Source organism: Prevotella sp. LMAG:51, from assembly GCF_008680225.1.
Taxonomy (GTDB): Bacteria; Bacteroidota; Bacteroidia; order Bacteroidales; family Bacteroidaceae; genus Prevotella; species Prevotella pectinovora.
This window is the reverse complement of record NZ_NALQ01000021.1, coordinates 115,343-173,013: the sequence shown is the minus strand read 5'-3', so window position 1 is coordinate 173,013 and position 57,671 is coordinate 115,343. Positions and strand designations below refer to the sequence as shown.

The 57,671-nt window shown below is 47.5% G+C and carries 40 protein-coding genes and 1 pseudogene (2 of these 41 running past the window's edge); 23 read left to right on the top strand and 18 right to left on the bottom strand.

Annotation, left to right across the window (positions count from 1 at the left end; genetic code table 11):
- Nucleotides 1-61 (top strand): annotated as a pseudogene (nadC, locus tag CCC32_RS07655) (carboxylating nicotinate-nucleotide diphosphorylase); it begins 789 nt to the left of the window's first position.
- A gap of 42 nt (nt 62-103) precedes the next feature.
- Nucleotides 104-1,738 (top strand): dipeptidase, encoded by a 1,635-nt coding sequence (locus CCC32_RS07650; RefSeq protein ID WP_022317366.1) that lies wholly within the window; start codon nt 104-106, stop codon nt 1,736-1,738.
- Nucleotides 1,739-1,973: 235 nt separating this feature from the next.
- Here CCC32_RS07650 and CCC32_RS07645 read toward each other — a convergent pair whose 3' ends face one another.
- From CCC32_RS07645 to CCC32_RS07605, 9 genes are all read right to left on the bottom strand, one after another.
- On the bottom strand, nt 1,974-3,038 hold the full coding sequence (locus CCC32_RS07645; protein ID WP_287073446.1) for a bifunctional 3-deoxy-7-phosphoheptulonate synthase/chorismate mutase type II: 1,065 nt from the start codon (nt 3,036-3,038) through the stop codon (nt 1,974-1,976).
- A gap of 171 nt (nt 3,039-3,209) precedes the next feature.
- Nucleotides 3,210-4,301, bottom strand: coding sequence for a non-hydrolyzing UDP-N-acetylglucosamine 2-epimerase (wecB, locus tag CCC32_RS07640; protein WP_042519469.1), 1,092 nt, complete (start codon nt 4,299-4,301; stop codon nt 3,210-3,212).
- Nucleotides 4,302-4,461: 160 nt separating this feature from the next.
- A complete protein-coding gene (locus CCC32_RS07635) occupies nt 4,462-5,415 on the bottom strand; it encodes an SPFH domain-containing protein (RefSeq protein ID WP_022317363.1) in 954 nt (317 codons plus the stop codon).
- Between the two features lie 21 nt (nt 5,416-5,436).
- The gene (locus CCC32_RS07630; RefSeq protein WP_022317362.1) at nt 5,437-5,889 is read right to left on the bottom strand and encodes an NfeD family protein; all 453 of its coding nucleotides are present in this window, start codon (nt 5,887-5,889) and stop codon (nt 5,437-5,439) included.
- A 331-nt stretch (nt 5,890-6,220) separates the two neighbouring features.
- The gene (locus CCC32_RS07625) at nt 6,221-7,573 is read right to left on the bottom strand and encodes a serine hydrolase domain-containing protein (protein WP_231560854.1); all 1,353 of its coding nucleotides are present in this window, start codon (nt 7,571-7,573) and stop codon (nt 6,221-6,223) included.
- Nucleotides 7,574-7,628: 55 nt separating this feature from the next.
- Complete coding sequence (locus CCC32_RS07620; RefSeq protein WP_287073443.1) at nt 7,629-10,049, bottom strand: ATP-dependent helicase; 2,421 nt, start codon at nt 10,047-10,049, stop codon at nt 7,629-7,631.
- A gap of 57 nt (nt 10,050-10,106) precedes the next feature.
- Nucleotides 10,107-10,853: a monofunctional biosynthetic peptidoglycan transglycosylase gene (gene mtgA / locus CCC32_RS07615; protein ID WP_042519467.1), complete on the bottom strand. Its 747-nt coding sequence runs from the start codon at nt 10,851-10,853 to the stop codon at nt 10,107-10,109.
- 66 nt (nt 10,854-10,919) lie between these two features.
- The gene (locus CCC32_RS07610; protein ID WP_022317358.1) at nt 10,920-11,621 is read right to left on the bottom strand and encodes a YiaD family glycine zipper/OmpA-like lipoprotein; all 702 of its coding nucleotides are present in this window, start codon (nt 11,619-11,621) and stop codon (nt 10,920-10,922) included.
- Between the two features lie 424 nt (nt 11,622-12,045).
- The gene (locus tag CCC32_RS07605; RefSeq protein ID WP_044065933.1) at nt 12,046-12,837 is read right to left on the bottom strand and encodes a DUF5715 family protein; all 792 of its coding nucleotides are present in this window, start codon (nt 12,835-12,837) and stop codon (nt 12,046-12,048) included.
- A gap of 146 nt (nt 12,838-12,983) precedes the next feature.
- Here CCC32_RS07605 and CCC32_RS07600 point away from each other — a divergent pair, with 146 nt between their 5' ends.
- The 9 genes from CCC32_RS07600 to CCC32_RS07560 all read left to right on the top strand — a co-directional run bounded on the left by CCC32_RS07600 (nt 12,984) and on the right by CCC32_RS07560 (nt 25,173).
- Nucleotides 12,984-13,931, top strand: coding sequence for a PhoH family protein (locus CCC32_RS07600; RefSeq protein ID WP_022317356.1), 948 nt, complete (start codon nt 12,984-12,986; stop codon nt 13,929-13,931).
- Nucleotides 13,932-14,044: 113 nt separating this feature from the next.
- Entirely contained in the window at nt 14,045-14,998 is a 954-nt protein-coding gene (locus tag CCC32_RS07595) for a phosphoribosylaminoimidazolesuccinocarboxamide synthase (RefSeq protein WP_022317355.1), read from the top strand.
- Nucleotides 14,999-15,037: 39 nt separating this feature from the next.
- Nucleotides 15,038-15,775 carry a bifunctional demethylmenaquinone methyltransferase/2-methoxy-6-polyprenyl-1,4-benzoquinol methylase UbiE gene (gene ubiE / locus CCC32_RS07590; protein WP_042519465.1) on the top strand — a complete coding sequence of 246 codons (738 nt, stop codon included), beginning with the start codon at nt 15,038-15,040 and terminating at the stop codon, nt 15,773-15,775.
- A gap of 9 nt (nt 15,776-15,784) precedes the next feature.
- Nucleotides 15,785-16,537: a shikimate dehydrogenase family protein gene (locus tag CCC32_RS07585; protein WP_042519464.1), complete on the top strand. Its 753-nt coding sequence runs from the start codon at nt 15,785-15,787 to the stop codon at nt 16,535-16,537.
- 47 nt (nt 16,538-16,584) lie between these two features.
- On the top strand, nt 16,585-17,754 hold the full coding sequence (locus CCC32_RS07580; protein WP_231567412.1) for an AIR synthase-related protein: 1,170 nt from the start codon (nt 16,585-16,587) through the stop codon (nt 17,752-17,754).
- A gap of 169 nt (nt 17,755-17,923) precedes the next feature.
- A complete protein-coding gene (locus tag CCC32_RS07575; protein WP_278842193.1) occupies nt 17,924-18,634 on the top strand; it encodes an inorganic diphosphatase in 711 nt (236 codons plus the stop codon).
- A gap of 198 nt (nt 18,635-18,832) precedes the next feature.
- Nucleotides 18,833-21,520: a valine--tRNA ligase gene (locus CCC32_RS07570; protein ID WP_287073429.1), complete on the top strand. Its 2,688-nt coding sequence runs from the start codon at nt 18,833-18,835 to the stop codon at nt 21,518-21,520.
- A gap of 164 nt (nt 21,521-21,684) precedes the next feature.
- Nucleotides 21,685-24,063: a TonB-dependent receptor gene (locus CCC32_RS07565; RefSeq protein WP_287073427.1), complete on the top strand. Its 2,379-nt coding sequence runs from the start codon at nt 21,685-21,687 to the stop codon at nt 24,061-24,063.
- Between the two features lie 153 nt (nt 24,064-24,216).
- On the top strand, nt 24,217-25,173 hold the full coding sequence (locus tag CCC32_RS07560; protein WP_022317348.1) for a helix-turn-helix transcriptional regulator: 957 nt from the start codon (nt 24,217-24,219) through the stop codon (nt 25,171-25,173).
- On the opposite strand, the gene radA is transcribed toward CCC32_RS07560, so the two are convergent.
- Complete coding sequence (gene radA / locus CCC32_RS07555; RefSeq protein ID WP_287073425.1) at nt 25,174-26,553, bottom strand: DNA repair protein RadA; 1,380 nt, start codon at nt 26,551-26,553, stop codon at nt 25,174-25,176.
- A 170-nt stretch (nt 26,554-26,723) separates the two neighbouring features.
- Between radA and CCC32_RS07550 the strand changes: the two genes are divergently transcribed.
- From CCC32_RS07550 to CCC32_RS07520, 7 genes are all read left to right on the top strand, one after another.
- Entirely contained in the window at nt 26,724-27,560 is an 837-nt protein-coding gene (locus CCC32_RS07550; RefSeq protein WP_287073422.1) for an ABC transporter substrate-binding protein, read from the top strand.
- A gap of 8 nt (nt 27,561-27,568) precedes the next feature.
- A complete protein-coding gene (locus tag CCC32_RS07545; RefSeq protein ID WP_287073419.1) occupies nt 27,569-29,794 on the top strand; it encodes a tetratricopeptide repeat protein in 2,226 nt (741 codons plus the stop codon).
- Nucleotides 29,795-29,934: 140 nt separating this feature from the next.
- Nucleotides 29,935-30,783 carry a nucleoside triphosphate pyrophosphohydrolase gene (gene mazG, locus CCC32_RS07540; RefSeq protein ID WP_287073416.1) on the top strand — a complete coding sequence of 283 codons (849 nt, stop codon included), beginning with the start codon at nt 29,935-29,937 and terminating at the stop codon, nt 30,781-30,783.
- Between the two features lie 54 nt (nt 30,784-30,837).
- Nucleotides 30,838-31,404: a lipocalin-like domain-containing protein gene (locus tag CCC32_RS07535; protein WP_042519457.1), complete on the top strand. Its 567-nt coding sequence runs from the start codon at nt 30,838-30,840 to the stop codon at nt 31,402-31,404.
- 3 nt (nt 31,405-31,407) lie between these two features.
- On the top strand, nt 31,408-32,346 hold the full coding sequence (locus tag CCC32_RS07530; RefSeq protein ID WP_287073413.1) for a ribonuclease Z: 939 nt from the start codon (nt 31,408-31,410) through the stop codon (nt 32,344-32,346).
- A 530-nt stretch (nt 32,347-32,876) separates the two neighbouring features.
- A complete protein-coding gene (lepA, locus tag CCC32_RS07525; RefSeq protein ID WP_287073411.1) occupies nt 32,877-34,658 on the top strand; it encodes a translation elongation factor 4 in 1,782 nt (593 codons plus the stop codon).
- 81 nt (nt 34,659-34,739) lie between these two features.
- The gene (locus CCC32_RS07520) at nt 34,740-35,336 is read left to right on the top strand and encodes a Crp/Fnr family transcriptional regulator (protein WP_044065902.1); all 597 of its coding nucleotides are present in this window, start codon (nt 34,740-34,742) and stop codon (nt 35,334-35,336) included.
- 151 nt (nt 35,337-35,487) lie between these two features.
- On the opposite strand, the gene aroB is transcribed toward CCC32_RS07520, so the two are convergent.
- Nucleotides 35,488-36,540 carry a 3-dehydroquinate synthase gene (gene aroB, locus CCC32_RS07515; protein ID WP_287073464.1) on the bottom strand — a complete coding sequence of 351 codons (1,053 nt, stop codon included), beginning with the start codon at nt 36,538-36,540 and terminating at the stop codon, nt 35,488-35,490.
- 295 nt (nt 36,541-36,835) lie between these two features.
- Here aroB and CCC32_RS07510 point away from each other — a divergent pair, with 295 nt between their 5' ends.
- Together CCC32_RS07510 and greA are read left to right on the top strand one after the other, a co-directional pair.
- Nucleotides 36,836-39,790 (top strand): outer membrane beta-barrel protein, encoded by a 2,955-nt coding sequence (locus tag CCC32_RS07510; protein ID WP_287073407.1) that lies wholly within the window; start codon nt 36,836-36,838, stop codon nt 39,788-39,790.
- Nucleotides 39,791-39,860: 70 nt separating this feature from the next.
- A complete protein-coding gene (gene greA / locus CCC32_RS07505; protein ID WP_042519452.1) occupies nt 39,861-40,325 on the top strand; it encodes a transcription elongation factor GreA in 465 nt (154 codons plus the stop codon).
- A 154-nt stretch (nt 40,326-40,479) separates the two neighbouring features.
- On the opposite strand, the gene CCC32_RS07500 is transcribed toward greA, so the two are convergent.
- The 5 genes from CCC32_RS07500 to CCC32_RS07480 all read right to left on the bottom strand — a co-directional run bounded on the left by CCC32_RS07500 (nt 40,480) and on the right by CCC32_RS07480 (nt 48,421).
- A complete protein-coding gene (locus tag CCC32_RS07500; RefSeq protein WP_287073405.1) occupies nt 40,480-42,696 on the bottom strand; it encodes a cytochrome c biogenesis protein CcsA in 2,217 nt (738 codons plus the stop codon).
- A 35-nt stretch (nt 42,697-42,731) separates the two neighbouring features.
- Nucleotides 42,732-43,970: a di-heme oxidoredictase family protein gene (locus CCC32_RS07495; RefSeq protein WP_287073403.1), complete on the bottom strand. Its 1,239-nt coding sequence runs from the start codon at nt 43,968-43,970 to the stop codon at nt 42,732-42,734.
- Nucleotides 43,971-44,023: 53 nt separating this feature from the next.
- On the bottom strand, nt 44,024-45,697 hold the full coding sequence (locus tag CCC32_RS07490; RefSeq protein WP_278842211.1) for a di-heme oxidoredictase family protein: 1,674 nt from the start codon (nt 45,695-45,697) through the stop codon (nt 44,024-44,026).
- A gap of 106 nt (nt 45,698-45,803) precedes the next feature.
- Nucleotides 45,804-46,964, bottom strand: coding sequence for an imelysin family protein (locus tag CCC32_RS07485; protein ID WP_287073400.1), 1,161 nt, complete (start codon nt 46,962-46,964; stop codon nt 45,804-45,806).
- 110 nt (nt 46,965-47,074) lie between these two features.
- A complete protein-coding gene (locus tag CCC32_RS07480; protein WP_042519448.1) occupies nt 47,075-48,421 on the bottom strand; it encodes a hypothetical protein in 1,347 nt (448 codons plus the stop codon).
- Between the two features lie 357 nt (nt 48,422-48,778).
- Between CCC32_RS07480 and tnaA the strand changes: the two genes are divergently transcribed.
- On the top strand, nt 48,779-50,158 hold the full coding sequence (tnaA, locus tag CCC32_RS07475) for a tryptophanase TnaA (RefSeq protein WP_022317330.1): 1,380 nt from the start codon (nt 48,779-48,781) through the stop codon (nt 50,156-50,158).
- Between the two features lie 687 nt (nt 50,159-50,845).
- Here the strand turns inward: tnaA and rpsA are convergent.
- The gene (gene rpsA / locus CCC32_RS07470; RefSeq protein WP_022317329.1) at nt 50,846-52,618 is read right to left on the bottom strand and encodes a 30S ribosomal protein S1; all 1,773 of its coding nucleotides are present in this window, start codon (nt 52,616-52,618) and stop codon (nt 50,846-50,848) included.
- Between the two features lie 479 nt (nt 52,619-53,097).
- Nucleotides 53,098-54,936, bottom strand: a complete 1,839-nt coding sequence (locus tag CCC32_RS07465) for an SLC13 family permease (RefSeq protein WP_044065908.1) — start codon at nt 54,934-54,936, stop codon at nt 53,098-53,100.
- A gap of 182 nt (nt 54,937-55,118) precedes the next feature.
- Here CCC32_RS07465 and CCC32_RS07460 point away from each other — a divergent pair, with 182 nt between their 5' ends.
- Both CCC32_RS07460 and CCC32_RS07455 read left to right on the top strand, forming a co-directional pair.
- Nucleotides 55,119-56,852, top strand: a complete 1,734-nt coding sequence (locus CCC32_RS07460) for an ArnT family glycosyltransferase (protein WP_287073396.1) — start codon at nt 55,119-55,121, stop codon at nt 56,850-56,852.
- A gap of 42 nt (nt 56,853-56,894) precedes the next feature.
- A protein-coding gene (locus CCC32_RS07455) for a glycosyltransferase family 2 protein (protein ID WP_502705608.1) crosses the window boundary here: on the top strand, nt 56,895-57,671 show its 5' portion. The gene runs 162 nt beyond the window's last position; 777 of the gene's 939 nt are visible here — the first part of the coding sequence; it begins with the start codon at nt 56,895-56,897; the stop codon falls past the right edge of the window.

Here is a 57,671-nt window from a genome sequence, read left to right as displayed (position 1 = left end):
CTCTGTGGGAGCTCTCACACACTCGGTGAAGGGACTCGACATGAGTTTCAAGGCTTGTTGAAAGGAATTCAAATAACAATAATTTTTTTGAAGAGTCAATATCATGAGAAAACTGTTTTTATCATTACTGTTATGTACAGGCGTGATCAACGCTCTGGCCTGCACCAACTTCATAGTGGGAAAGAAGGCAAGTGCCGACGGTTCGGTGATGTGTACCTATAGCGCCGACGACTACGGCATGTTCCTGGGACTATGCCATTACCCCGCCGGCAAACACGCCAAAGGGGAGATGCTGCAAATCTACGACTGGGATACAAAGGAATATCACGGACAGATACCACAGGCGGCAGAGACCTACAATGTGATAGGAAACATCAACGAATATCAGGTGACTATCGGAGAAACCACTTTCGGAGGAAGAGAAGAAATGGTGGACACGACGGGAATCCTTGATTACGGTTCGCTGATCTATATCGCGCTGCAGCGCTCCAAAACAGCCCGCGAGGCTATATCCGTGATGACCAGACTCGTGGAAACCTACGGCTTCTGCTCTGAGGGAGAGACATTCACAATCTGCGATCCCAACGAGGCGTGGATAATGGAAATGATGGGCAAGGGACCCGGCAGCAAGGGAGTAGTATGGGTGGCAGTGCGCATTCCTGACGATGCCATCTGCGCTCACGCAAACCAGAGCCGCATACGCACATTTGACCAGAAGGACAAGAAGAATGTGATGTTCTCCAAAGACTGCATAAAGTTTGCAAGAAGCAAAGGATGGTTCACAGGAAAGGACAAGGACTTCAGCTTCTGTGACGTTTACGCAGCGCCAACCTTCAGCGGTAGAAGAGCATGCGAGGCAAGAGTGTGGAGCTTCTTCAACCGCTTTGGCGACATGGACAAATATCTGCCCTATGTAGAGGGAAAAGTGAAAGACGCCGAACCGATGCCTTTATGGATCGTGCCAAACAAGAAGGTTTCACTGCAAGACCTTGAGGCAAGCATGCGCGACCACTACGAGGGCACACCGTTCGACCTGGGAAATGACTTGGGACAGGGTGTATGGGAAATGCCATACCGTCCGACACCGCTTTCATTCAAGGTAGATGGAAAGGCATATTTCAATGAGCGTCCGGTCTCTACACAGCAGACGGCATTCTCTTACGTGTCGCAGATGAGATCATGGCTGCCACGCCAGATAGGAGGAGTGTTGTGGTTTGGAAACGATGACGGCAATATGGTAGCATATACACCGATATACTGTGGAAACACAGTGCAGCCGGAGTGCTACAACACGCCGGGAGCCGACGCTGTGACATTCAGCGACAAAAACGCATTCTGGGTGTGCAACTGGGTCAGTAACATGGTTTATCCTCGCTACTCGCAGATGTTCCCGTCGCTCAAGGAGGTGAGAGACTCGCTCGACAACTCTTATATCGCAAACCAGGGCGAGATAGAGAAACAGGCACTCAAGCTCTATGGCGAGAGTGAGCAGAAGGCAGTAGACTATCTCACGGACTACAGCAACACCCAGGCGCAGCAGATGCTTGCAAGATGGAAGGAACTGGCAATTTACCTCATCGTGAAGTATAATGACATGGCTGTGAAACCTACCAAGGACGGCAAGTTCCTGAGGACCAAGACCGGCAATGGAGCAACCGTGAAGCGTACAGGCTTCCCAGAGAAGGTGGCTCGCGCATTGGTGAAGCAGACGGGCGACAGATTCGCATCGCCAGAGTAATCCACATGCAGCAGAACGCACATAATAAAGGCTAATATCGTCAATAATGATAAAGTCCCTGTCGGCGGAATTGTTTCTGCAGGCAGGGACTTGTCTTTTCCTTGTTTACTGGTCTCACTCGTATTCACTCGTCCAACTCGTATATATTATCTTACTCGTCTATTTGTTAAATCGTAAATTTGTATATTATCTTACTTGTCAGTCGGTTTATTTGTTTTCTAACTCGTCAACCAGTCTACTTGTTTATCACCTCCATCTGTTGTCTCACCGACTCTTCGTGGATGGCTTCGAAGATTTCCTTCACGAATTCCGGCGACATGCCGAATAGCGCACCTTGCGCCCCTCGCTTGTCAAGAATCTCGTTGTAGCGGGAGGCCTGCAACACGGTCATATTGTGCTCCTTCTTGTATTGGCCGATGTCGCGGCAAATGCGCATGCGCTTGGCAAGGACTTCCATGATGGTGTTGTCGAGTTCGTCAATCTGCTTGCGCATTTCGTTTATCACCTCCGTAGTCACAGACTTGTCGCGTATGACGAGCAGACTGAGGATATTGTCGAGCATGTCGGGAGTGATTTGCTGTTTTGCGTCGCTCCATGCCTTCTCAGGGTCGCAGTGGCTCTCGATGATAAGTCCGTCCATGCCCAAGTCCATTGCCTGCTGGCACAGGGGCGCTATGAGTTCACGTCTGCCGCCGATGTGGCTCGGGTCGCAGATTATGGGCAGGTCGGGGATGCGGCGGTGCAGCTCGATGGGAATCTGCCACATGGGCAGGTTTCTGTAGAGTTTCTTGTCGAAGCTCGAGAAGCCTCTGTGAATGGCTGCAATCCTCTTCAGACCTGCCTGGTTGATACGTTCCATGGCACCTATCCATAGTTCAAGGTCGGGGTTTACAGGGTTTTTCACGAGCACCGGAATGTCTGTTCCCCTCAGGCTGTCGGCAAGCGCTTGCATGGCGAAGGGGTTGGCTGTGGTGCGTGCTCCTATCCAGAGCAGGTCGATGCCATATTTCAGAGCCAGTTCCACATGCTCCGGCGTTGCCACTTCGGTGGTGATGAGCATGCCTGTCTTTTCTTTGGCTCTCTTCAGCCATGGCAGAGCCTTCTCGCCGTTTCCTTCGAAGCCTCCGGGCTTGGTGCGCGGTTTCCACACGCCAGCCCTGAAGATGTGGCAGCCTTTGGCGGCAAGCAGTGTGGCTGTCGTCATGACTTGTTCTTCGGTTTCAGCCGAGCATGGGCCGGCTATTACGAATGGTCTTCCGCCGTCGCAAGGCAGGGCTAATGGTTGCAGTTCTAATTCCATTGGAGGTCTGTTGTTTTTTTCTACCCCATGTGGTCGTCTGGCAGTAAATGTCGTGTTTCATGACTTTCTGACGATCGGGGTTAAAAATCCCCGCTTCCTTATTGTTTTGAAGCGGGGACTTGTACTTGTTTATATTTTCTTTCTTCCTTATTTAAGGACTTTTCTTGAGGCTTACAGTTTTGCCTCCTGCAGTATGTGTACGATGCGCTCCGAAGTCCTGCCGTCCCAACGGTCGGGCAGCGATGATTTTTTCCATCGTCCTTCCTCGATGTCTGTAACGCATTCTGCAAGTTTCTCAGCGTCTTCTCCCACGAGTATATTGCTTCCCACCTTCACGGTCTCTATGTGTTCTGTGTAGTTGTTCAGCGTTACGCATGGCACATTGTTGAATGTTGCCTCTTCAGCCACGTTTCCTGAGTCGGTCACTATTCCCTTGGCGTGAGCCGTGAGGTAGCCGAATTTCAGATAGGGCAGTGGGTCGATGATGTGGATGTTGTGCATTCCGTCAGCCAGTCTCTCCACTGTCTCCTTGGCTTTGTTTCTCAGTGCGGCTATTATGGGAGTGTTTTTCGCAGCTTTGCTCATAGACAGAAGCATGGCCTTGAGGTTTTCTTCTTTTTCTATCAGCGCCTTGCGGTTTAGCGTGAATACTATGTATTCTCCTTCCTTTATGCAGAGCTGGTCGAAGACGTGAGGCCTTGAGAGCCTTTTGTGGTTGAATCTGAGAGTGTCTATCAGTATGTTTCCCACTTCGTATACGTGTGACAGTTCCGCTCCCTCTCTGTTTACGATGGAGTTGCTGCCGATGCCAGCCGTGAAGAGGAAGTCAGAGAGCCCGTCGATGACGAGTCTGTTTATCTCCTTTGGCATCTTTATGTCGAAGGAGCGTGTTCCTGCCACGAGGTGTGCCAGTGCGATGCCGTGTTTCTTTGTCACTATCGCTGCCGCCATTGTCGATGCGAGGTCGTCTACCACTATCACCACGTCCGTCTTGTTTTCGGTGAGATATCTGTCGAATTCTGACATCACCCTTCCTGTCAGTTCGTTCAGGTTCTGGCAGTCAACACCCAGATATACATCGGGTCTGTTTATCATCATGTCGCTGAAGAGTGAATCTTCTAGCGTAGGGTCGTTTTCACTCCCGGCATATATCAGTGAACTGTCGATGTCCTGTCCTGCGTTTTTTGCCTTTTCAATGGCGTGGATGAGCGGTGCCACCTTCATGAAGTTTGGTCTTGCTCCAACGATTATGCAAATTTTCATTTCTTCTTGTCGATTGTCTTTTTTTATTTATGTGTGTTATTGTATTGCCTCTAACTGTTAGTTTTGCTTATGCTCAGTTGTCTGGCTTTGCTGTGTTTCTGCGTGTGGGCGTTGTTTATGCCTCTGCCAGTGGGCTTTGCTTATTCTCAGTGGGCTTTGCTTATTCTGATTTGAACAAGTCTTTTATTCCTCCGATGCTTCCCAGCAGGTTTGTGGCTTCATACGGCAGGTAAACGGTCTTTGTCTTGTCTCCTGCAGCAAGTTCCTGCATCATCTGTATGTATTTCTGCGCGAGCAGATAGTTTGCCGGATTGGTGCTCTTTCCCACTGCCTCGGTTATCTTTTCTATTGCCACAGCCTCGGCTTCGGCTTTTCTTATCTTTGCCTGTGCCTCACCTTCGGCGTTGAGTATTGCCATCTGCTTGTCGGCTTCAGCCTTGTTGATGATGGCGGTCTTTTCTCCTTCCGACTTCAGAATTGCCGCTGCTTTCTGTCCCTCGCTGGTGAGGATCGTGGCACGCTTGTTTCTTTCTGCCTGCATCTGCTTCTCCATTGCCTGCAGCACGCTCTCCGGAGGTGTGATGTCTTGCAGCTCCACTCTGTTCACCTTTATTCCCCATTTGTTGGTCGCGTCGTCTAGTACGGCGCGCAGCTTTGTGTTTATGGTGTCTCTGGATGTGAGCGTCTGGTCGAGTTCCAGTTCTCCGATGATGTTTCTCAGCGTTGTCTGCGTGAGTTTCTCTATGGCGTTCGGCAGGTTGCTGATTTCGTATACTGCCTTGAACGGGTCAACAATCTGGAAGTATAGTAGTGCGTTGATCTGCGTCTGCACGTTGTCTTTGGTTATCACGTTCTGCTTGTCGAAGTCGTACACCTGCTCTCTGAGGTCGATAGATGTGGCATACATGTATCTTCCTCTGCTCATGGTGATGATGGGTTTTGCCCTGTCGATGAACGGTATGATGATGTTTATGCCAGGCTTCAGCGTAGCGTAGTATCTTCCGAGTCTCTCTATGATTTTCGTTTCCGACTGTGGTATTATCACCAGGCTCTTCTTCACTAATATCAGTGCGCAAATCACTATTGCCACCAACACGTATAATCCGATGTTCATGATTTAGTTTGTTTTATAGGTTTAACATTCTTTTTCCACAGTCAGTATTATGCTGTCCCTGTCTTTCACTATCACGTTCTGTCCCTCTTCGATGCGGCTTCCGTCGGCGGCCTGAGCCTTCCAGTCGTCACCGTCGAGTGCCACTCTGCCGAATCCGTTTTCCACTATTGTCTGGCTCACCCTTGCCGTTCTTCCGATGAGTGCGTCGGCATTGCTCCGTCTCAGGGATTCTCTGGGATGCAGCTTCTTCATCAACGTGGGGCGTATGAAAAACAGGCTGAGCACCGATGCCGCTGCAAACACTGCCAGTCCGGCATAGAACGGCAGTCCGAATGCTGACAATACTGCAGAGCAGATCGCTCCGATGGCGAAACACATAATGAAGAAGTCACCGTTGGTGAGTTCCAGAATCAGGCAAACGATACATACCAGTGCCCACATTTGCCAAAGGTGTTGTGCAAAATAGTCTATCATATTATTTAAGTTAACGATTTATAAGTTTTCTGCCCTCCCCAAGGGGAGACGCAGACCACTCTTTCTGTTGTTTTGTTGGCAGCCTTTCTGTCTTGAAGTCAGCTGCTTCATAAGTCATTGATAAGCCGCATGTCTGCTTGGGCTTACGCTTACAAATTTACGTATTATTTACTTAACTTGCAACAAGTGGGTGTCAAAAAAGCCACATTGGCATGAATTATTTTTCATATTGCTCTTTTTGCGCTATTATAGCGTGACGATTGTCCACATTTTCGCTGGCATTCATAATTCTCCCGAGCAGGAATTACAGTTCTTTTTTGTTGTACTTTCGTCATTCAGCGAGAAACAAGTTCCTCTTCGGGAATTTCGAGCTGTATTCTTTTCTCAGTTTCTCAAATAGTCTCATGGTGTCTTTCGAGAATCCATGTCCCTTCCACGTGCTCGTGTTGGTGATGAGAATCCAGCATTCCGTGTCAGGGTATCTTAGGATAATGGCGCTTGTACCCGATAGCGAGCCTGTCCTTATCCAAGGGCCGTTGGCTGGTGTGAAGTTCCATCCGATGGAGAAGTCGTAGTCCGGCATTTCACGTGTCATGAATTCTATTGCCCCTTTGCTCAGAATGTCTTTAGCTCCGGGCACGAGGTCTATCGCCGCCACGAACCGGCTCAGTTCAGCTGCCGAACCACACCACGCTCCTGCGCCTTGTAGCCGTGGAATGTCGTTCTCGCCGTAGCATTTCTCCACCATTCTTCCGCTGTTGTTGTATTCCAGCACAGGTTCCGATCCTTTGTGCATGTAGTATTTAACTTCGTTGCTCCTCCTGTCTTTTGGGTAGTTGCCGGCGATATGTAAGTCGAAGCATCCTGCGGGTCTGAATATGCTGTCGGTCATGAATTGCTCGTAGCTCATCCGCGTCTTCTTCTCTATTATCATCGAGAGCAGTGTGTAGCCCACGTTGGAATATCTTTTTGCCGTGCCTGGTGTGAAGCCTAACCTCCGCTTTAGCAGAATCTTCATAAGCGTCTTGTTGTCAGGAGCTTCCGTGAGTCTGTTCTGCATCATTATATAGCGTGTTGAGAACATGGGGTCGCCGGCTCCTGTTGTGAATCCGGCTTTGTGGCGGAGCAGCTGTTCCACTGTTATGTCGAAGTATCTCGGGTCCTTTATCACGTTTGTGAAAGCCGTGTCGTTGAGTATTCCTTTTGCTCCGAACACGTGTTCAGAGAGTTTTATCTTCTTGTCGTCGACAAGTTTCATTATTCCCACTGCCGTCAGCAACTTAGACACCGACGCCAGCCTCATGATGTTCGACGGCTGCATTTCCTGTCCTGCCTCTTTGTCCGCCCATCCGAAGCCTTTGGCATAGAGTAGCGAGTCGCCCCTGGATACTGCTATCTGTGCACCGTTCAGTTCCCATCTCTCGAAATACCTCTTTAGTTCCTTCTCCATTCCCTCCAGTGCTGGGGCGTCCGACATGCAGTTTGTCAGCGTGTCGTTGAGGTGTGTCTGTGGTATTTCTTCCTTTTCGGGCTCTTGGTGAGAATAGCTACTGCAGTCGGTCATCGATAGTGTTATAGCGGAACATATTCCTATGAATCCGGCTACGAGCATTGCCACTCTCTTCTTTCTGTATCTCACTTTTTTCTTTTTCCTCTTTCCGTTGTGATAATATGTATTTGTCATTTCTGATTCTGGTTGTTTGCGACTGTTTATCAGGTATTATGCTGGAGTAGTTTTCTTATTTTACCACTTTCAGCCGTGCGAATTTTACGAGCAGTTGCTTGGTTCCCAAGTTGTTGAATCTCACTGTGGCCTTGCAGTTTTCTCCTGTTCCTTCTATTCTCTCTATCGTACCCAAGCCGAAGCGTGAATGCTCCACCAGGGCTCCCTCTCTCAGCTCTCCGCCTGGCGTTGTCACCTGCGATAGGGCAGGGGCGTTGTTCTGTGTCGTTTGTGAGGTGTTGGCATAAGGGCTGCCGTATGCCGAAGTTGCGTTGCCGGAACTTATCCTCTTGTATTTTCCGAAGCTGTTAGGGGCGCCGTTTGTTGTGCTGCTGCCGTTTTCTCTCTTCGAGTATGTGTTTACCGCCTGCCTTCTGCCGAAGAATGCGCTGCGGCTCTCGCCGTATGGGGCGCTGGGACTCTTTGCTCCGTATGATGATGCGGGCGATGATGTGAATCCTGTGCCGTTCGTCATGTCGTTCACCAACAGCAGACTGCGGTCTATGTCTCTGATGAATCTGCTCGGTGTGTCGAATTCCATCTTTCCGTAGCGGTATCTGTTTCTTGCGCATGATAGGGTGCAGCTTTTCTCCGCCCTTGTGATAGCCACGTATAGTAGTCGGCGCTCTTCTTCCAGTTCCCGCTGTGAGTTCAGCGCCATGGGGCTCGGGAATATGTTCTCTTCCAGTCCCACTATGAACACGTGTGGGAATTCCAGTCCCTTGGCGCTGTGTATCGTCATCAGGTTCACTTTCTTCTGCGTGTCGTCTTCTGAGCTTTCCAGATCAGTAAGAAGCGACACCTCCTGCAGGAAGTCTGTGATGAGAATGTTTCGCTGCTGTTCGGCATCGTCTTTGCGGCTTTCCACGAAGTCTTGCAGACTGTTCAGGAATTCCTCCAGGTTCTCCTGTCTGGCGATGCTCTCCGGTTCTTTGTCAGCATATAGTTCGGCAGCTATTCCGCTCTCCTTTATTATGTCGTAGCCCAGTGAGTATGCGTCGTCGGTCTGTATTCTTTCTATGAATGAAGCGATGAGCTGCCTAAAGGCCTCAGTCTTCTTCAGCGTTGCCGCTCCCAGGTTGAGTCCCGAATGCTGTGGCGCATTTATCACGCTCCAGAGGCTTGTGCCCGCGGTGGCTGCTGCTGCCGTTATCTTCTGCATCGTAGTGTTTCCGATACCCCTTGCCGGATAGTTTATCACCCTCTTGAGCGCTTCTTCGTCGTCGGGGTTTGCCACGAGTCTGAAGTATGCTATCACGTCTTTTATCTCCTTTCGCTGATAGAAGCTCAGTCCGCCGTAGATTTTGTATGGCATACTGCTTTTCCTGAGCGCCTCCTCAAACGACCGGCTTTGTGCGTTGGTTCTGTATAGAATGGCGAATTCGTTGTAGTCGCATCCTTGCTTTTTCATTGTGCGCTTTATCTCGCTGCATACTATCGACGCCTCTTCCTTGTCGCTGTATGCCATATTGAGCAGCAGCTTCTCTCCCTCGTCGTTTTCGCTGAACACGTCTTTCTTTATCTGTCTCATGTTGTGGCGTATCAGGCTGTTTGCCGCTGCCACTATTCTCTTCGTGCTGCGGTAGTTCTGTTCCAGCTTGAACACCTTTGTGCCCTTGAACGCCGTTTCGAATCCGAGCATGTTGTCGATGTTTGCCCCTCTGAAGGCGTAGATGCTCTGTGCGTCGTCACCCACGGCACATATCCTGTTGTGTCTACTTGCCAGCAGCGCCACGATTTTCTGTTGCACGGCATTGGTGTCCTGATACTCGTCCACGAGGATGTATTCGAATGCCGTGGCGTATTTTTCCAGCACGTCAGGGTTTTCCTGCAGCAGCAGATATGTGTTGGTGAGCAGGTCGTCGAAGTCCATGGCGTTTGCCATTCTGCATCTTTCGCTATATGCCTTGTACACTTTTGCCACATCGGGCATGTGTGTCTCGAAGTCTCTCGTCATGATAGCCCTGTCGTTGGCGTAGTCGTTGGGCGTTATTATGTTATTTTTCGCCATGTTTATCCTCGAAGCCACTGTTGATGGCTTATACACCTTGTCGTTGAGTCCGAGTTCTTTTATTATGGCTTTGATGAGGCTCTTCTGGTCGGCATCGTCGTAGATGGTGAAGTTCTGGCTGTATCCAATTCTTTCCGCCTCTACGCGGAGTATTCTTGAAAACACGCTGTGGAAAGTTCCCATCCTGATGTATTGCGCCCTGTTATCGCCAGCTATTGCATTTATTCTTTGGCGCATTTCGTTTGCCGCCTTGTTCGTGAAGGTCAGCGCAAGGATGTTCCATGGCATGATGCCCTTTTCGAGCAGATATGCCACTTTGTATGTCAGCACGCGCGTCTTTCCCGAACCTGCTCCGGCTATTACCAGTGACGGTCCGTCGCAGTATTCCACTGCCGCTCTTTGGCTGTCGTTCAATTCGTGGGTCATTTCTTCTTTTCGTTGATGGGTTTTCGTTGTTGAAACTTGTTGAGTGCCGTGTGTGCTTTATCTTTTTCTGTTGCGGTAGATTCCTCCGCTTGATGTTTCGGGGTTGATGTCTTCTCCCTCTTTTGGGAACGACGGTATGAATTTCATCTGCTGCTCTATTTGGCTGCGCCTTTTCCTCATGTATGGTCCAGGGTCTTTAGAGCTGAATTTCCTCGGGTTGGGCAGCGTTGCCGCTATCAGCGCACAGTCAGCCCTGCTCAGGTCGGCGGCAGTGGTCTGGAAGTTGTCCGTCGCCACGGCGTCTACTCCGTATATTCCGTCGCCCATCTCTATGGAGTTCAGATACACTTCCATTATCCTCTGCTTGCTCCACATGAATTCTATGAGCACCGTGAAGTATGCTTCGAATCCCTTTCTCACCCACGAGCGCCCTGGCCAAAGGAACACGTTTTTGGCTGTCTGCTGGCTTATTGTGCTTGCTCCGTGCTTCTTCTTGTTCGAGAGGTTGTGTATTGCAGCCTGCTCAATGGCTTTGTAGTCGAACCCGTGGTGTAGCAGGAATCTTTGGTCTTCGCTTGCCATCACAGCCACGGGCATGTGTGGCGATATCTTGTCGATAGACACCCAGTGGTGGTGCATCTTCATTGTTTCGCCTTCTGCTGCCTGCTGGAAACATCTGATGAACATCAGTGGAGTGTAGTATACGGGCAGGAACCTGTATAGCACTACAACAAGAATGGTGGAGCCGAAGAAGGCTACCACCACCCATCGTATTATCTTGGTAATAATACCCAGTTTTTTCATTTTTCTTGTTTTGTTGACGAGTAAACGAAGGAAACTCTCATAGTCCTATCTATTATAGGTTTCCGTTTATTTCAGTGTTCCCTGCTGTGCTTCCTTCACCATTTCCTCGCTTGCATACATGTATATTTCCACGCGGCGGTTCTGCTGCTGTCCCTGTTTTGTCTCGTTTGAAGCTACAGGCGCTGTGCTTCCTTTTCCGGTGATGTTCTTGAACTGTGAAGCTGTCACTCCGTTGCTCTTCATGAAGTTGACCACCGACTGTGCACGGCTTTCAGACAGCGCCATGTTCTTGTTGTCGCTCTCTGCGGCTGTGCAGTTTCTCCATCCCTGGTTGTCGGTGTGTCCGTATACGTCGATTGCGCAGGTGTTGTATTTCTTCATCAGGTTTGCCAGATCTGTCAGGTTTGTCTTGCTTGCCTGGCTCAGGTCAGCTGAACTTGTCTGGAAGAGCAGTCCGGAGTCGAATGTTATCTTCACCGCTTTTAGTCCGTTGGCGTCGGTCACTTCCTCCACCTTTGCATTGTTCAGTTCCGCCTCGGCTTCAGCCTTCACTTTGTCCATGTGCTTGCCTATGAGCGCTCCGGCTCCTGTTCCCACGGCAGCTCCCAGCGCAGCTCCCACTGCGGTGTTGCCAGCCACTTTTCCGATTATCGCTCCCACGAGGGCTCCGCCTCCTGCTCCGATTAGTGCTCCGTTGCCTGTATTGTTTCCGCAGCTCACGATTGCCGCTGCACATAGTCCGATTGTCGCTACTTTGATTTTGTCCATTGTCGTATTATTTAGTCGTTATTCTTTGTCCTTGCAAATATATGGATTATTTTTCAATTCCAAGAATGTTGAATGTATAATTTTTCTAAACGTCCGTCTTCTCTTTCCTTGGTTCCTCCAATTGATATTTGGGTGAAAATGTTGCATTGTTGCATGTTGCATTAAGCACTTTCCAAGGTATTAGAAAAATATTTTGGGAAATGTTTGTATATAAATAAAGGCATCCGCATGTCGGAAAGACCTTAATGCAACATGCAACAATGCAACAAATCCGGCATACAAGGGCGCCGGAGTCATTGCTGGCCGTTTCCGTCGGGCAGACGTTTGTCGTGCAGTTCTCTCTTCCATACTGCCGTTTTGCAGATGCCAAATGGCTCAAATAAAATCGTAAACATCCCGTTTGCATTGCGGAAATGGGCGTGTTTTATCTCACGGTGATGTGGAAGCACCCCTGCTTCACCTCATATTTAATATAGCAGCGGTTTGCTACGCGCATGTCGCGCAGCACCTCGCTGAGCACCCATTTCAGGGTGTCGTTGCTCGTGGCCTTCATTTGTTTCCCTTCCGGGTCGTTCACCCTCGTGTAGCGGTTGTAGCAAATGTCGAATGTGGTGCCGTAGAGATGGCATGAGTTCTCTGTGGCGTTTCTGTTGGTGGTCCTGAGCCTCTCCACGTCTTCGCGCGTCCTCAATACGCTTGTCACGATACATTTGTGCAGCGGGATTCCCTTGATTGCCAGACTGTCCATAAACGACTGTCCGATGTCGCCCAGCAGGTTTGCGGCTCGTGGCACGAGATATGGCGTACTTCTCTTCAGCTTGTCGACGCAGAAGAACGGGTTGGCTCCGATATACACCAGTTCCTTGTGTCTCTTCTCGGCGTCGGCCCTGTTCAATACCGGTTTCACGCCATGCTCCTTGGCAGAGGCGAGCTGCACGTTGTTGCTGTCGGGGAAGGCGTCGCAGAAGCGCGGTACGCTGTATATGCGGTTCTTCACGATGTTTCCCTTTTCGTCGAAGAAACGTATTTCAGCCTTGACGCCCTTCTCTACGTCGTCGGCAAGGGCCGTTGCCGTCGGTGTGGCGAGAGTGTCGCCCGGCATCATCTCCTCTTTGCTTCCGCCTTCCGCTATTTTCGGAGATGTGCAGCGGATGATGGCAAGCACGGCCACGATGGTGAAGAATGCGAGGATATATTGTTTCTTTGTAATTTTCATGTCTTGCATTATGTAGTTCTTTTTTGCTGGCTTTTCCAGCTCGTCAACTTTTAATTTTGCAAAGGTAATGGAAATTTGTCGTTTAATATGTCGGCGGATGATAAAAATGTTGTAACTTTGCGGAACATTTCATAAAATTTATATAGGTGATAGAAAAGCATATCGTTTTGGAAGACATAGATCCCGTGGTGTTCTACGGCAGCAACAACGTTCATCTTCAGATGATAAGGTCGTTGTTCCCCAAGCTGCGTCTGTTGGCCCGGGACAATGTGGTGAGAGTGTTGGGCGACGAAGAGCAGATGGCAGCATTCGAGGAAGTGGCAGAGAAGATACGTCTTCACATCCTAAAATACAATTCCATCGCCGAAGCAGACATCCTGAATATCGTGAAGGGCAGACCTGCCGCCGACGACTCTTCCTCGGGTGTGGTGGTCTACAACATTTCCGGCAAGCCCATCAAGAGCCGCAGCGCCAACCAGCAGCAGCTCGTGGAAGCCTTCGAGAAGAGCGACATGATCTTCGCCGTGGGTCCTGCCGGCACCGGCAAGACCTATCTCAGCATCGCGCTCGCCGTAAGGGCACTCAAGGAGAAGAACGTGAAGAAGATAATCCTGTCGCGCCCCGCCGTGGAGGCAGGCGAGAAGCTCGGATTCCTGCCGGGCGACATGAAAGACAAGATAGACCCCTATCTGCAGCCCCTCTACGATGCGCTCGAAGACATGATACCCGCCGTGAAGCTCCAGGAGATGATGGAGAAACACGTGATACAGATAGCCCCGCTCGCCTTCATGCGAGGCAGGACGCTCAACGACGCAGTGGTGATACTCGATGAGGCGCAGAACACCACCTCGGCACAGCTCCGCATGTTTCTCACCCGCATGGGATGGAACGCCAAGATGATAATCACCGGCGACATGACGCAGGTGGACCTGCCGCGCGGCACGCAGAGCGGACTGCGCGAGGCGCTCGGTATCCTGGGCGGGGTGGAAGGTATCTCGGTGGTCAACCTGACACAGACCGACATTGTGCGCCACAAGCTAGTCACCAAGATAGTAAAGGCATACGAGAAATTCGACAAATCGAAGAAAGAATGATGATTTTTCAACTGCAATGTTGTCCGTTATGTTTAAAATAACTACATTTGCAGGCAATTATCACTTTGGCGATAACGACAAAGATTTATCTGACTTTTAATAAACATAAAGTAATGAAAGCATTAACAAACACTGATTTTCATTTTGAAGGACAAAAGAGCGTATATCATGGAAAAGTACGCGACGTTTACAACATCGGCGACGACCTCATCGTGATGGTCGCCACAGACAGAATCTCTGCTTTTGACGTAGTACTGCCAAAGGGAATCCCTTTCAAAGGTCAGGTGCTCAACCAAATTGCAGCAAAATTCCTTGACCATACAAACGACATCTGTCCAAACTGGAAATTGGCGACTCCAGACCCACAGGTCACCGTCGGTCTGAAGTGTGAAGGCTTCAGAGTGGAGATGATCATACGTTCCATCCTCACTGGTTCGGCATGGCGCGAATACCAGAAAGGCTGCCGCGAGCTGTGCGGAGTGAAACTCCCCGACGGAATGAAAGAGAACCAGCGCTTCCCGGAGCCGATCATCACACCGACCACTAAGGCCGACGAGGGACACGACATGAACATCTCAAAGGAGGAAATCATCGCCCAGGGTATTGTTAGCGCAGAAGATTACGCCGTGATGGAAGACTATACGAGAAAGATCTTCGCCCGCGGACAGGAAATCGCAGCCCAGCACGGACTTATCCTCGTTGACACCAAATACGAGTTCGGAAAACGCGACGGCAAGGTCTACCTGATCGACGAAATACATACGCCAGACTCAAGCCGCTATTTCTATGCCGACGGATACGAGGAGAAATTCGCAAATGGCGAACCGCAGAAGCAGCTCTCGAAAGAGTTCGTACGCCAGTGGCTTATCGAACACAACTTCATGAACGAGCCGGGACAGGTGATGCCTGAAATCACCGACGAATACGCTGAGAGCGTGAGTGACAGATACATCGAGCTCTACGAGCACATCACAGGCGAGAAGTTCGACAAGGCTGCCGAGACAGGCGACATCGCGGCACGAATAGAGCGCAACGTTGCAGAGTGGCTCGCTGCATACAAGAAATAACATACACATCCCCCAAATACCACACGCATCAAAAATATAATGTACGGACAGGAAAAGATAAACCCATACGAGCAGAGCGGTCAGAAGGCAGCGCAAGTCGAGCAGATGTTCGATGCCGTGGCACATTCCTATGACACGCTGAACCACCGTCTCTCCTTCTGCATAGACAAGTATTGGAGAAACCACGTGGTCAGGAAACTGCAGGCTGTCCGTTCCGCTGACTCTGTACTCGACGTGGCGACAGGCACCGGCGACCTCGCCATACTGGAAGCCAGGAAACTCAAACCGGGCAAAGTGGTGGGTATCGATATCTCAGAGGGCATGATGCAGGTGGGAAGAGAAAAAGTGAAAGCGGCAGCCCTGCAGGATGTGATAAGTTTCCAGAGAGAAGACTGCCTCTCGATGACATTCCCAGACGCAAGCTTCGACGTGGTCACGGCAGCATTCGGCATACGGAACTTCCAGGACCTCGAAGCTGGACTGAGAGAGATGTACAGAGTGCTCAAGCCAGGAGGCACACTCTGCGTGATAGAGCTCACAAGACCCGTACACTTCCCCGTGAAGCAGCTCTTCACGCTATACTCACACACGCTACTCCCCCTCTACGGGCGCATGATATCAAGAGACAAGAGCGCATACAAGTATCTCATAGCCACCATAGAAGCCTTTCCGCAAGGAGAGGTGATGGTGGAAATACTGAAGAAAACAGGATTCAGCACCGCCGGTTTCAAACGTCTTACGTTTGGAATCTGCACATGTTATACAGCAATAAAATAATAATGACTTATGGACAAGTATGGACTAATCGGTTATCCTCTCGTGCATTCATTCTCCAAGAGCTTCTTCAACGAGAAATTCCAGAATGAAGACATAGACGCAGAGTATATAAACTTCGAGATCAAGACAATCGATGACCTGCCAGAGGTGCTGGCGACGAATCCTGAACTCAAGGGACTCAACGTCACGATACCCTACAAAGAGAAGGTGTTGAGCTTCCTCGACTATGTCAGCGTGGAGGCAAGAGCCATAGGCGCCGTCAATGTGATACGGGTGGAGAGCAAAGGCGACGACACATTCCTCAGGGGATACAACAGTGATGTCATCGGCTTCACGAAGAGCATAGAGCCGCTGTTGGAAAGCCACCACAAAAAAGCCCTCATACTCGGCACAGGAGGAGCGTCGAAAGCCGTAAACTACGGACTGAAGTCATTGGGGCTGGAAACGCTGCTCGTAAGCCGTTTCGAACGCCCGGGAACAATACAATATAAAGATGTGACACCTGAGGTGGTGAAGGAATACAACGTGATAGTGAACTGCACACCATGCGGACTCTATCCCCACACCGATGAATGCCCGGACCTGCCATACGAAGCCATGGACAGCCACAACCTGCTCTACGACTTGCTCTACAACCCCGACGAAACACTCTTTATGAAGAAAGGTAAAGAACAAGGGGCAATGACGAAGAACGGACTGGAAATGCTGCTCCTGCAGGCTTTCGCAAGCTGGGACTTCTGGCATGGCAAAGACAAAGTGTGAGAACAGGCTAAGTTCCATTTATCAAGCAAATATAAAACAAGAACAAGATGGATAAATCAAACAGGTATATGATGCGTGGCGTGAGCGCAGCAAAAGAAGACGTGCACAACGCCATAAAGAATATCGACAAAGGAATATTCCCGCAGGCTTTCTGCAAGATAATACCCGACGTGCTCGGAGGCGACCCCGAATACTGCAATATCATGCACGCTGACGGAGCCGGCACAAAATCATCGCTTGCGTATATGTACTGGAAGGAGACCGGCGACCTCTCTGTATGGAAAGGCATAGCCCAGGACGCCATCGTAATGAACACCGATGACCTGCTCTGCGTGGGAGCCGTGGACAACATCCTCGTATCTTCAACCATAGGCAGAAACAAAATGCTTGTGCCGGGAGAAGTAATTTCGGCAATCATCAACGGTACAGACGAACTTCTCCAGCAGATGCGCGAGATGGGAATAGGAATATATCCTACAGGAGGTGAGACTGCAGACGTGGGCGACCTCGTCAGGACCATCATCGTGGACTCTACCGTGACCTGCAGAATGAAGCGCAGCGACGTGATAGACAACGCAAACATACGTCCGGGCGATGTAATCGTAGGATTGTCATCATGCGGACAGGCTACATACGAAACCTCATACAACGGAGGAATGGGAAGCAACGGACTGACCAGCGCACGTCACGACGTGTTCTCAAAATACCTGGCAGAGAAATATCCGGAAAGCTACGACCACGCCGTTCCTGAAGAACTTGTATACAGTGGCGCAAAGCGACTCGACGACGAAGTGGAGGGTAGTCCGGTGAATGCCGGAAAACTAGTGCTCTCGCCAACACGTACCTATGCCCCAGTGATAAAGAGACTGCTCGACGAGCTGAGGCCGGAAATCCACGGAATGGTGCATTGTACGGGAGGAGCGCAGACAAAGGTGCTACATTTCGTGAATGACAACTGTAAGGTGGTGAAAGACAACATGTTCCCAGTGCCACCACTTTTCAATACCATTCAGCAGCAGAGCGGCACCGACTGGAAGGAAATGTACAAAGTGTTCAACATGGGACACCGCATGGAAATCTATGTGCGACCAGAAATTGCCGACAAGGTGATAGAGCTGAGCAAGAGCTTCAACATCGATGCACAGATAGTAGGACACATAGAGGAAGGCAAGAAGAGCCTTACCATCAAGTCGGAATTCGGAGTATTTGAGTATTGATAGTAAGTTGACAAGTAAACGAGTTGACGAGTAAACGAGTTGACAAGTTACGGAATAGATAAGTAGAAAGGCAGACGAGTTGACAAGGAGGTTCCTATTGACTGCTGACAGCAATCAGAAGCGGCAAAACTCCTCGTCAACTCGTCAACTTTTTAAAACCACATCCATCATGTTTCAGAATTTTATATCACAGTATCTTGCAACTTCCGGCTATCTCGAATTCCAGCCCAAGGCGGTAATGTTCGACATGGACGGCGTAATCTACGACAGCATGCCATACCATGCCCGCAGTTGGCACACCGCCATGCAGTCAATAGGCATAGAAATGCCGCCAGAAGACGCATACCGCTACGAGGGGATGAGGGGAGTGGAAACCATACAGCAGCTCTTCAGTAAGCAGCGCAGCGAGAACATATCAGAAAAGGAAGCCCAAAAAATATATAAACTAAAATCGGATGCTTTCAACGCCTGTCCCACACCATCGCTGATGCCAGGCATTAAAGAACTTATGGAAAAGGTAAAAGCCTCTGGGCTGAAGATCGTGATAGTGACTGGCAGTGCGCAGCACACACTCCTCGACAAACTCGACCGCGACCTCAAGGGACTTGTAAACCGCGACCTCGTAGTATGTGCAAATGATGTGGAGAAAGGCAAGCCAGATCCAGAACCTTATCTGAAAGGACTGCAGAAGGCAGGAGTAGAACCATGGCAGGCCATAGTGGTGGAAAACGCCCCACTCGGAGTACGTGCAGCAGTGGCAGCCCATGTGTTCACCATTGCCGTAAACACAGGTCCATTGCGCGACTCCATACTGCAGGCAGAAGGGGCAAACATGATATTCCCATCCGTCGCAGCTCTCGCCGGCGAATTCAGACTGTAGTAGCAGACAATTTGGCACACATCCCGGCAACGCTCAGTGAAAACCCTCCTCAACAAAAAAATACCAAATCTTGCCCATATAGAGAAAAAGGATTAACTTTGCAGAATTATTGCGCTTATGCAAAAGCAAAGAAGAAATAGCGGCAATGGATTAGGAAGCAAACAACAAGAAAATAAAGCAAACAAAACGACATAATATATGGAATTAGCAAGCAAATACGATCCACAAAGCGTGGAGTCGAAATGGTATGAATATTGGCTTGACAACAAACTGTTTAGCAGCAAGCCTGACGGAAGAGAACCATACACAGTGGTAATACCTCCACCAAACGTGACAGGAGTACTACACATGGGACACATGCTCAACAACACCATACAGGATATCCTGGTGAGAAGGGCACGTATGGAAGGCAAGAACGCATGCTGGGTGCCTGGCACCGACCACGCCTCTATCGCTACAGAGGCAAAGGTGGTGAATAAACTTGCTCAGGAAGGCATAAAGAAAACCGACCTTACACGCGACGAGTTCCTCAAGCACGCATGGGCATGGACAGAAGAGCACGGAGGAATAATCCTGAAGCAGCTCAGAAAGCTCGGTGCTAGCTGCGATTGGGACCGCACAGCTTTCACAATGGACGAGACCCGTTCGAAGAGCGTGATAAAAGTATTCTGCGACCTCTACAACAAAGGACTCATCTACCGCGGAGCAAGAATGGTGAACTGGGACCCACAGGCACAGACCGCACTTTCAGACGAAGAGGTGGTGTACAAAGACGAACACTCGAAACTCTACTATCTGAAATACAGAGTGGTTGAAAGCGACGTGGAGAGAAAGAGCGAAGGCAACGTGATGCACAAAGACGAGAAAGGCTACTACGCTGTGGTTGCCACAACGCGCCCTGAAACAATCATGGGTGACACGGCAATGTGTATAAATCCAGACGATGAGAAAAACACATGGCTCAAAGGAAAGCACGTGATAGTGCCGCTGGTGGGAAGAGAAATACCTGTAGTTGAAGACGGTTACGTTGACATAGAGTTTGGTACGGGCTGTCTGAAAGTGACTCCTGCCCACGATATCAACGACCATGCCCTCGGACTGAAACACAACCTCGAGACCATCGACATATTCAACGATAACGGCACAATAAGCGAGGCCGCAGGAATGTATGTGGGCATGGACCGTATGGACGTGCGCAAGCAGATAGAGAAAGACCTCAAGGAGGCTGGACTCATGGAGAAAGTGGAAGACTACAACAACAAAGTGGGCTTCTCTGAACGTACCAACGTGCCAATCGAACCTAAGCTCAGCACACAGTGGTTCCTGTCTATGCAGCACTTCGCCGACGAGGCGCTGCCACCAGTGATGGACGACGAGATAATGTTCTATCCGTCAAAATATAAGAACACATACAGACATTGGCTGGAAAACATCAAAGACTGGTGTATCAGCCGACAGCTATGGTGGGGACACCGTATCCCGGCATATTATTACACTACGGAAGAAGGCAAGAAAGACGTGGTGGTGGCTGAGACAGCAGAACTGGCTTTGGAAGAGGCGCGCAAGAAAAATGCCAACCTCAGTGCCGGCGACCTGGAGCAAGATAGCGACTGCCTTGATACATGGTTCTCTTCATGGCTGTGGCCAATCTCTCTGTTCAACGGAATTCTCGATCCCGACAACGAAGAAATGAAATACTACTATCCAACTAGTGACCTCGTTACTGGTCCGGATATCATCTTCTTCTGGGTGGCACGTATGATTATGGCTGGTTATGAGTATAAGGGAAAGATGCCATTCAAACATGTATACTTCACGGGTATCGTGCGCGACAAACTCGGACGCAAGATGTCGAAGAGCCTCGGAAACTCACCAGATCCATTGGTACTGATAGACAAATACGGAGCCGATGGAGTACGCATGGGAATGATGCTCTCTGCACCGGCAGGAAACGATATCCTCTTCGATGAGAGCCTCTGTGAACAGGGACGAAACTTCAACAACAAGATATGGAACGCATTCCGTCTCGTGGAGGGATGGGAAGTGGCAGATGGCACTCAGCCAGAGGCAAACAAGATTGCTGTGGAGTGGTTCAATGCCAAGCTGCGTCAGGCAAATGCCGAAATAGACGACCTGTTCAAGAAATACCGTATCTCAGAAGCTCTGATGACAGTCTACAAACTTTTCTGGGACGAGTTCTCAAGCTGGTATCTGGAGATGGTGAAGCCGGCATATGGTCAGCCTATCAACAAAACCACATATGAAGCAACACTCAAGTTCTTTGAAAATCTGCTTAAGATGCTCCATCCGTTCATGCCGTTCATCACAGAGGAACTGTGGCAGCACATTTACGAGAGAAAGGACGGAGAGTCAATTATGCGCGACAAACTGGAAATCTCAGCTCCTACAGGCGAAGACATGAAACTTATCGAAGACATCGAGAGCGTGAAGCAGATCGTGGCAGGAGTGAGAACAGTGCGCAACCAGAAAAACATCGCCAACAAAGAGACACTCTCGTTGCAATGTGTAGGTGAAAACGCTTTGAAAGACTACGACAGCGTGGTTGGCAAGATGGCCAACCTGACGAGCATCGACGTCGTGACAGAGAAGGACTATACTGCAGCAGCCTTCATGGTGGGCACGCTGGAATATGCAGTGCCGTTGGGCGACATGATAGACGTGGCTGCCGAGATAGAGAAGATGGAGGCACAGCTGAAACATCTCGAAGGCTTCCTCGCCGGAGTTTCCAAGAAACTCTCAAATGAGCGATTCGTTGCCAACGCACCGGAAGCAGTGGTGGCTCTTGAGCGTAAGAAGCAGAGCGACAGCATGGAGAAGATTGCTGCGCTGAAGGAGAGCATAAGCTCACTAAAAGCACAGAAATAACAGTCATGGCTTGACTGTTTTGACAATGACAAAAGTTTATAAATGATTGAAGGACAGGTTGTTTAGACTTGTCCTTCAAACATTTAGAGTATACAATGCTTCACTCGTCAACTTATTTCTACACAAATACAATAATTTGGCTTTCCTTTCGTTAAATATATCATATGAAGAAGATAATTATACTCTCGATATTAATCTGTTTTGTGTGCATAAGCGCATTCTCGCAGACCTTCACCCTACAGGGAAGAGTGACCGACAGCAACAACAATCCCGTGGAACTTGCCACAGTGGCAGTGGTGAAACAGGGGAGAGTGACGCTTACGAACCTGAAGGGTGAGTTCTCACTGCATCTCAACTCCGCAGACAGCGTGGTGGTGAGATTCTCTATGGTGGGCTACAAAACCAAAACACGCGTGCTGCGCAAACCTAAAGGAAAGCAGACTTTACTCATACAACTCTTCGACGACAACAACGAATTGGGCGAGGTGACAATCACGGAGAAGAGAAGACAAACCGGCACTACTGAGCAACTCGACGTGAAGAATGCCACGAATACACCGTCGGCAACCGGAAATGCTGTGGAAGAACTCATACAGCAGCAGGCGGGAGTGTCAACCCATAGTGAGCTTTCGTCGCAATACAATGTAAGAGGAGGTAGCTTCGACGAAAACAGCGTATATATAAATGGTGTGGAAATATACCGCCCGTTCCTCGTGAGAAGCGGACAACAGGAAGGACTCTCAATCATCAACCCCGACATGGTGAAGAGCATCGGTTTCAGTACCGGAGGCTTTGAGGCTAAATATGGAGACAAAATGTCGTCAGCACTCGACATCACATACAAACAACCCAAGAAATTCGAAGCCAAGGTCACTGCCAGCATGCTCGGCGCATCGGCATACGTGGGATTCAGCAACAAGAAATTCTCATGGAGCAATGGTCTGAGATACAAGACAAACAAATACCTGCTCGGTTCGCTTGAAACTAAAGGAGAGTATAGTCCGAGTTTCCTTGATTATCAGACTTATCTCACATATAAGCCCAACAAACGATGGGAGATAGAATTTATGGGCGATATCTCTGACAATCACTACAATTTCACACCTTCTGACAGAGAAACCAACTTCGGAACGATGGAGAACGTAAAATCATTCAAAGTATATTTCGACGGTAAGGAAAAAGACCTTTTCCGTACTTACTTTGGCACATTTACAATCACAAGACTATTTGGCGCAAAAACACGACTGTCGCTCATCGGTTCTGCATACAGTACCAATGAGCAGGAAAAATACGACATACAGGGACAATATTGGCTTACACAGACGGAAACGAGCGAGAATCTCGGAGTGGGCACATATATGGAACATGCACGCAACTATCTGAAAGCCAATGTGAAAAGTCTGAAGTTGGCTTTCTCTCACAAGGCAAAACGCCACGAAATACTCGCCGGACTGGCATACAAAATTGAACACGTGGACGAATATAGCAAGGAATATGAAATGCGAGACTCCAGCGGATATAATATCCCACACACCGGTGAAGACATGAAGATGATTTATTCGCTTAATGCCCGAAACAAACTTAACGCAAACAGACTGGAGGCTTATGCTCAGGATACATATAAATTCATGAGTCCAGGACAGCATACGTTCTTCACACTGAACTATGGTATAAGGTTTAGTCACTGGAACTTCAACCGTGAGACGATAATCAGTCCGAGACTCTCGCTGAGCATAGTTCCGCCTTTCAACAATGACGTGACATTCAGGTTTGCAACAGGATTATACTATCAGGCACCATTCTTCAAGGAACTAAGAGACACCACTACAGTGGAGGGGACAACATACGCCACTCTAAACAAGAAGATAAAAAGCCAGAGGTCTATACACTTTATCGCTGCCTACGACTATAAATTCAAACTCAATGACAGACCATACAAATTCACAGCCGAAGCTTACTTCAAGGCACTTGGCAACATCGTGCCATACAGCGTGAACAACGTGAAGATAGTATACGACGCAAGCCAGCAATGCAGTGGACATGCTCTCGGACTTGACATGAAGCTATATGGCGAGTTTGTGCCTGGTGCAGACTCATGGGTGAGCCTGTCGGTGATGAGTACCAAGATAAATCTGAAAGGCAAGAGTATACCTATGCCAACAGACCAAAGGTATTCTTTAAACCTTTATTTCACCGACTATTTCCCTGGAACAGACAAGTGGAGAATGTCGCTCAAACTGGCGTTTGCAGACGGTCTGCCCTTCGGTCCTCCACACAGAGATCTCTCGCAGCAGCAGTTCAGGGCTCCTGCATACAAGCGTGCTGACATCGGCATGAGCTACAGACTTTTCGACAGAGAGAAGAGCGACAAAAAGAAATCTGTATTCAAGAACGTATGGCTGGGCATCGACTGTCTCAACTTGTTTGGTATAAACAACGTGAACTCTTACTATTGGATAACGGATGTGACCAATCAGCAGTATGCCGTGCCAAACTATCTTACTGGAAGGCAGATAAACGCAAGGGTGTCAGTTGAGTTCTGACGCTACTTGCTCTGCAGAATTCTTCACTTCAGCAGTATAACATTCATCAGATAGGGGATGTCTGTTTTTCAGTTGAAAAATACCTAAAAATGATTATTGCAGGATTGCAAAATAATAATTTACTTTGCATGCTGAATATAAAGGAAGTGGAAGATGAAGAGTCAAAAACTATATGAAGCCGATGATAAGCTTATCGTGCTTATCAGAGACAACTATAACGTACTGCAAAGTCTTGGCAGTTTTGGTATTAATCTTGGCTTTGGAGACAAGACCGTGAATGAGGTGTGCGAGGCGCAAGGTGTTGATACTTACACATTTCTGGCAATCGTTAATCTCGTCATTAATGGCTACAAGGCCTTCGATGACTTCTCGAGATTGTCTATACCTACTATCATGCATTATCTTCATGCCAGCCATGAGTATTATCTTGATTTCCAGTTGCCTTTTATACGTAAGGAACTCGTAGAAGCATTAGACGAGAAGGACAATCTCGCTCGTCTGATACTCAAATTATATGATGAGTATGCCGAAGAAATCAAGAAGCACATGAAGTATGAGGAGAAATTCCTTTTCCCATACGTGGAGTCGCTTCTCGACAAACAACCGCTGCCAAACTATGACATTGATACATTTTCAAAACATCATGGTCAGACTGACCAGAAACTGCGAGAACTGAAAAACATCATAATCAAATATCTGCCTAGCGATGGATTGCGCAATAACCAGCTGTCTGCCACTCTCTGTGATATTTATAATAACGAGGAGTGGCTTGCCAAACATTCTGACGTGGAAGAAGAAATAATGATTCCTGCCATCCGTACGCTTGAGAAGAAATTGAAACAGAATGATGTGTCTGCAAAAATTTCAAGCATGATAAACACTAACCCTGGAAATCAGGACGCATTGAGCGAGCGCGAGAAAGAGGTGATAGTGAGTCTGGTGCAGGGAATGACTAATAAGGAAATTGCAAACCATTTGTGCATTGCCCCCAACACCGTCATTACCCATCGTCGGAACATTGCGAGGAAGTTGCAGATCCACACCCCAGCCGGTCTTACCATCTATGCCATCGTGACAAATCTGGTGGATATATCTTCTGTTGAAATCTGATTATCCGAATAGATGTCTTAGGGCTTCTTCTACTTTTCTTACAGGAATGATGTTTATCCCTTTGATATTGCGGGCTTCGAAGGTGTGGAAATTCTGATTTGGTATGATGATATTGGTAAATCCGAGTTTCTGAGCTTCCGATACTCTTTGTTCTATTCTGCTCACGGGGCGCACTTCTCCGCTTAGTCCCACTTCTCCAGCCATACACCATCCTTGTTCTATGGCTGTATCCACATTGCTCGAAAGCACGGCGGCTATGATGCTGAGGTCCATGGCCTGGTCTGTTACGCGCAGTCCTCCGGCAATGTTTATGAATACGTCCTTTTGTATGAGTTTGAACCCCACGCGCTTCTCTAGTACAGCCAGCAGCATGTTGAGCCTCTTTTGGTCGAACCCCGTTGCAGAACGTTGTGGTGTGCCGTATGCAGCCGTTGAGACGAGGGCTTGAGTCTCCACAAGAAATGGCCTCACACCCTCTATCGCACACGAAATTGCCACTCCGCTTAGTCCTTCATGATCTTCAGAGAGCAGCAGTTCAGATGGATTAGAAACTGGTCGCAGTCCATTGGGCAACATCTCGTATATGCCAAGTTCTGATGTGCTTCCGAATCTGTTCTTTATGGATCTTAGAATTCTGTACATATGGTGTTGGTCACCCTCAAACTGTATCACTGTGTCCACGATATGCTCGAGGATTTTCGGTCCAGCCAGTGTGCCTTCCTTGTTTATGTGGCCTATCAGTATTATCGGTGTCCCCGAAGTCTTTGCAAATCTTAGTAATCTTGCGGCACACTCTCTTACCTGTGATACGCTGCCTGCAGAACTGTCCACGTCAGAAGTGCTGATGGTCTGTATGGAGTCTATCACCACGATTTCCGGTTTGACATTGCTTATACATGCGAAGATATTCTCCAACGATGTATCGCAGAATATAAGACAGTTGTCGCTTGGTGACTCGTTTATCCTCTGTGCCCTCATCTTCAGTTGGTGGGCGCTTTCCTCTCCGCTTACATACAACACCTTCTTGCTTACTCCCAATACCGTTTGCAGCGACAGTGTGCTCTTGCCGATGCCGGGTTCTCCTCCCAGCAGTGTCAGCGACCCCTTCACCAGTCCGCCACCCAACACTCTGTTAAGTTCATCGTCTTCCATATCGATTCGTGGGTCGTCAGTGCTTGAGATGTCCTTTATGTTCAGTGCAGAGAGGGTTTGGGGGCTGACGAGACCATTTGTCTTGAACGAAGATTCGCTGGATGGTCCGGCAGCCACTCTGAACTCCTTGAATGAGTTCCATTCTCCACATTGCGGACATTTGCCTATCCATTTGGGAGACTCCTGTCCGCAGTTGCTGCAAACATATATTGTCTTGTCTTTTGCCATATTTTTCGGATTACTTTAGACAAAAGTAATGATATTTTTCTGCATAACAAAATAAAGCGTTATCTTTGTGCTGTATTTATATATACCATATCTGTCTGATGTGGAGTGATGCTTCATTCTTGGAACCGGAGGAACTTGGCTTCATATCCTTCATAATAAAGTAAATGGCAATGATGACAAACATAAATAAACTCTTTGGAGCCTTCGTAGCAGCTATTCTTATGGGGTGCTCTATTGGAGGCGGTGGCAAGACCACAGATAAAGACCAGATGGAGAGGAAGGCGAAAGACTCCTTGGCTCTAAAGGTTGGCGTTTCGCAACGCATCGACTGTCTGCCTGCTTTCGTAGCTCTGGATGAAGGCATATTCGACTCTTTGGGGGTTGATGTTAAGCTCGTCCACTACACTTCGCAGCTTGATTGCGACAAATCGTTGGGAAAAAAGACGATTGATGGAGCTTTCGTTGACGACAAACGCATAGAATATCTTGTCAACCATGGCAGACTTTCTTTTGATAAGGTGTTGTCTACAAGAATGGAATGGAAACTTGTGGCAAACAGAAAGTCGCGTGTCACTAAGATAAACCAACTGTCAGACAAGCTGGTTGCGATGACAAGGTTTTCTGCCACAGATTTCCTTTGCGACAAGATGTCCGACAGCATAAAGGGAAAGAAGGAAGAGTTCTTCCGTGTGCAGGTGAACGATGTTGATATTCGCCTGAAAATGCTTCAGAACGGCGAGATAGACGCGGCATGGCTTACAGAACCGCAGGCTTCTGTTGCCAAGAAAAGCGGAGGTGTGGTGTTGATGAATAGTAACAGTTGTTCGAAAGACCTGTCTGGACTGTTCTTCACATCCTGCGTAGAGTCAGATAAGCGCAAGAAACAGCAGATAGATACTTTTGTACGTGCTTATAAAATAGCACAGGAACGCATCGCGAAGCAAAATGCAGCTGGTTATTCTCAAATGATAAGGCATTACTTCAAATATAGTAATGTCTCTAAATAGTATGTGTTATGGATAAGAATGAATTGAAACAGTTTTCCGTAGCCCTTCGGCTTGTTGAAGGCAAAGACCTCGGAGCGGCGTTAGATATCATACTGCCCTATGTAGAGTCGCATCCTTATGTTCCTTATTCTGAAGATGTGAAGGACATAAAGGAGAATTTCCGCCTCATGCTTCATTACATGGAGCTAGGCGTGGAGGACGACATGCGCGAATCTATGTACAATGATATGCTGGACAAGTTGAAGGGGGGTATTCGTAATCTTAGGTCCGACTATAGACGCAGAAACGTTGATTTCTATAAGGATGCCTATTCGAGAGCCTCAGTGAAGACAAATTCTTTCTCAGAGAAGGCTATACGGATGCAGATGGAAGACTTCGTTTCAGATTTGGCTATGTTGCAGCTTGAATCGGTAGAGAAACGCGACAAAATGGCGGATGAGCTATATTTGTCTCATTATTCATTCATGCAGGCATTGTTCTGTCATATCGTAGTTTCTGAACTTTGGACTGAAGAACAGGCCAGTGCCATTGGTGACATTATTCTATCGCCCACAGTGGATTCAGGAGACGCTCAAGTGGTCGTCAGTGCCATGATGTTGTCGGTGATGAATAATTTCGACATTAACAAGTTCCGTGTGCTTGTCAGAATATACAGTGAAGCCAAAGACGAGGCACTGAAGCAGAAGGCTCTGATAGCATGGACTCTGTCGGTTACTGATGGTGTAGATTCTGCTCTGCAATTGCAGATAATGTCGCCTCTGCTCTCTCGTGATGATGTGGTGAGAGACCTGCTCGACTTGCAGAAACAAATGGTATTCTGCATGAATGCCGAAAATGACAACGACATCATACAGCGAGACATCATGCCAACGTTGGTAAAGAACAGCAATCTCACGTCTTATCGTCTTGGCATCGAAGACAATGATCAGGAACTGAGGGATATCCTGGATCCTGAAGCCGACGACAGGTCGATGGAAGAAGTGGAGAACAAGTTCCAGAAGATGATAGAGATGCAGAAGAGTGGAGCGGACATCTATTTCGGAGGCTTCTCACAAATGAAGCGTTTCTCCTTCTTCTATAGTCTTCCAAACTGGTTCTTTCCATTCAGCTTGAACCATCCCGAACTTCACCGCGTGAAAGATAGTCTAAAGCGCAACAGGTTTCTGACCAACCTGATGGCAACAGGGCCGTTCTGCGACAGCGACAAGTATTCTTTTGCCCTTGCCGTTGTGTCGGTGATAGACAAGATACCGTCGGACATGATAGAAATGATGAATCATGGCGAGATGCCAAAGCAGCAATTTATGAGTGATGAAGAAATGGCCACTCCTGCCTATTTGCGCAGAAGAGCCCTTCAGGATCTATATCGCTTCTACCGCCTCTATCGCTGGCATAACCAGATATACAATCCTTTCGACACAGATAATGTGCTCTTCATGGCTTGTTCTCTTTTTGACAACACAGCAGTAAGTGAGAAACGCGTTGAGTTGGGCAATTTCCTGTTGTCGCGTCGTGAAGCGATACTGTTATCCAAACTGATGCCCAAGCTACAGTTCGACGGTTCTGTAGCTGGATATCTGGTGAAGGGTGGCTATTATCTTGAGATGTCGAGAGATTTCGTTGAGGCTAAAGAATGCTTTCTGAAAGCTGCATATTTCTCGGGCGATGACATAAGGGCGTTGAGGGGAATGGCAAAAGCCGCTTTCCATTCCAACGACCTGAAAATGGCTGAGAATGCATATCGCAAACTCTATACCCTTGAGCCAGACAATAAGTCGTACGCTCTACACTATGCAATAGTATGCTCCAAGATGGGAGATTTCGAACAGGCTGCGAAAATACTGTATGAGCTTGATTACAAATATCCGGAGTCCGCCAATGTAAAGAGAGTCCTGGCTTGGACTCTTATGGGTGAGAACAAACTTGAACAGGCAGCGAAAATCTACGCCAAACTGCTCGATAGTGATACTGTGGGTGACATGGATTTACTTAATGCAGGCTACTGCAAGTGGTTCATGAAAGACATTTCAGGTGCTACCACCTTGTTTGCCGAATATTGCGAGAATTTGTTGAAGTCAAGAAAAGACTCTTCTGCTCCCGACTATCTGTCCATTTCGAATATCCTCGACGAGGATTTCATCAACGATGGAGCTATGCTCAACTGCTTCGGCATTACCGCTGTTGAAATGATATTGATAAAACGTATAACGTATAAATTGACCAGAGACAAGTGAAATCCAAGAGGAGAGATTTAGCCTTGGACTGATGGCCTGTCAGTAGGGTGGTTTCCTTGGTCCTTTCATTTGGAATTGTTGGAAATGGGTTCCCCAAACGACTTGTCCACATGTTGACTCGTAAACTTAAAAGAACTAAAATGCATACAAGAGAAGAAAAACTAGAGGCCTTCGGGCGTTTTCTCGATGTGCTCGACACGTTGAGAGAGAAATGTCCTTGGGATAAAAAACAGACAAACCAGAGCCTGAGAACAAATACGATAGAAGAGGTGTTTGAACTAAGCGATGCCCTCATGAAAGACGATACGCTGAATATTTGCAAGGAACTTGGAGATGTGTTTCTCCATATCTGTTTCTATGCTAAGATTGGTGAGGAGAAAAGCGCGTTTGACATTGCCGACGTCTGCAACAAACTTGCTGACAAGCTTATATTCCGCCATCCCCATGTGTACCACCCTTCACAGGTCGGTGCTTCATCACCTAAGCCATTGCCTTATGGTGAGGATGACAAGCCTTCTGATATGCAGAATGCCGACACGGCACAGAAGGTTATAGAGAACTGGGAACAGATAAAACTGAAAGAGAAAGATGGCAACAAGCGTGTGCTTTCAGGTGTTCCGGATGCTCTGCCGACATTGATAAAGGCATACCGCATTCAGGACAAGGCGCGCAACGTGGGATTCGATTGGGAAGACCGTGGTGATGTGTGGAAAAAAGTGCGTGAGGAAATGTCGGAACTGGAGGAGGAACTGCGGAAGGGTGACAAGGAAAAGTCTAAAAAAGAACTTGGCGATTTCCTGTTCAGTGTCATCAACGCAGCCCGTCTTTATAAAATCAATCCCGATGATGCCCTGGAGCTGACAAACCAGAAGTTTATACGTCGATTCAATTATATTGAAGATCATTCAATCAAATTGGGTAAACCTTTGACGGAAATGACTTTGGATGAGATGGATAAACTTTGGGATGAAGCAAAGTCTAATGAATAAAGGATGGCGGAAACACCGTTGTCTTATTGTTGAAAACATAATAAATCATACAATATGAGGAAAGTATTTTTGTTTATTGCTGTATGTCTTGCATTCTCCTCTCTGGTAGGATGCGATGGCAAGAAAAAGACTGACGGCGACAATGCCCCAACACTGGTGGACAGCAATGCTGCGGCGGATTCCACGCTTTATGGCATATGTGGCGAAGGCACGTCCATGTCGGTTTTGGAACTTATTACCGACAAGGGTGACACTCTTTCCCTTCTGCTGGAGGGTGCAGACACCTGCAGCAATGTGCAGGGAGGATTGCTTGCCGGCGACCATTTGGCTGTGATTTCTTGTAAGACAGCCGATGGGGAGCTATTTGCCAAATCGGTTCTCAACATAACATCCTTAATGGGTAAATGGACGAGCATAGACCGTCATTTCGTGATAGAAGAAGGTGGAGTGGTGACAGGCGACGACAGTGAGCCTAACCCGTACGTGGAGTGGAAGATAAACAATGGCAGACTGGTATTGAGCTCCGACACTTTCAGCGTATATGGTCTCGGCCCGGATTCTCTGCTGCTTGAAAACCAGAAGGGAATATATGCATATAAGAGAGATGTAAAGCAACATTAGCATATGGCAAGATTTCGTGTTCATATACTTGGCTGTGGCAGCGCACTGCCAAATTTAAAGCATAATACCACGGCACAGCTTGTTGAGGTGCACGACAAGTTTTTCATGGTGGACTGTGGTGAGGGCACCCAGCTGCAGCTGCGCAAGAGCCGTGTCCATTTCGGCAAGGTAAACGCCGTGTTCATCTCGCATCTGCATGGTGACCATTGTTTTGGACTGATGGGGCTTGTCTCTACTTTCGGATTGCTGGGGCGCACGGCTCCATTGCATATCTATGCACCGAAGGAGATGACGGAGCTGTTCGATCTGCAGAGACGTATGTTCTGCCAGACTTTCGAGTATGAATTGGTGTTCCATCCGTTGGAAACCACAAGGAGTGAAGTCGTATATGAGGATAAGAGTCTTACGGTGACCACTGTTCCTCTGTCTCATCGTGTGCCCTGTTGCGGATTCTTGTTTAAGGAGAAACCGCTGCAGCCACACCTCAACAGGGAAATGCTAGATTTCTATGAGATTCCGCGTAGCCAGTTCAATAATATCAAACAGGGGCAAGATTGGACGACCGCTGATGGCGAGACAATTCCGAACTCCCGTCTTGTCCTACCGGCAGACAAGCCTCTCTCGTATGCTTTTTGTTCAGACACGCGCTATATGCCAGACCTTCACAAATTGGTATACGGTGTTGACGTGATTTATCATGAGTCTACTTATGGAGATAAAGATGCTGCCAATGCCCGCAAGTATTATCATTCCACTGCCTCAGAGGCTGCCCGTGTGGCATCCGATTCCTGTGCAGGACTCCTTCTTCTTGGCCATTATTCTTCTAAATATGCCGATGAGACCTGTCTTCTTGATGAGGCGTGCCGTGTTTTCCCCTCGGCGGTCCTGACCAATGAAATGGATGTTGTCGATGTGGCAAATAGGTGTAAAGTAGAGGAGTGACATATTGGCAAGTACGCGGAATGACGCTGTTTAATGAATTGTTTTCAACCGTTTTCAGCTAGTAAACCATTGGTTGTTGCCTGCTGAAACGGTTGTTTCTTGTATTCTGACAGGTACTTTGTTTTCCTTGCCCAGACATTTATGGGATGTTTAATGTCTTGTAAAAGATGTTTCCTGAACTGCGACACTTTGCCAACTGAACTCCTAGTCTCTTCTTGTCTGTTTATATAAACGTGTTGTTATTTTGATAGTTATATGTGTATATTAAAAATACTCGTTTGGGCATATTGGGGAGCAGTGGCATAGTTGTCGTAGTTGATTATTCCTTTCGCCTTCCTGTGTCTTTTTACTTCTTTTCCGTTCGGAAAGTTTCCAACATGCCAAACTTTAATCATAAAAATAAAGTTTCTTGATTATTCATTGTGACAGTCGGAAAAAAAATGTATATTTGCAAATAGAAATATTGTGGACGCACATGCCGTACGGCTTTCCGTCACTACATTGATATATATTGTAACTACAAAACCCTAATGGAGAATATAAGAAACTTTTGCATCATAGCACACATCGACCACGGCAAGTCTACACTTGCCGACAGGCTTTTGGAATATACCAATACCATCAAGATCGTTGAGGGACAGATGCTCGACAATATGGATCTTGAGAAGGAGCGAGGCATCACCATCAAGAGCCATGCCATTCAGATGGAATATAACCACGAAGGTAAGGACTATATACTGAATCTCATTGACACTCCGGGACACGTAGACTTTTCTTATGAGGTGTCGCGAAGCATTGCGGCATGCGAGGGGGCGCTACTCGTGGTAGATGCCACACAGGGAGTTCAGGCGCAGACTATCAGTAACTTGTATATGGCTATCGATCACGACCTCGAGATAATCCCGGTAATCAATAAGATTGACATGCCTTCGGCTATGCCGGAAGAGGTGGAAGACGAGATAATTGAACTTATCGGATGCGACAGGAAAGACATTCTCAGAGCTTCCGGAAAAACCGGAGAGGGAGTGGAGGATGTACTGAAGGCTGTAATAGATCGCGTTCCACATCCCACAGGAGAGCCGGAGAAGCCCCTGCAGGCACTCATCTTCGACTCTGTATTCAATCCTTTCCGTGGCATTATTGCATACTTCAAGATAGAGAATGGAAAGATCAGCAAAGGCGACAAAGTGAAGTTCTATAACACAGGAATGGAATATACAGCCGACGAGGTAGGAGTGCTCAAGATGGATATGATTCCACGCAAGCAACTCTCTACAGGAGAGGTGGGATATATAATAAGCGGTATAAAAGACCCGACAGAGGTGAAGGTCGGTGATACCATAACCCATGTGGCGCGTCCGTGCGCCAAGGCCATAGATGGATTCCAGGAAGTGAAGCCGATGGTGTTTGCCGGTGTTTATCCTATCGACCCCTCAGAGTATGAGAACCTGCGCACGTCGCTTGAGAAACTGCAGCTCAACGATGCCTCATTGACCTTCCAACCAGAATCGTCGGTGGCCCTCGGATTCGGATTCAGATGTGGGTTCCTCGGACTGCTTCATATGGAGATTGTTCAGGAGCGGCTTGACAGAGAATTCAATATGGACGTGATTACTACCGTGCCAAACGTTTCATATATGGTATACGACAAGCACGGTGAATCAAAAGAAGTGCATAATCCATCGGGACTGCCCGATGCCACGATGATAGACCACATTGAGGAGCCTTATATCAAGGCGTCGATAATCACCGATACCAACTATATCGGTCCTATAATGAAACTCTGTCTCGACAAGCGAGGCGAATTGCTCAAGCAGGAGTATATCAGTGGAAATCGTGTGGACCTTCACTTCATGTTGCCATTGGGAGAGATTGTAATTGATTTCTACGACAAGCTGAAGAGCATCTCTAAAGGCTATGCCTCGTTCGACTACCATGTGGATTGCTACCGCCTGTCTAAGCTTGCTAAGCTCGATATCCTGCTCAACGGAGAACCGGTGGATGCATTGTCGACTCTCACCCATCAGGACAACGCAGTGGCTTTCGGCAGAAGGATATGCGAGAAACTCAAGGAACTGATACCTCGGCAGCAGTTTGATATTGCTATACAGGCTGCCATAGGAGCAAAGATCGTGGCGCGCGAGACAATCAAGTGCGTGCGTAAGGACGTAACGGCAAAATGCTATGGTGGAGACGTGAGCCGTAAACGCAAACTGCTCGAGAAACAGAAAAAGGGAAAGAAGCGCATGAAGCAGATCGGCAATGTGGAAGTGCCTCAAAAGGCATTCCTGGCAGTACTGAAACTCGACTGACGCCATGGATTCCTGGACTGGATGTGGAAAACCTGCAATGAAATAAATATATAAACAAAATTAACAGGAGGGGAAGTCATCATGAAAGAACCAACCTTGACAAAGAGAGACATTGCCAGGGAACTGGCAAGAAGATACAGCACAATGGCACACGATGAGCTTGACATTTTGGAGAGTATTCTCGTGCCCATGAAGTTTGCACGTGGCGAAAAGGTGGTGGAATCTGGAGATGTGAGTGACGCCATCTATTATGTGGAGCGTGGCATGGTTCGCGAATTTTATTTCAAGAACAACAAGAGCGTGACTGAATATCTTGCTGCCGATGGCACTATAGTTATGAGTATCGAAAGCCTTTTCAGAGAGGAACCGTCAAAACTTGTCATCGAGGCCCTGGAGCCTACTATCGTATATGCACTGCCCAAGAAAAGGCTCGAGGAGGTGGCGCTTCATAACGTGAACATACAGATTCTCTACAGGAAGATTCTGGAGGAGAGTCTCATAATATCGCAGCGCAGAGCAGACCTGTTGCGCTTTGAGAGTGCGAAGGACAGATATCTGAAACTTTGCAAACTTAATCCTAAGGTCATAATGAAAGCACCGCTTGTATATGTGGCAAGCTATTTGCAGATGACGCCGGAAACGTTGAGTCGTGTGCGCTCTGCTGTGGCGATGGAATGATAATTGTGATTTTAAAGAATAGTGTGAATGCGGATGCTAAGCCTGGTGTCAGGTTGGTATCCGCATTATTTAGTTATGGGAAAAGCCTACGACGCAGTATTAAAATACTACATTGAACGGCCTGATGACCGATTGGGACCGTTAAAAGGTATCAGCTCTCCCTCAGAAAGTCTAGAGCTTCGAAGACAAGTTCTTTAGAAGCCGTTTGGTTTATCCTCACTTCACCCACATCGGAGAGTAGCGTGAAGTTTATCATGTCGCCTGTGTTCTTCTTGTCGTGGAGCATCAGCGAGAATAGTTTGTCGTAGTCTTTGCATGAGAATTCGGGGCGTCCGTAGTTATCGAGTACAAACCTTGTCGTCTGTCTCATCTTCGTCGTAGGGAAGTTCAGCAGAGCGCAGCTAAGAAATAATTCCCCCACAAGTCCATAAGCTATGGCATAACCATGCAGTAGAGTCTTGCCTTTCTGCATAGCCAATGATTCCAAGGCGTGACCAATGGTGTGCCCCAGATTCAATGCCTTGCGGATGCCATTTTCGTGAGGGTCTTCAGTTACTATGCGCCTTTTCAGTTCTATACTGTCGGCTATCATCAACGAGAGTTCATTCAGGTCGAGTTTGTCAAAATCGAAAAGCAAGTGTCTCGCCCAGATTTTGTCGTCGCTTATCAAGCTGTGTTTCAGCATTTCGGCATATCCCGACAGAATGTTCTGATGGTCGAGAGTCTTAAGAAATATCGTATCAATGAAAACAGTATTCGCATCCTTGAACACGCCAATCTCGTTTTTCAGTCCGTTGAAGTTTATTCCTGTCTTTCCTCCTACAGAGGCGTCAACCATTGCCAGCAGGGTGGTGGGGACATTGATGAAGTCGATGCCCCTCTTGAAACATGACGCAGCAAAGCCTCCCAGATCGGTTACCATGCCTCCGCCAACATTCACCATACACGAATGTCGTGTGCAGCCGTTGTCGCTAAGTTCCCTCCACACGTGTACGGTTGATTCGAGAGTCTTGTTCGTGTCAGAGGCATCTATTGTGATGTGGTAGGCGTTGCGTGTTGCTTCGCAGCTGTTGATGATTGGCAGACAATGGAGGCGGGTGTTTTTGTCGGTAAATGTGAACACCTTGTCGTAGTTTCCTGAAACAAGAGCCTTTGTCAATTCATCAGCAATTTTGTGGGTTATAATGACCTGTTGCATTGTGATTTCTTTTATTGCCGTATTGAGAATATGTATGTTTGTACGTGCCGTTGGAATATGGTGGCACTCATTGCACTGAAAGTTCAGTAAATAATTGCAAAAATATGAAAATCTGTCGAGAAAATGAAAAAATCTTTGTTATTTTGCCAAGCTTTGGGTTAAACATTTGCTTGCTTTGTGCGTCTATAACTAAATTTGAGTCAACACATGACATTTGTTTGGCCCTATGCCGCATATGAATGAAGTGTTGTATATCAGTTACACAGAGTTCTTCATTAATAAGTAATATACAATATTAAATATGAAAAGATTCAAGATGTTACTCCTTGCCATTCTTAGCGTAACGATGGTTATGGCACAGGAGATGAAAGTGGCGGGTACTCTTGTAGACCGTGACACTAAGGAAGGAGTGCTGATGGCTACAGTACAGTTACTGAAGAGCGACAGCACATTCGTAAAAGGAGTTCTCACTGATGACGTCGGCAATTTCAGCCTTTCCATTGAAGGTCCCGGCAAATACATACTGCGCTTCTCGAGTGTGGGCTACAATACTATAAGCAAATCTTTTGCTGTCAGTCAGACCCAACCAGAAGTCGACATGGGGAAAATCAGTTTTGGAGCTGACGCTGTGATGCTGAAAGGAGCCACAATCCTCGGACAGGCAGCCAAGGTGACGCTTAAGGAAGACACCTTCGTGTATAACGCTTCGGCATATCGCACACCTGAAGGCTCTGTAGTGGAAGAGCTTGTGAGAAAACTCCCTGGCGCACAGGTCGATGACGATGGAAAAATCACCATAAACGGAAAGGAAGTGAAGAAGATCCTTTTCGACGGAAAGGAGTTCATGAGTGGAGATACCAAGACCGCCATGAAAAACATACCAACGTCTATTATCGAAAAAGTAAAGGCATATGAAGAGAAGAGCGATCTCGCCAAAGTGACAGGCATCGATGACGGAGAGGAAGAGACTGTGCTTGACTTTGGAATAAAGAAAGGCATGAACAAGGGAGTGTTTGGTAATGCAGATCTATCTATTGGCAACCACGGCAGGTATGCCGAGAGACTGATGGGGGCTGGATTCCAGGAGAAGGTACGTATAATGGGATTCGGCAACGCCAACAATGTAAATGATGCCGGATTCCCGGGAGGTGGAGGCAGATGGAGAGCACCGATGCAAGGGTTAAACTCCAAGAAAATGGTTGCTTTCAACATGAATTATGAGGATAAAGGCAAACTGAAACTCGATGCCGGTGGCAGATGGAATCACTCAAACGGAGACCTGCAGCAGACACAGGCGGTGGAGAACTTCGTGAACAAGAGTGGTGCGTTCTCAAACAGCAATACTGCAAACCTCACGCGTGTCAATGGTTATGATGCGAGAGTCAAGATGGAATGGACACCAGACTCCATGACTAACATCATGTTCAGACCAACATTCTCATATTCCACTAATGACGCACAGACCAATGGAGTTTCGGCAACATTTCAGGACAACCCATATTCGTATGGAGACGATCCGCTGGCATCGCTCGACAGTATGGCTGAGCATGGAGTAATAGTGAACAGCAGACAGAACCGCAGCGTCTCATACACAGAGTCGAAAAAGGCGGGGGCAATGCTTCAGCTCAACAGAAAACTCGGCACCAAAGGACGCAACATCACACTTAGAGGTGACATGAGTTATGCCGATGGCAAGAGCAACAATCTATCATTGTCGAATGTTCATCTGTATCAGATAAAAGACATTTATGGAGCAGACTCCACATACCAGACTAACAGGTATAACGTCACTCCGACCAAGAACTTGCAGACGGAGCTGCAGTTCACTTACAGCGAACCGCTATGGCGAGGAGTATTTTTACAGCTCAGCTATAAGTTCACATACAATTTCAGAAAGAGCGACAGAACGACATACGATTTCAGTAGAGTGGACCAAGACTTTTTCGGCAACGTTATGTCGTCATATCGCAACTGGACAGACTATCTATCGCTCCTGAGCGGAAATCTAGGTGACTATTACGACAAGGAGCAGAGTCGTTATTCTGAATACAAGAATTACATACACGAAATGCAGTTGGGCGTGAAGGTGATGAAAAAGAAATACAACCTCAATGCCGGTGTAATGGTGCAACCACAGACATCAAAGTTCATTCAGGAGTATAGAGGCGTGAGCACCGACACTGTGAGAAATGTGGTCAACGTGTCGCCTACTTTCGAGTTCAAATATAAGTTCTCAAAGACTAGCACCCTCAAGATAAATTATCGAGGCACCACGGCGCAGCCGGAGATGGCAGACCTGCTCGACATAACAGATGACAGTGACCCACTGAACATTAAAAAGGGTAATCCAGGTCTGAAACCTTCGTTCACCAACAACTTCAGACTCTTCTACAACACCTACATACCTGGTCATCAGACTGCGGTGATGACATTCGTGAACTGGAGCAATACGAGAAATGCCGTGAGCAATGCCGTGACATACGACGAAACAACAGGTGGAAGGACAACGCGGCCGGAGAACATCAACGGCAACTGGAACACAATGGCTGCCCTGATGCTCAACACTTCGATAGATACTGTGGGAGTGTGGAACGTGAACACGTTTACTACGTTCAACTACAACAACTATGTGGGTTATCTCTATAGTCAAGACACACATGTCACGCAGAAGAACACCACGAGGACCACAAGTCTGTCAGAGAAACTTTCTTTCGGCTACAGAAAAGACTGGCTCGACGTAAGCCTCGATGGTTCGCTCAACTATATGCGCACCCGCAACCTGTTGCAGCAGGGCAGCAATCTTGACACATGGCAGTTCTCGTATGGAGCAAACCTCAATGTCTATCTGCCCTGGAACATGAGCATCACTACAGACCTGCACGAGAATTCCAGAAGAGGATACGATGCCGGAGCAAATACCAATGAACTGGTGTGGAACGCACAGGTAAGCCAAAGCTTCCTGAAGGGTAATGCACTGAGCGTGTCAATACAATTCTACGACATTCTGCAGAACATGAGCAACTTCTCAAGAACGGTGAACGCCATGCAACGTAGCGACACTTACTACAACAATATCAGTAGCTACGCCATGATACACGTTGTATACCGCTTCAACCTCTTCGGAGGCAGAGATGCCTTCAACAAGGATGGAAGGCCTAAGCACCCATCCGACATACCTCGTGGCGGATTTGGCGGACGGCCAGGAATGCCCCCATATGGAGGTTTCGGAGGAGGAAGACCACCTCATATGTTCTGATTGTATACAATCAGTAGTAATGAATTTATTGGACATTAAAATTGACGAACAGAAACAAAGATAATACAATATGGAATATATGTCACAGGAAGGCTTTGACAAAATAGCCTCTGAGTTGCAGCATCTCGAACGTGTAGAACTTCCTAGAGTGAGAGATGCCATTTCTGAAGCCCGCGACAAGGGCGATTTGAGTGAGAATTTTGAATATCATGCCGCAAAGCGAGAGCAGGGAAGGGTGTTGGGCAGAATCCGTTTCCTGCAGCGGGTGCTGGAGAATGCGAGGGTGATAGACAAAGCGTTGCTGAAGAGCGACTGTGTGGGGCTGCTCAGCGAAGTGGAAATCACTAATCTTGCCAACTCGCACACGATGAAATACACCATTGTCAGTCCACACGAAGCCGACATGAAGACAGGCAAGATATCCATAAAATCTCCAATTGCACAGGCTATGCTCAACAAAAAGGCAGGTGAAGAAGTGGAGGTGAGAGTGCCTGCAGGAATGATAAGGTTGAGAATAGAGAGTGTGAAACTATAACATTAGTTTTATATCGTATCAAAAAAACAATGCGGTTGTCCCAGTCTGACAAAAGACGAGGATAATCGCATTGTTCATATATTTGTGACAAAATCGTTAGGTTTACATTGTCATCCCTAAAAGTTATTGCAACATAAGGGAACAAAAGGAAAAACTAAGCGTATGAGTGTAGTCCGGCAAGGAAATAATTTACCCCAAAGTACGTCATCAGTACGCAGAGGAAAGCCAACAGCATATAGATATGGATGTGGAGAGGTTTATGCAGCCATTTCAAGTCGCTGTGGAGAGGAGCTGAGTAGATGAGCATCGTTATGAGAGCCCATGTCTCTTTGGAGTCCCAGCTCCAGTAGCGGCCCCAACTGACGTTTGCCCATACGGCTCCTATGAAGATGCCCACGGCAAGGAGACTGACGGCGGGGTAGAGGAGGAAACCGGATGTGGCGGCAAGCTGATCCTCCTTGGCAAGGTCGCCGCGGCGGTGGGCCCAGATGCCTTCGGCGGCAATGAGTGCCATAAGACCGAAGAGGGCATAGGAGAACATTATAACCATCACGTGGACGGAGAGCAGGGGCGATTGTAGCACAGGCATGAGTTGTGTGATTTGCGGATTGCCGTCGGTTATCATTGCCACGAGCAGGGCGAACGACGAGAGTAGCGGACCGAAGTTCTTCACTGGCATGAAACGCTTGCCCATGAATAGTGTGAGCAGGAGCGTTGCCCAAGCCATAAACTGCATCGTCTCGAAGCCGTTTGACATCGGCAGATGGCCAGAAACCATCCAGCGCAGCAGGAGCAGCAGTGAGGTGTGGAGAAACATTATGACGGTGAGCCATAGGGTTACCTTCGAGGCAATCTTTCTTTTCTTCTGATTCAACGCTATGGTAGACGCCACGCTGAGCAGCAGCGAGAGGGAGAGATAGAGCATCGTGGGCAGGCGAAGGGTGTTCAATCTGTTATAGAACACTTCGGCGTAAATCAAGAATTTAGAGGGAATCACGTCTTTTGCCTTCACGTGCTGATAACTGTAAATCTTCTTCACTATCTCGCTTGCACGAGAGTTATCGCCCGTGATGATGCTCTCGGCAAGATAGTCCATCGATTTGCGCACAAAGGTGAGTTCCTTCTCGTCCAGATTTATGTTGCCCAGGGACTGTCCGGGTGCAAACCATTTGTATTTGCCGTCAGCCTGGCGGTAGGGGAAAAGCTTCAGCATCTCGCCGCCGTAGAGCATGCGAACGATATTGAACTTCTCATCGGCATCGCGCAAACTTTTCTGCATCTTCGTGTCGCCTTTCCTCATTGCCTCCTTCAGTGGTTTCTCCAGCTTGTATTCGTTGTATTCATCCCAGAAATCATTGAACGAAGCCCATTTGTCGTTCAGTCCGAGCAGCTCCTGCGCTTTTTTGTCCTTGATTTCTATCATCTTTACCGTTTCCCAGTAGGGTACGTCGAACACCCATCCGCAGAACACCTCCGTAGCGGAGAGTCCGTCCCACGAGGGCTTTCCGCAGAGTTTGGTGACGAAGTCCACGGCAACTGTGTTTATCGGCGTGATGCGGCTGTTGTAGAGCACGCAGACTCTTCCGAATCCATCAGCCACATGGCTGTTGATGTTTATCCTCTCCTGCGCCTGTGAGTTTAGGGAGAAAAGGGGCGAGAGAGCCATGACGACAGCCACGGCTGCCACCTTGAGGGCATTGCCGGCAGTGGCTTTTCTGTAGAGCTGCCGCATTCTCGTGCCTTTGCCCAAGAGTATGGCAATGAGCGAGATGAGGAGCATGGCGTAGCCCAGATATGTGACGGCGATGCCCCATGGGTCGTGGTAGACACCGAGGATAGAACCCTGCATATCGCTGTCGTAGCCCGACTGCATGAAGCGGAAGCCGTGGTAGTAGCCGATCTTGTTCATTGAGATTTCTAGTAGTTCATCGCTTGTCGTAATCTCCGTAACGTAGTCCATAGCAGCGTCCGTGCCGGGGTAGCAGTCCATGCGGAACGTTTTCAGAGCCACCTTGAAGCCAAGGTCTACAGACTTTCCCTCGGCGGTCTTCATTACGTTTGTTGCCTCGCCGAGACGGAGGTGTATGGTGCCGCTCTGGGCAGTGGTCCACGAGAGGAGGGCGCCGAGGAGGATTACGAGGAAGGAGGCATGGATAAGGAACACATTTATCCGCCTGTAAAGTTTTCTTTTAAGGATGTAAGCCGTGGCAACGACTGTAAACACAGTCCAGAGTGCAAGAAACCACACAGAACCGTAGATGTTCTGATGGGCAAACTGCGTACCATTAACACTCTCAACGATAGTTGCAGCGGCAAGCACTATTATGATTACCACTGCAATGATGATGATAGAAAATTTCAGATTTCTCATTTATATTTAAAAAAAGAATATTGTTTTATTCCAGATTAAATAGAATCAACAAATTTTATTACGAGCTGACGCTGCTCTTTCGTCAAGTTGCGGAAGTTCTTTACAGCCCAGAGAGCATCGCTCTGTCCGCCCTCGCCAATGCATCCGTGCCACATGATGGCCTCGAGAGTGTTTCGGGCGCGGCAGTCGTGCAGGCGGTCAGAATGTCCGGCACACCGGCTCTGCAATCCTCGTCCCCACAGCGGTGCCGTTTTGCACCATCCTGTGCGCAGGTCGTTCTTCATGAAGAGACGGTGTTGCACGAAGTCGGAGTAGGGCCATATTTTCTGTTTTGGGTAGCGCACCATGCGTGTGTCTTCGGCAGAGAAACGTCCGTAGGGGTCGCGAATCTTGTCTTCTCCTGTGGTCCAGCTTGGTCGGTGGCAGCTTGCGCAGCCTATCTGGGTGAAGAGTTCCTTGCCCTTTTTGAAGTCGGCGGTGAGAGTGTTTCGTGCTGCCGGGATGCCCACTCCGCGGTGCCACACCATATAGTTTACATAGTCAGACTCCTTCATTTCTACGGGCAGGTCGGTGGCGTTGCCAAAGGCTATTATGTCTTTTGCCGGGTCGCCGGTCTTGTTCCATTGTGGGTAATACTGATAGAACTTGCTTGTTACGTCGGGGTCGGCAGCAGCAAACTGCCAATATTCCTTGGGGATGTAGTGAGAGCGGAAGTCGTCTCTCGTTACGTTTTGCACCTCCCAGAACGAAGCGTCGGACATTACTGATGCACGGTCGAGGGCATAGTCAAATTTGTATACTATTCCACCGTTTTCTACAGCAAGTGTGCCGTCGGTATTTTTCACGAAATCCTTTGCCGTATTGTCCCAGAACTGTGGATTGAGCGTGGCGTGTTTTCCTTCGCTGCGATATTGGTCAAGGATGTCCTCGTCGGGAATGGCGTCAATCAGTCCGCTGCCGATAAATCCGATAGACGACTCTAAGCGCACCTTAGCCTTGGAGAGCGGTACCTCGTTGCCCCATTTGTCTATCAGCTTGCCGTATATGCATCCGGGCTTTAGCGTTACTTCGGGGTATATAAGTGAGTATTTCTCGCTGTCGGGGAACTGGTTGCCCCATTGGTCGGTGTATTCGTTCCATGCAATGTCTACCTTCTTCTCGTCAAACTGCGGCTTGAATGGAGCTGTGGCTTGTCCCATGGCAACCCAGCCGAACGACTGCACCACGATGTCGTTCTCGTCGGTAATCATCAGAATATATCTTGAAAATGCCACACACTACCTATGAATGAACATAAGTGCAGGCAGTGTGTGGCAAATAAATTACATTAGATTGATTCTATGAAGAATATGATGTTGTCGCGGTCAGCCTTCTTCAGGTTGCGGAACTTCTCGATGGCGTAGCGGGCGTCGCTCTTGGCGTTGCCGTGCCACATGATAGCTTCCATTGTGTTTCGTGCGCGGCAGTCGTGCAGACGATCTTCAGCTCCAGTACAGAGTTTAGACAGTCCGCGACCCCAGAGAGGAGTGGTGCGGCACCAGCCAGTGCGGATGTCGTTCTCCATGAAGAGACGGTGCTGCACGAAGTCGGTGTATGGCCATATTTTCTGGTGAGGATAGCGCGGCATGTCGTTGTTCTTGAAGATGCCGTTAGGGTCCTGGATATTGTCGTCGCCGGTGGTCCATGATGGACGGTGGCAGTTGGCGCATCCTATCTCCTTGAATAGTTTCATTCCCTGCTTGAAACGGTTTGTTGTGGTGTTGCGTGCAGCAGGAACGGCAAGTCCGCGATGCCATATCATGAAGTTCTTGTACTGAGAGCTTGACATCTCAGGGTCGAGGTCCTTAGCCATCAGGTAGTTGTAGATGTTCTGCTTCACGTCGGCTGTGTGCCACGTAGGGTGGGCGTTGTTCGGGTCAATCTGCTTGATGTATTCAGGGAAGCCAGCCTGAACATCAGGGTCTTCCATAGAACTCTTGGCATAAATTGTACCGTCGAGGCTCAAGTAGTGGTAGCGGCGGTCTGGTCGTGTCACGTTTGTGATGTTCCAGATGGCGTTTGCTCCGGCTGCGTCGAGGATTGGTCCGCGACTCATTGCATAGGTGTAGCGACGGACATACTGCTTCTTGTCGCCGGCATTGTTCACGTAGTAGCTGACCCACTTGTTGTCAGCCTGGCTCCAGTATGCAGGGTTCAGAGCGTTGGTCTTGCCTACAGAGTTGAAGTATTCGCTCTGTCGCTTCCATTCTGCTGTGATAGAGTCGTCAGGGATGGCGTCGGTAAGTCCGGTGCCATAGATGCCGATAGTAGATTCCAAACGGACACCGATTTCACTTGCCACCTGGTCGGCAGGGATAACCACATACTTTCCGTCGCGCTTCACTGTAACAGGAGAGTAGTAGGCGTCGGCTGGGATGGTAACTTCAGGATAGATAAGCGAGTAGGTCTCGCCGTCAGGGAACTTGTTGCCCCATTCGTCGGTGTAGTTCTTCCATTCAATGTTGATCTTGCTCTCGTCAATCTGTGGCTTGAACGGCTTCACGGCCTTTGTCTGCGGCATTCCGGCTACGGAATAGATGTAGGCGTTGGTCTTCTTGTCGTAGACTACGAGCAGGTAGCCGTTGCCGTCCTGGTCAGCGCGGTAGGCAGTCTGACGCTTGCCGTGACCATAGTTCGGATGGCAGTAGAGACAACCGCGGCGCACATATACAGGACCGAGTCCGGCGAAAGCGTCGTTTGAAGTGTTGTAGTCTTTCTCGAAGAGGGACTCACCAATCTGGAAGTTCAATGAGAGACCAGCATCATCAACAGCCTGAGTAGCCTGACGATAGGCATATGCAGACTGAATGCTTGTCGTACCGAGTTTTCCTCCGGCATAGTACCATTCATTAGGAGTGCCATACTCTGCCTCAGGCAGATGGACATCGAGATTGTCGTCATCGGTGCAGGCTGTTAATGCCAATGCCGATAACAACGCAGGAACTAAATAGATGTGTTTCATAATGTTGCTTGTTGTTAAACGTAAAATGTTGGTGGCTGCTTTTGGGGCAGACACCAACGGTTATTTAAATTTTTAATGTTCTTTTGGATGTTTAGCCTGTGGACGATTAGTCGAGCAGCTTGTCGAGAGCGTTCAACGATTCCTCCAGTTCGTCGAGAGCTTCCATTGCATCCTTAGCACTCTGGTCTGTGTAGTAGAGAACGAATGGCTTCTTCATGCTGCTGATCTTTGAGAGAGCATTCTCAAGGTTAGTCATAACGTTCTGTGCGGCAGCCTTGGTCTTGTCGTTCTTCAGACAGATGCCGATGAGAGACTTTGCCTCAGGAGTTGTTCCGTCAACTGTGCAACCGCCATAGAGGACGTGCTTTACAGACATGATGTTGTCGTAGAAGTCCTGGATAGAGTTATGGGCATGTGGCGACTCGATGTAGTTGACGTCCTCACCTGTGGCAGGAGCACCGATCTTAGAGTCGCGTACCTCACCGATGATGTCGTTAGCACCGGCGATTATTTCCTTGGATGCAAGTACAACGGTAGAGTAGGTGGAACCTGCGTTGCCTGCATTCTTGAAGTTCTCGCCATAGTTGATGGAAGATGCGAATTCAACTTCGTCGAGGAGAGCCTGCTCATCGGCAGAAACCTTGCCACCCCATGCTGAAACAAGCTTCAAGGAGCTGAGGTAGAGATCCTGTGCTGCTGTCTTTGCGAAGTAAATCTCGTTTGCAGTCATGTCAGCGAAGTGGCGTGGCTGACCCTCGCGGAAGATAAGATACTCAACGGCGTGGAAACCTGTAAGGTTCTGACCTGTAGCGATAGCCTCGTTGATGGTGTTTGTTTCGTTCTCAAATTCATCCTCGCCAAGTTTTGCGTTCTTATAGAGACTCATGTATTTGTCAAACTGAGTGCGGTCGAATGGCCATGTGTCTGTGTGAGGGTCGATAGCATAGTCGCCGGCAGCTCCGAAGAGGAAAGCCTCAGAGAACTCCCACCATTTACGTGATTGCTTCCATGTCTCGCAAGCCTTTGCAACACCGGCATCGTCAGACATAGCGTTGAGGTCAGCAACGAGCTGCTTGTTATAGTCGGCAAGGTTGCGGTATGTTGCAACAACCGTATTGTCAACATAGTCTGCGTTGACTTCCTTCAGCTCGCTGGAGCTGAATGTTACGTCCTGTTCGTCGTTGTCATCATCGCTACAGCTTGTGAAGCCCATTGTGAAAGCCAATGCAGCTGCAAACATCATTGAATACTTGAAGATTTTGTTCATTTTCTTGATTTTTAGTTTATTATTAAGTTTTCTTTTTTATGTGAGTAATGGTAAATTAATGTCTTGACTAAATCAGAAACTTGAATTAATATTACATTCCAAACTTTAAATTATTTCAGGAACCATCCAGCGTAGGTTATTCCCAATGAAACACTTGGCTCGTTGTTGTAGCCGTGGCTGAGGAAACGGTTGCTGTATTCTCCCTTGATTGTAACCTGTCTGATAGGAGAGTAGTTCACGCCGACAGCCATTCTCTTGACACGGTCGTATTTGTAAGCCACTTTCTGTCTGCCGGCGGCATAGGTGTTGTAGTCTTCGTAGCGGCCGAAGAGATAAAGCTTCTGCTTGTCGCTCAGACTGCTTATCTGCGAGAATATGTTGTAGCCAGCCTCAAGACCTACAGAGTAGGCGTTGCTTGCGATAGGAGAGTGCTTTGAAGGCGAACCGTCCTGCTGGGTGTGCTTGGGGTAAGCGTTCATGAAGGTGGTCATTTTCTGTGCATCAGCAAGATGAGAATATGTGGCATTACCACGTACTATCCAGTTCCAGCGCTTCATCTCCAGTCCGAAACTTCCGATTGCCAAGGCTCCGTGTACCTTGTCGTAAGAGGCACTTGCCTTGCGCTCCGTGTTCTTGAAAGTATAGCCATAGTATCCGCTCAGACTAAGACGGACGCCAGGGATGGAATAGTTGTCGATACGTGCCGCACCGGCATATACATTTCCCAACTTATACTCGTATGGACTTGTTGCGCCATAATGCACGTAGCAGTTGTGGCCGAAGCGCTCTGCATCGAGACCGGAAGTGAAGATAGCCTCGTAGCGCCAGTCGCTGATGCGTCCCCAAAGAGAGATGCCGACCTGGTGCCATGTGTTAGGCAACATCTTTGCCTCGCCTTCAGAACGGTAGACGGAGAAGAAGTCGTTAGGCATGTGGTAGGCGTTTATTTCTCCGACAGGGATGATAATCTCACCAGCCTTGATGTTGAACTTACCTCCCCAGAAAGCCTTGTTAATCCAAAACTGCTCCAGGGCAACCTCGCCGCCGCGCTCAGTCTCAGCCTCGTATTCGCCACTCTCGTCAGCGTCTATCTCTACGGCATTTTCCGTGCCGCCATGCTCAAACTCTATCTCCGTACCCATGGTCCATCCATGGCCGAAGTCATAGCCGAGGTTGAGAGTGACGTGTGGCAGGTCGAAGCGTCCGTGGCTATCGTCATTCTTGTATGTGGCAGGGTCGCGGTAGCGGTTGAAATGCTGACTGTAGAAATTCCTGCTCATCACGGCCTCGCCATATCCCCCGATACTGAATCGTGACAATGCTGAGGGCTTCTCTGTCTTTGGTACTGTACATTCGGTTTTGTCCGACTTCTTTTCTTTGCAACATTCATCTTGCGCAATGGCATTCGTTGCGAAACTGCATGAAAGTAGTCCTAAAAGGAGTATGTTCTTTGTCATTTTATATGATGTAAATAATTATACCTATTAATATGCCGACCGGGACGATTTGGTTTCTCTTAACGGCAAACTGATTTTACGTTTGCAAAAGTAAAGCGATCCTGAAAGTGTCACAATACTCAAATTTTAGGAAATTTTTATTACTATACATTAAAAGATGTGCTATTTTTCCAATGTAGATAATAATAATTGGGTATCAATGAAAAATTAGTGACATTATGAATTGTTAAAAAATTGATAAATGAGAATGTTTTGGCATATTGGTCTTTGTATGTTCAAAACTATTACGTAAATTTGGCAACGAAATCTAATATCACTGTCCATATATGGGCGGTTAACCAATTTAAAATAAATATTATGAATTTACCATTTGCAGAATCTTGGAAAATCAAGATGGTAGAACCTATTCGTAGGAGTACTCGCGAAGAACGCGAACAGTGGATAAAAGAAGCTCATTACAATGTGTTCCAGCTGAAAGCTGAGAATGTTTACATTGACCTGCTTACCGACTCTGGTACCGGAGCGATGAGCGACCGTCAGTGGGCTGGCGTGATGCTTGGCGATGAGAGTTATGCTGGAGCCACTTCTTTCTTCAAGCTGAAAGAGACAATACAGAGACTCACCGGTTTTGAGTATGTTATACCTACACACCAGGGTAGAGCTGCAGAGAATGTGCTTTTCTCATACCTGGTAAAGGAAGGTGATGTAGTGCCAGGAAATTCTCATTTTGATACAACCAAGGGACATATTGAGGGACGTAAGGCTGTGGCTCTTGACTGTACCGTTGATGATGCTAAAGACACTCAGCTCGAAGTGCCTTTCAAGGGAAACGTTGATCCTAAAAAACTCGAGGCGGCGTTGGAGAAATATGGTGACAAGGTGCCTTTCATCATTGTAACTATCACCAACAATACGGCGGGCGGACAGCCTGTATCAATGCAGAACCTGAGAGAGGTGAGAGCCGTTGCAGATAAATTCGGCAAACCTGTCATTTTCGACTCTGCTCGTTTTGCAGAAAATGCATATTTCATCAAGACACGTGAGAAGGGCTATGAGAACAAGACGATAAAGGAAATCACACGTGAGATGTTCGAACTTGCTGACGGTATGACTATGAGTGCAAAGAAGGACGGTATCGTGAATATGGGTGGTTTTATTGCTACACGTCGCCAGGATTGGTATGAGGGTGCAAAGGGATATTGCGTTCAGTTTGAAGGCTACCTTACATATGGAGGTATGAACGGACGCGACATGAATGCTCTTGCCATCGGTCTCGATGAGAATACAGAGTTCGACAACCTCCAGACCCGTATTCATCAAGTGGAATATCTCGCTTCTCTGCTCGACGAATATCATATTCCTTACCAGCGTCCTGCAGGAGGCCATGCTCTTTTCATTGATGCTCCAAAGGTGTTGACACACGTTCCAAAAGAGGAGTTCCCGGCACAGACTCTTACCATAGAGCTTTATCTCGAGGCAGGAATCCGTGGATGTGAGATCGGTTATCTGCTTGCTGACCGTGACCCTGTGACCAGAGAGAACCGTTTTGGTGGACTTGATCTCCTGCGCTTGGCTATTCCTCGCAGAGTATATACAGACAACCATATGGCAGTAATCGCTGCAGCGCTGAAGAATGTCTATGACAGAAGGGAGCAGATCACTCATGGTGTGCGTATAACATGGGAGGCTCCGCTGATGCGCCACTTCACAGTACAGCTGGAAAGAATAACTGATTGATGATTTTATTTCCCAAATAGGTAATATCATTTCCCACAGCCGGTCTTTTTAATGATCTTGTTGTCGACAGTCCGGTTGTGGTTAATAATTAGATTTAAGAGGGTGTTTCATTTTTTTATTTGATTCACCCTCTATTTCTTTATGCTGAAGTCTGATCAATTTACCCCAGCTTTTATATAAACACACCTGGTTTCGTGTGTAATCTAATTGTAAGCGTATCCTCGATGCTAATACCGTTTAGAGGTTATTTCAGTTGTATTCATAGACTGAAAAATAGACTTGCGATGTTTAAACCATAGACCTTGATTTTCCCCCATGGCGTGGGGAACAGTCCCCCCTAATGTGGGGTTTCATTCCCCACATTAGGGGGGAGATCAGGATGGGCTAAAGGGATGATACTTCTATGATACTTTAATGATACTTTTCTGTAAAACATTCAGAAAAGTAGCATTGGGTTAAGTCGTTTGCCTACAAGGTCTTAGGGTGTAATTGGAGGACAGAATGATACTATGATACTTTGTTTTGAGAAAAACAGTTTGTGAGATCTAAATATGTATTTCGTTAGATATTTGTTTTAGTCTGAATTATTATCTTATAAGGATAGGAACAAAAAAGAGGACACATCAAAAATATGATGCGCCCTCAATGAATTATGTTACTGATAAATTATCAGAAACGATGTCTTTATTATTCACCCTTTTCCATCTTAGCCTTCAATGCAGCAAGAGCGTCGATGTCACCGAGAGTTGTAGATGCAGCAACGTTGTTGATTGTAGCTGTCTCTTCCTTCTTGGCTGTCTTCTTGCGTGGTGCCTTCTTTGGCTCTTCCTTCACATCCTCGAATGTGCGGCTGTGAGAAAGGATGATACGCTTTGTTTCCTTAACGAACTCGATAACCTTGAACTCGAGCTCCTCGCCCAGCTGAGCCTGTGAGCCATCTTCCTTAACGAGGTGCTTTGGAGTAGCGAAACCTTCACCACCCTCGTTGAGAGTGATTACGGCACCCTTGTCCATCATTTCTGTGATCTTGCCCATGTGTACAGAACCTGGAGTGTAGATTGTCTCGTATGTGTCCCAAGGATTCTCCTCAAGCTGCTTGTGACCGAGGCTCAAACGACGGTTGTCCTTATCTATTTCAAGAACGACAACATCGATGTCTGCACCAACCTGTGTGAACTCTGATGGGTGCTTAACCTTCTTTGTCCAAGAGAGGTCAGAGATGTGGATAAGACCGTCAACGCCTTCCTCAAGCTCTACGAAGATACCGAAGTTAGTGAAGTTGCGAACCTTTGCAGTGTGCTTACTTCCAACAGGATACTTAACCTCGATTGTCTCCCATGGGTCTTCCTTAAGCTGCTTGATGCCGAGAGACATCTTGCGCTCCTCGCGGTCGAGAGTCAGGATAACTGCCTCTACCTCGTCGCCAACGTGGAGGAATTCCTGTGCTGAACGCAGGTGCTGGCTCCAGCTCATCTCTGAAACGTGGATAAGTCCCTCTACGCCAGGAGCAATCTCTACGAATGCACCGTAGTCAGCGATTACGACAACCTTGCCCTTAACGTGGTCGCCAACCTTCAGGTTTGCATCGAGTGCATCCCATGGGTGAGGAGTGAGCTGCTTCAGACCAAGAGCGATGCGCTTCTTCTCGTCATCGAAGTCGAGGATAACGACATTGATCTTCTCGTCGAGAGCAACAACCTCGTGTGGATCGCTTACGCGGCCCCAAGAGAGGTCTGTGATGTGGATGAGTCCGTCAACACCACCGAGGTCAACGAATACACCGTAAGAGGTGATGTTCTTGACTGTACCCTCGAGGATCTGACCCTTCTCAAGCTTGCTGATGATTTCTTTCTTCTGTGCCTCCAACTCAGCCTCGATGAGGGCCTTGTGAGAAACAACAACGTTACGGAACTCCTGGTTGATCTTGACAACCTTGAACTCCATTGTCTTGCCTACGAATACATCGTAGTCACGTATAGGATGGACGTCAATCTGGCTTCCTGGCAAGAATGCCTCGATACCGAATACGTCAACGATCATACCGCCCTTAGTGCGGCACTTGATGTAACCCTGGATAACTTCCTCGTTGTCCAAAGCAGCGTTGACACGCTCCCAGCTCTTGCTGAGACGAGCCTTCTTGTGAGAAAGAAGCAGCTGACCCTTCTTGTCTTCCTGGTTCTCAACGTACACCTCTACTGTGTCGCCAACCTTCAAATCTGGATTGTAGCGGAATTCGCTTGCGGGGATGATACCGTCGCTCTTGTAACCAATGTTTACGATAACCTCTTTCTTGTCGATAGAGATTACAGTACCGTCAACAACCTGATGCTCGCTTACCTTGTTGAGTGTCTCGTCATAAGCTTTCTGCAAATCTTCTTTGCTGACATTTACATTACTTCCGTTCTCAAACTCGTCCCAGTTGAAGTCTGCCAACGGCTGTACGTTCTTAAAATCTGCCATAAAAATAAATAATGTTTGTTTTGTAATTAATAAAGTTAGACTTTATGTGAATTTATAAATCGCCTGCAAAGGTACTACTTTTTTATAAGTATTCCTTTCTCATATTTTATGATAAAGTGGATCGGATACGTAATTTATGTTTATTTAACCTTTTTCGACGGTGAAATCAGTATTTTGTCTGTCTTTTTATGCCCAAAACGATAAAAGTGATGCCGACGAGCATCAACAATAGGCTCGCAGTCAAGGAAATGTTGCTGCTTGTGTGCGTCACGAATGATGTCAGAAGCATGAGCGTTGATATTATTAATGACATTGTACCCATCAGTGAGAAGTTGAATCTGTTCTTGATATTGTCTATGATTTTCATTTTCACATAATTATATATTGTGCGCTGAAATGGTTTCTTTTCTTTCCTCATTGCAAAGTTATATAAACTTATTGGTCCTTGCCAATTTTATCGTTTTTTTTGTTGTGTGGTATTAGTATGGGAATATAAATGGTAATATTATTACCATTGCAATTCCAATGACTAATTGCAGCGGCAGTCCAACTTTCAGGTAGTCGCTGAATGTGTATCTTCCAGCCTGCATGACAAGGGCGTTTGGCGGTGTGGAGAAAGGAGATGCGAAACACATGCTTGCACCTAAGGTTACGGCAAAGAGAAATGCGTAAGGTGTGATGTTCAGTCCTGCAGCGCTTTGCATGGCTATGGGGGCCATGAGAACAGCTGTAGCGGTGTTGCTCAGAAATAGGCTGAGGACAGATGTCGTCAGATAAATACCTGCAAGGAGTACGGTGGGGCCGGCTGATCCAAGTGAGTTTACCAACGTGTTGGACAGGAGTGTTGAAGCTCCCGTCTTTTCCAATGCTATTGATACGGGCATCATGGCTGCTATTAGTACTACGCTTTCCCAGTTGATAGTCTTGTAGGCGTCTTCTATGCTTCTGAAGCATCCGCACAATATCATGGCTACGGATGCGAGCAGTACGGCGGTGACAGGGGCAATGGGGATGAAGTCTGTTGCCATTGCTATTACCATACAGAGCATGATGAGTGCGGCAATGTGTGACTTGTGTGTCAATGCCACACGGGATGCGGCTTCGAGAGGCTGGCCCAATATTACCCAACCTTCCTCGTATTGTCCGAGTTTCTCAATGTTTGTCCATGTGCCCTGGATGAGGAGAATGTCGCCAGACTTCAGTTCCTGGTCGGCCAGATTGTCGGTTATGTATTCTCCGCGTCTACGGATTGCAACGATGTTGGTGTCGTATTTCTCTCTGAAGGCGGTGTTACGTATCTTTCTGCCTAATAGTCGGGCCGATGGCAGCATGACGAGTTCTGCTATTCCGATGTCGTAGAAGTCGAGACGTTTGTCCGTTGTCTTCATTACGGACAAATTGAAATCTTCTACGAACCTTTTCACCATCGAAGAGTCGCCTGAAACGAACAATACATCTTTGCTATTGAACACGGTGTCAGCGTTTACCGTATTCTGATTGATGTTTTTGATGAACTTGTTGTTGATGCTGCTTTCCTGCCTTCTCTCCAATATGGTGAGTCCGTATACGTTGTTCAGGTCAAGTTTTGACATGGTCATTCCCGCGAGCTTTGAATCTTGTGGTATATAAAGAATCTGCAGCTGTTCTGTCAGTTTGTATTCATCCACCAGCTGTGTCAGGCTTTTCTGTTTCTTTCCGTTATCTTCTGATGATGTGTCTTTTTTCGACAGAAACCATTTGCATAGTGGAATCAATGTGATGGTGCCGACGGTGAGGCAGACAATGCCCACCGGCAGGAAGGAGAAGAATGAAAGTCCTTTTTCGCCGGCTTCTGTCAAGGCTTCCTGTATTACAAGGTTGGGTGGCGTACCTATAAGCGTAAGCATTCCGCCCATGCTGCTGGCGAAGGCAAGGGGCATGAGAAGTTTCTTTGCACTGACCCTTGCCCTCGAAGCTATACTTACTACGATGGGTAGCATGAGGGCTACGGTGCCGGTATTGCTTACGAAAGCGCCGATGACAGCCGTTACAAGCATCACTACTATTAGTATAACGGTGTCGTTGGTACCTACCGTCTTGAGAATCTTACCACTTATCGTCTTTGCCAACCCTGTCTGCAGGATGGCTCCACCGACGATGAAAAGACCTATCATCATTATGATTACAGGATTGGAGAAGCCGGATAGGGCTTCTGCAGGAGTCAATACGTTGGTAAGGATAAGCGACAGCAGAGTGCATAATGCTACAATGTCTGAACGGATTTTTCCGATGACGAAAAAAATTGCGGAAACAGCTAATATTACAATTGGCGTGATCATAGATGAATATAGTTGTTTAGGATTTACCTACAAAATTAATTGAAAAATTCAATAAATATCCATTGAAACAGAGTTCCTACAAACTATTTGATTAATTTTGCAGATTATTAAGAAAATGATTTGTTTTTTGTATGTAAGAAAACGGTTGTTTTTTCGTTTGTAAGAATAATCACATGGTTAAAATGAAATTGAAACTCAACGATTCAAAAACTTGTTTCTGGATATTGGCATTGGCAGGATGTCTGTCGCTCGTGATCTTTTTGGGAATGGGTCTCTTTAATACTAAAGGAGAGCCTCGTGAGGCAATTGTGGCACTTTCGATGTTGCAGTCTGGCGACTGGATATGTCCGATAAACAATGGTGTAGACATTGCTTACAAACCGCCGTTCTTCCATTGGTGTGTGGCGTTGTGCTCGCTTGTGGCTGGCTATGTTTCGGAATTCTCATCACGATTGCCGTCGGCTTTGGCCACAATATTGATGGTGCTCGTGGTGTATAAGTTTATGATCCGCAACAAGGTAAGTGTGGAATTGAGTCTGCTCACGGGACTAGTGACGTTTACAACCTTTGAGGTGCATCGTGCTGGTATGGCATGCCGTGTAGACATGTTGTTGTCTGCTATGATAGTAATAGCCATTTACTTTTTCCATGGATGGTATAAATCTAGAAATGCAGTATTGCTTCTGTTTGTCGTGTTGTCCATGAGTGCTGCTGCATTGACAAAGGGACCTGTCGGTATTTTGTTGCCGTGTGGAGTTATGGGACTTTTTATGCTTGTGAGAGGTGAAAATTTCTTCAAGACGTTTTTCTTGTGTCTGTCTGTAGCTTTAGCGTCTTGCGTATTGCCTTTTATATGGTATTATCTTGCCTACCAGGAGCGTGGCGACGCATTTTTGTATCTTGTGTATGAGGAGAATGTCTTGCGTTTCACTGGCAAGATGGTGTATTCTTCGCATGAGGCGCCGGCAATATATAATGTCGTTTCCGTGATAACAGGACTGTTGCCTTATACATTGCTGTTTGTGGTATTCCTGTTTACAATGAAACTTTCGCTGCCCAAAAGCTCGGCAGGAGTCAAATCGTGGTTTGTGAGTTTGCCACACCGTTTAGGCAGAATGTCAGACCAAGATCTGCTGTCGTTTTTGAGCATTGTCGTGATATTCGTATTCTTTTGCATTCCTAAAAGCAAGCGTAGCGTATATCTGTTGCCAATATATCCGTTCATGGCTTATTATATAGCGAGATTCATACACTATATCTCGCAGAGAAACCGAAGGATTGTGGTAGGCTATGCGAAGGCGTTTGTCGGCATTGCCGTTTCATTGCCGCTGCTTGTGCTGCTTGTAAGGACAGGGATCCTGTCTGGAGTTTCTTTTAGTGGAAAACATGCAGCCGAGTATCTGGCTTATGTCCATAACTTCATGAATTTACCGTATCTGCAAATAGTGCTATTCCTGCTCTTTGCATTGGGTGTAGCGTATTTGTTCTTGTCTAATTGGAAAAAAATGTCCGTTGATGGATTGGGAGTTTCTGTAGCTGGAATTGTCGCCGTTGTATTTATGATGATTGATGGACTCATATTGCCTTCTGTGTATGACGTGAAGTCTGATTATCATATGGCCAGGGAAATGCAACAACTTGTGCCAGATGGGAAAATCTGGGACTATAGAAAGGATTTCAGAGTAGGCCAGAGAGGTAGGATGCATCAGTTCTCTGTGAATTTCTATCTTGGTGATCGTATTGTGCCTCTCGACCAGAACAGGCCAAACAAGGGATATATGATAATGGGAGATGATGACTATAAGGAATTTGTGGCTTCATTTCCAGATTATGAGTTGAAGAAAATCAAACGTTTCAATCACAAAAGTTGTGACGACAAGAGATTCCTCACTTTGTATTCTTTTATGAAAAAGTGATTTAGTATTAGATAATAAGTTTTATTGCTAACCTGTATGAATATGAAACTTGTAATTGTTGTACCATGTTATAATGAAGAAGAAGTTCTGAATGAAACGAAACAGCGATTGCTTGGCGTGTTAGACAAGCTGAAGTCTGATGGAGGCATTTCAGAAGGAATGGTGTTGTTTGTGGATGATGGGAGCAAAGACCGCACATGGCAGATGATAGAGGCTTTTGCCGGTGATTCTCCTATGGTTGGCGGGTTGAAACTATCAGGCAACCGTGGTCATCAGTATGCCTTGCATGCAGGTTTGAAATGGGCTTCAGAACATTCTGATGCTTCTGTTTCTATTGATGCCGACCTGCAGGACGATGTTAATGCCATTTATGAAATGGTGAATGAATATCATAAGGGGAATGACATAGTGTTTGGAGTCAGAAAGGAGCGCAAGACGGATACTTTCTTCAAGCGTACAACGGCTTTGGCTTTCTATAAGCTTATGAATGCACTCGGCGGCAAGGTGATATACAACCATGCTGACTTCAGGCTCATGAGCAGGAGAGCGATGCTGGCTATGATGAAATATCCGGAGAGTAATCTGTTCTTGAGGGGTATTGCAGCATCTGTCGGTTATCCTTCTACGTGTGTGTATTATAACAGGAGTGAGCGTTTTGCTGGAGAGTCTAAATATCCATTGAACAAGATGCTGGCTTTTGCCATTGAGGGAATTACTTCATTTTCAGTGAAACCATTGAGGTTGATTTCATATTTGGGTATAATATTCATTCTTGTAGCCATAGGTGTCATCATATATGCATTGTATGAACATTTTACG

Excerpts from the sequence above, each read along its gene's own strand:
- CCC32_RS07570 (WP_287073429.1), top strand. The coding sequence starts at position 18,833 with ATGGAATTAGCAAGCAAATACGATCCACAAAGCGTGGAGTCGAAATGG.
- ubiE (WP_042519465.1), top strand. The coding sequence starts at position 15,038 with ATGTACGGACAGGAAAAGATAAACCCATACGAGCAGAGCGGTCAGAAG.
- CCC32_RS07545 (WP_287073419.1), top strand. The coding sequence starts at position 27,569 with ATGGATAAGAATGAATTGAAACAGTTTTCCGTAGCCCTTCGGCTTGTT.
- CCC32_RS07530 (WP_287073413.1), top strand. The coding sequence starts at position 31,408 with ATGGCAAGATTTCGTGTTCATATACTTGGCTGTGGCAGCGCACTGCCA.
- mtgA (WP_042519467.1), bottom strand. The coding sequence starts at position 10,853 with ATGAAAAAACTGGGTATTATTACCAAGATAATACGATGGGTGGTGGTA.
- CCC32_RS07620 (WP_287073443.1), bottom strand. The coding sequence starts at position 10,049 with ATGACCCACGAATTGAACGACAGCCAAAGAGCGGCAGTGGAATACTGC.
- greA (WP_042519452.1), top strand. The coding sequence starts at position 39,861 with ATGGAATATATGTCACAGGAAGGCTTTGACAAAATAGCCTCTGAGTTG.
- CCC32_RS07575 (WP_278842193.1), top strand. The coding sequence starts at position 17,924 with ATGTTTCAGAATTTTATATCACAGTATCTTGCAACTTCCGGCTATCTC.
- CCC32_RS07485 (WP_287073400.1), bottom strand. The coding sequence starts at position 46,964 with ATGAACAAAATCTTCAAGTATTCAATGATGTTTGCAGCTGCATTGGCT.
- CCC32_RS07565 (WP_287073427.1), top strand. The coding sequence starts at position 21,685 with ATGAAGAAGATAATTATACTCTCGATATTAATCTGTTTTGTGTGCATA.
- CCC32_RS07625 (WP_231560854.1), bottom strand. The coding sequence starts at position 7,573 with ATGACAAATACATATTATCACAACGGAAAGAGGAAAAAGAAAAAAGTG.
- lepA (WP_287073411.1), top strand. The coding sequence starts at position 32,877 with ATGGAGAATATAAGAAACTTTTGCATCATAGCACACATCGACCACGGC.
- CCC32_RS07630 (WP_022317362.1), bottom strand. The coding sequence starts at position 5,889 with ATGATAGACTATTTTGCACAACACCTTTGGCAAATGTGGGCACTGGTA.
- CCC32_RS07560 (WP_022317348.1), top strand. The coding sequence starts at position 24,217 with ATGAAGAGTCAAAAACTATATGAAGCCGATGATAAGCTTATCGTGCTT.
- CCC32_RS07550 (WP_287073422.1), top strand. The coding sequence starts at position 26,724 with ATGATGACAAACATAAATAAACTCTTTGGAGCCTTCGTAGCAGCTATT.
- CCC32_RS07465 (WP_044065908.1), bottom strand. The coding sequence starts at position 54,936 with ATGATCACGCCAATTGTAATATTAGCTGTTTCCGCAATTTTTTTCGTC.
- CCC32_RS07460 (WP_287073396.1), top strand. The coding sequence starts at position 55,119 with ATGAAATTGAAACTCAACGATTCAAAAACTTGTTTCTGGATATTGGCA.
- CCC32_RS07480 (WP_042519448.1), bottom strand. The coding sequence starts at position 48,421 with ATGACAAAGAACATACTCCTTTTAGGACTACTTTCATGCAGTTTCGCA.
- wecB (WP_042519469.1), bottom strand. The coding sequence starts at position 4,301 with ATGAAAATTTGCATAATCGTTGGAGCAAGACCAAACTTCATGAAGGTG.
- mazG (WP_287073416.1), top strand. The coding sequence starts at position 29,935 with ATGCATACAAGAGAAGAAAAACTAGAGGCCTTCGGGCGTTTTCTCGAT.
- CCC32_RS07610 (WP_022317358.1), bottom strand. The coding sequence starts at position 11,621 with ATGGACAAAATCAAAGTAGCGACAATCGGACTATGTGCAGCGGCAATC.
- CCC32_RS07635 (WP_022317363.1), bottom strand. The coding sequence starts at position 5,415 with ATGAACATCGGATTATACGTGTTGGTGGCAATAGTGATTTGCGCACTG.
- rpsA (WP_022317329.1), bottom strand. The coding sequence starts at position 52,618 with ATGGCAGATTTTAAGAACGTACAGCCGTTGGCAGACTTCAACTGGGAC.
- CCC32_RS07650 (WP_022317366.1), top strand. The coding sequence starts at position 104 with ATGAGAAAACTGTTTTTATCATTACTGTTATGTACAGGCGTGATCAAC.
- CCC32_RS07500 (WP_287073405.1), bottom strand. The coding sequence starts at position 42,696 with ATGAGAAATCTGAAATTTTCTATCATCATCATTGCAGTGGTAATCATA.
- CCC32_RS07510 (WP_287073407.1), top strand. The coding sequence starts at position 36,836 with ATGAAAAGATTCAAGATGTTACTCCTTGCCATTCTTAGCGTAACGATG.
- tnaA (WP_022317330.1), top strand. The coding sequence starts at position 48,779 with ATGAATTTACCATTTGCAGAATCTTGGAAAATCAAGATGGTAGAACCT.
- CCC32_RS07585 (WP_042519464.1), top strand. The coding sequence starts at position 15,785 with ATGGACAAGTATGGACTAATCGGTTATCCTCTCGTGCATTCATTCTCC.
- CCC32_RS07580 (WP_231567412.1), top strand. The coding sequence starts at position 16,585 with ATGGATAAATCAAACAGGTATATGATGCGTGGCGTGAGCGCAGCAAAA.
- CCC32_RS07490 (WP_278842211.1), bottom strand. The coding sequence starts at position 45,697 with ATGAAACACATCTATTTAGTTCCTGCGTTGTTATCGGCATTGGCATTA.
- CCC32_RS07605 (WP_044065933.1), bottom strand. The coding sequence starts at position 12,837 with ATGAAAATTACAAAGAAACAATATATCCTCGCATTCTTCACCATCGTG.
- radA (WP_287073425.1), bottom strand. The coding sequence starts at position 26,553 with ATGGCAAAAGACAAGACAATATATGTTTGCAGCAACTGCGGACAGGAG.
- CCC32_RS07535 (WP_042519457.1), top strand. The coding sequence starts at position 30,838 with ATGAGGAAAGTATTTTTGTTTATTGCTGTATGTCTTGCATTCTCCTCT.
- CCC32_RS07645 (WP_287073446.1), bottom strand. The coding sequence starts at position 3,038 with ATGGAATTAGAACTGCAACCATTAGCCCTGCCTTGCGACGGCGGAAGA.
- CCC32_RS07520 (WP_044065902.1), top strand. The coding sequence starts at position 34,740 with ATGAAAGAACCAACCTTGACAAAGAGAGACATTGCCAGGGAACTGGCA.
- CCC32_RS07595 (WP_022317355.1), top strand. The coding sequence starts at position 14,045 with ATGAAAGCATTAACAAACACTGATTTTCATTTTGAAGGACAAAAGAGC.